At 38.2% G+C, this 57,671-nt stretch carries 49 protein-coding genes and 3 tRNA genes (2 of these 52 running past the window's edge); 11 read left to right on the forward strand and 41 right to left on the reverse strand.

Translation table 11 applies throughout. The annotated features are described in order from the left end of the window. On the forward strand, positions 1 to 16 hold the 3' portion of the coding sequence (locus HW271_RS08470) for a DUF6574 domain-containing protein (protein WP_178895592.1). It extends 965 nt beyond the left edge of the window; only the last 16 of its 981 coding nucleotides appear in the window; the start codon falls outside the window, past its left edge; it ends in the stop codon at positions 14 to 16. A 103-nt stretch (positions 17 to 119) separates the two neighbouring features. Here HW271_RS08470 and HW271_RS08475 read toward each other — a convergent pair whose 3' ends face one another. The 10 genes from HW271_RS08475 to HW271_RS08520 form a co-directional block, all read right to left on the reverse strand. Further along, a complete protein-coding gene (locus tag HW271_RS08475; RefSeq protein ID WP_178895593.1) occupies positions 120 to 980 on the reverse strand; it encodes a DUF4299 family protein in 861 nt (286 codons plus the stop codon). Between the two features lie 124 nt (positions 981 to 1,104). Further along, positions 1,105 to 2,091 carry a rhodanese-related sulfurtransferase gene (locus HW271_RS08480; RefSeq protein ID WP_178895594.1) on the reverse strand — a complete coding sequence of 329 codons (987 nt, stop codon included), beginning with the start codon at positions 2,089 to 2,091 and terminating at the stop codon, positions 1,105 to 1,107. Positions 2,092 to 2,219: 128 nt separating this feature from the next. Continuing rightward, positions 2,220 to 2,909: a CPBP family intramembrane glutamic endopeptidase gene (locus tag HW271_RS08485; RefSeq protein ID WP_178895595.1), complete on the reverse strand. Its 690-nt coding sequence runs from the start codon at positions 2,907 to 2,909 to the stop codon at positions 2,220 to 2,222. A 158-nt stretch (positions 2,910 to 3,067) separates the two neighbouring features. Further along, positions 3,068 to 4,552: an ABC transporter substrate-binding protein gene (locus tag HW271_RS08490; protein ID WP_178895596.1), complete on the reverse strand. Its 1,485-nt coding sequence runs from the start codon at positions 4,550 to 4,552 to the stop codon at positions 3,068 to 3,070. 107 nt (positions 4,553 to 4,659) lie between these two features. Next, positions 4,660 to 5,580: a carbohydrate ABC transporter permease gene (locus tag HW271_RS08495; protein WP_178895597.1), complete on the reverse strand. Its 921-nt coding sequence runs from the start codon at positions 5,578 to 5,580 to the stop codon at positions 4,660 to 4,662. Between the two features lie 13 nt (positions 5,581 to 5,593). Then, positions 5,594 to 6,523 (reverse strand): sugar ABC transporter permease, encoded by a 930-nt coding sequence (locus tag HW271_RS08500; protein ID WP_178895598.1) that lies wholly within the window; start codon positions 6,521 to 6,523, stop codon positions 5,594 to 5,596. A gap of 202 nt (positions 6,524 to 6,725) precedes the next feature. Beyond that, positions 6,726 to 8,606 (reverse strand): beta-N-acetylhexosaminidase, encoded by a 1,881-nt coding sequence (locus HW271_RS08505; RefSeq protein ID WP_178895599.1) that lies wholly within the window; start codon positions 8,604 to 8,606, stop codon positions 6,726 to 6,728. Then, positions 8,600 to 9,469 (reverse strand): ROK family protein, encoded by an 870-nt coding sequence (locus HW271_RS08510; protein WP_178895600.1) that lies wholly within the window; start codon positions 9,467 to 9,469, stop codon positions 8,600 to 8,602. The genes HW271_RS08505 and HW271_RS08510 overlap by 7 nt, the downstream gene beginning before the upstream one ends. An 84-nt stretch (positions 9,470 to 9,553) precedes the next feature. Next, positions 9,554 to 12,199, reverse strand: a complete 2,646-nt coding sequence (locus tag HW271_RS08515) for an alpha-mannosidase (RefSeq protein WP_178895601.1) — start codon at positions 12,197 to 12,199, stop codon at positions 9,554 to 9,556. Positions 12,200 to 12,276: 77 nt separating this feature from the next. After that, on the reverse strand, positions 12,277 to 13,557 hold the full coding sequence (locus tag HW271_RS08520) for a glycoside hydrolase family 125 protein (protein WP_178895602.1): 1,281 nt from the start codon (positions 13,555 to 13,557) through the stop codon (positions 12,277 to 12,279). Positions 13,558 to 13,728: 171 nt separating this feature from the next. Here HW271_RS08520 and HW271_RS08525 point away from each other — a divergent pair, with 171 nt between their 5' ends. Together HW271_RS08525 and HW271_RS08530 are read left to right on the forward strand one after the other, a co-directional pair. Further along, positions 13,729 to 15,813 carry a GH92 family glycosyl hydrolase gene (locus HW271_RS08525; RefSeq protein ID WP_178895603.1) on the forward strand — a complete coding sequence of 695 codons (2,085 nt, stop codon included), beginning with the start codon at positions 13,729 to 13,731 and terminating at the stop codon, positions 15,811 to 15,813. 427 nt (positions 15,814 to 16,240) lie between these two features. Further along, complete coding sequence (locus tag HW271_RS08530) at positions 16,241 to 17,689, forward strand: APC family permease (protein ID WP_178895604.1); 1,449 nt, start codon at positions 16,241 to 16,243, stop codon at positions 17,687 to 17,689. 104 nt (positions 17,690 to 17,793) lie between these two features. Here the strand turns inward: HW271_RS08530 and polA are convergent, their stop codons facing one another. From polA to HW271_RS08575, 9 genes are all read right to left on the reverse strand, one after another. After that, complete coding sequence (gene polA, locus HW271_RS08535) at positions 17,794 to 20,427, reverse strand: DNA polymerase I (protein WP_178895605.1); 2,634 nt, start codon at positions 20,425 to 20,427, stop codon at positions 17,794 to 17,796. Positions 20,428 to 20,491: 64 nt separating this feature from the next. Then, the gene (locus HW271_RS08540) at positions 20,492 to 21,613 is read right to left on the reverse strand and encodes an SH3 domain-containing protein (protein WP_178895606.1); all 1,122 of its coding nucleotides are present in this window, start codon (positions 21,611 to 21,613) and stop codon (positions 20,492 to 20,494) included. A 94-nt stretch (positions 21,614 to 21,707) separates the two neighbouring features. Continuing rightward, the gene (locus tag HW271_RS08545; RefSeq protein ID WP_006154753.1) at positions 21,708 to 21,974 is read right to left on the reverse strand and encodes a Veg family protein; all 267 of its coding nucleotides are present in this window, start codon (positions 21,972 to 21,974) and stop codon (positions 21,708 to 21,710) included. Further along, positions 21,971 to 23,329 (reverse strand): replicative DNA helicase, encoded by a 1,359-nt coding sequence (dnaB, locus tag HW271_RS08550; protein WP_178895607.1) that lies wholly within the window; start codon positions 23,327 to 23,329, stop codon positions 21,971 to 21,973. Before dnaB ends, HW271_RS08545 begins: the two co-directional genes overlap by 4 nt. A gap of 42 nt (positions 23,330 to 23,371) precedes the next feature. Continuing rightward, the gene (gene rplI, locus HW271_RS08555) at positions 23,372 to 23,824 is read right to left on the reverse strand and encodes a 50S ribosomal protein L9 (RefSeq protein WP_178895608.1); all 453 of its coding nucleotides are present in this window, start codon (positions 23,822 to 23,824) and stop codon (positions 23,372 to 23,374) included. Next, entirely contained in the window at positions 23,821 to 25,731 is a 1,911-nt protein-coding gene (locus HW271_RS08560; RefSeq protein ID WP_398588224.1) for a DHH family phosphoesterase, read from the reverse strand. The genes rplI and HW271_RS08560 overlap by 4 nt, the downstream gene beginning before the upstream one ends. A 215-nt stretch (positions 25,732 to 25,946) precedes the next feature. Beyond that, positions 25,947 to 26,495, reverse strand: a complete 549-nt coding sequence (hpf, locus tag HW271_RS08565; RefSeq protein WP_178895610.1) for a ribosome hibernation-promoting factor, HPF/YfiA family — start codon at positions 26,493 to 26,495, stop codon at positions 25,947 to 25,949. Between the two features lie 79 nt (positions 26,496 to 26,574). Then, positions 26,575 to 27,237, reverse strand: coding sequence for a ComF family protein (locus HW271_RS08570; protein WP_178895611.1), 663 nt, complete (start codon positions 27,235 to 27,237; stop codon positions 26,575 to 26,577). Next, positions 27,234 to 28,532, reverse strand: coding sequence for a DEAD/DEAH box helicase (locus HW271_RS08575; RefSeq protein ID WP_178895612.1), 1,299 nt, complete (start codon positions 28,530 to 28,532; stop codon positions 27,234 to 27,236). The genes HW271_RS08570 and HW271_RS08575 overlap by 4 nt, the downstream gene beginning before the upstream one ends. Positions 28,533 to 28,587: 55 nt before the next feature. Between HW271_RS08575 and HW271_RS08580 the strand changes: the two genes are divergently transcribed. The 3 genes from HW271_RS08580 (at position 28,588) to HW271_RS08590 (ending at position 31,777) form a co-directional block, all read left to right on the forward strand. Continuing rightward, on the forward strand, positions 28,588 to 29,223 hold the full coding sequence (locus HW271_RS08580) for a YigZ family protein (RefSeq protein ID WP_178895613.1): 636 nt from the start codon (positions 28,588 to 28,590) through the stop codon (positions 29,221 to 29,223). A gap of 155 nt (positions 29,224 to 29,378) precedes the next feature. After that, entirely contained in the window at positions 29,379 to 30,305 is a 927-nt protein-coding gene (gene cysK / locus HW271_RS08585) for a cysteine synthase A (RefSeq protein WP_178895614.1), read from the forward strand. 123 nt (positions 30,306 to 30,428) lie between these two features. Further along, positions 30,429 to 31,777, forward strand: a protein-coding gene (locus HW271_RS08590) for an IS3 family transposase (protein WP_178894523.1) whose coding sequence is annotated in 2 segments (ribosomal slippage) — positions 30,429 to 30,870 and positions 30,870 to 31,777 — 1,350 coding nt in all. Because the reading frame shifts where the segments join, the coding sequence is not laid out codon by codon here. Between the two features lie 55 nt (positions 31,778 to 31,832). Here the strand turns inward: HW271_RS08590 and tsf are convergent. The 13 genes from tsf to yfmF form a co-directional block, all read right to left on the reverse strand. Next, positions 31,833 to 32,873 (reverse strand): translation elongation factor Ts, encoded by a 1,041-nt coding sequence (gene tsf, locus HW271_RS08595; RefSeq protein ID WP_049494452.1) that lies wholly within the window; start codon positions 32,871 to 32,873, stop codon positions 31,833 to 31,835. Positions 32,874 to 32,951: 78 nt separating this feature from the next. After that, positions 32,952 to 33,734, reverse strand: coding sequence for a 30S ribosomal protein S2 (rpsB, locus tag HW271_RS08600; protein WP_178895615.1), 783 nt, complete (start codon positions 33,732 to 33,734; stop codon positions 32,952 to 32,954). A gap of 270 nt (positions 33,735 to 34,004) precedes the next feature. After that, entirely contained in the window at positions 34,005 to 35,216 is a 1,212-nt protein-coding gene (locus HW271_RS08605) for an aminoacyltransferase (protein ID WP_178895616.1), read from the reverse strand. A gap of 210 nt (positions 35,217 to 35,426) precedes the next feature. Further along, complete coding sequence (pcsB, locus tag HW271_RS08610) at positions 35,427 to 36,632, reverse strand: peptidoglycan hydrolase PcsB (RefSeq protein ID WP_178895617.1); 1,206 nt, start codon at positions 36,630 to 36,632, stop codon at positions 35,427 to 35,429. A gap of 92 nt (positions 36,633 to 36,724) precedes the next feature. Next, positions 36,725 to 37,219: a rod shape-determining protein MreD gene (gene mreD / locus HW271_RS08615; protein WP_178895618.1), complete on the reverse strand. Its 495-nt coding sequence runs from the start codon at positions 37,217 to 37,219 to the stop codon at positions 36,725 to 36,727. Continuing rightward, positions 37,216 to 38,037 (reverse strand): rod shape-determining protein MreC, encoded by an 822-nt coding sequence (mreC, locus tag HW271_RS08620; protein ID WP_178895619.1) that lies wholly within the window; start codon positions 38,035 to 38,037, stop codon positions 37,216 to 37,218. The genes mreD and mreC overlap by 4 nt, the downstream gene beginning before the upstream one ends. Positions 38,038 to 38,068: 31 nt before the next feature. After that, complete coding sequence (locus tag HW271_RS08625) at positions 38,069 to 38,863, reverse strand: energy-coupling factor transporter transmembrane protein EcfT (RefSeq protein WP_178895620.1); 795 nt, start codon at positions 38,861 to 38,863, stop codon at positions 38,069 to 38,071. Beyond that, the gene (locus HW271_RS08630) at positions 38,856 to 39,695 is read right to left on the reverse strand and encodes an energy-coupling factor transporter ATPase (RefSeq protein WP_178895621.1); all 840 of its coding nucleotides are present in this window, start codon (positions 39,693 to 39,695) and stop codon (positions 38,856 to 38,858) included. The genes HW271_RS08625 and HW271_RS08630 overlap by 8 nt, the downstream gene beginning before the upstream one ends. Beyond that, positions 39,680 to 40,507: an energy-coupling factor ABC transporter ATP-binding protein gene (locus HW271_RS08635; RefSeq protein ID WP_178895622.1), complete on the reverse strand. Its 828-nt coding sequence runs from the start codon at positions 40,505 to 40,507 to the stop codon at positions 39,680 to 39,682. The genes HW271_RS08630 and HW271_RS08635 overlap by 16 nt, the downstream gene beginning before the upstream one ends. Before the next feature lie 2 nt (positions 40,508 to 40,509). Further along, positions 40,510 to 41,049, reverse strand: coding sequence for a CDP-diacylglycerol--glycerol-3-phosphate 3-phosphatidyltransferase (gene pgsA / locus HW271_RS08640; RefSeq protein WP_006150908.1), 540 nt, complete (start codon positions 41,047 to 41,049; stop codon positions 40,510 to 40,512). Positions 41,050 to 41,060: 11 nt separating this feature from the next. After that, on the reverse strand, positions 41,061 to 41,888 hold the full coding sequence (rodZ, locus tag HW271_RS08645; protein WP_178895623.1) for a cytoskeleton protein RodZ: 828 nt from the start codon (positions 41,886 to 41,888) through the stop codon (positions 41,061 to 41,063). A gap of 40 nt (positions 41,889 to 41,928) precedes the next feature. Further along, complete coding sequence (gene yfmH / locus HW271_RS08650; protein WP_178895624.1) at positions 41,929 to 43,209, reverse strand: EF-P 5-aminopentanol modification-associated protein YfmH; 1,281 nt, start codon at positions 43,207 to 43,209, stop codon at positions 41,929 to 41,931. Further along, positions 43,206 to 44,456 carry an EF-P 5-aminopentanol modification-associated protein YfmF gene (gene yfmF, locus HW271_RS08655; protein ID WP_178895625.1) on the reverse strand — a complete coding sequence of 417 codons (1,251 nt, stop codon included), beginning with the start codon at positions 44,454 to 44,456 and terminating at the stop codon, positions 43,206 to 43,208. The genes yfmH and yfmF overlap by 4 nt, the downstream gene beginning before the upstream one ends. Positions 44,457 to 44,615: 159 nt before the next feature. Here yfmF and yaaA point away from each other — a divergent pair, with 159 nt between their 5' ends. Then, entirely contained in the window at positions 44,616 to 44,984 is a 369-nt protein-coding gene (yaaA, locus tag HW271_RS08660) for a S4 domain-containing protein YaaA (protein ID WP_178895626.1), read from the forward strand. 2 nt (positions 44,985 to 44,986) lie between these two features. Beyond that, complete coding sequence (gene recF / locus HW271_RS08665; protein WP_178895627.1) at positions 44,987 to 46,078, forward strand: DNA replication/repair protein RecF; 1,092 nt, start codon at positions 44,987 to 44,989, stop codon at positions 46,076 to 46,078. A 53-nt stretch (positions 46,079 to 46,131) separates the two neighbouring features. Here recF and guaB read toward each other — a convergent pair whose 3' ends face one another. Next, entirely contained in the window at positions 46,132 to 47,610 is a 1,479-nt protein-coding gene (guaB, locus tag HW271_RS08670; RefSeq protein WP_006154819.1) for an IMP dehydrogenase, read from the reverse strand. A gap of 162 nt (positions 47,611 to 47,772) precedes the next feature. Then, positions 47,773 to 48,798, reverse strand: coding sequence for a tryptophan--tRNA ligase (gene trpS, locus HW271_RS08675; protein ID WP_178895628.1), 1,026 nt, complete (start codon positions 48,796 to 48,798; stop codon positions 47,773 to 47,775). Between the two features lie 205 nt (positions 48,799 to 49,003). Between trpS and HW271_RS08680 the strand changes: the two genes are divergently transcribed. Further along, positions 49,004 to 50,626, forward strand: coding sequence for an ATP-binding cassette domain-containing protein (locus HW271_RS08680; RefSeq protein ID WP_178895629.1), 1,623 nt, complete (start codon positions 49,004 to 49,006; stop codon positions 50,624 to 50,626). A gap of 133 nt (positions 50,627 to 50,759) precedes the next feature. On the opposite strand, the gene HW271_RS08685 is transcribed toward HW271_RS08680, so the two are convergent. Then, on the reverse strand, positions 50,760 to 53,414 hold the full coding sequence (locus HW271_RS08685) for a YhgE/Pip domain-containing protein (protein ID WP_178895630.1): 2,655 nt from the start codon (positions 53,412 to 53,414) through the stop codon (positions 50,760 to 50,762). A 128-nt stretch (positions 53,415 to 53,542) separates the two neighbouring features. Between HW271_RS08685 and HW271_RS08690 the strand changes: the two genes are divergently transcribed. After that, entirely contained in the window at positions 53,543 to 54,085 is a 543-nt protein-coding gene (locus HW271_RS08690; protein WP_178895631.1) for a TetR/AcrR family transcriptional regulator, read from the forward strand. Positions 54,086 to 54,126: 41 nt separating this feature from the next. Here HW271_RS08690 and HW271_RS08695 read toward each other — a convergent pair. The 6 genes from HW271_RS08695 to rlmH form a co-directional block, all read right to left on the reverse strand. Beyond that, positions 54,127 to 54,200: transfer RNA gene (locus tag HW271_RS08695), tRNA-Asn, on the reverse strand. A gap of 5 nt (positions 54,201 to 54,205) precedes the next feature. Then, a tRNA-Glu gene (locus HW271_RS08700) sits at positions 54,206 to 54,277 on the reverse strand. 51 nt (positions 54,278 to 54,328) lie between these two features. Next, positions 54,329 to 55,081, reverse strand: a complete 753-nt coding sequence (gene comE, locus HW271_RS08705) for a competence system response regulator transcription factor ComE (RefSeq protein WP_178895632.1) — start codon at positions 55,079 to 55,081, stop codon at positions 54,329 to 54,331. Beyond that, on the reverse strand, positions 55,078 to 56,397 hold the full coding sequence (gene comD / locus HW271_RS08710) for a competence system sensor histidine kinase ComD (RefSeq protein ID WP_178895633.1): 1,320 nt from the start codon (positions 56,395 to 56,397) through the stop codon (positions 55,078 to 55,080). Before comD ends, comE begins: the two co-directional genes overlap by 4 nt. A 168-nt stretch (positions 56,398 to 56,565) precedes the next feature. After that, positions 56,566 to 56,639 (reverse strand) — tRNA-Arg (locus HW271_RS08715). 41 nt (positions 56,640 to 56,680) lie between these two features. Further along, the gene (gene rlmH / locus HW271_RS08720; protein WP_178895634.1) at positions 56,681 to 57,160 is read right to left on the reverse strand and encodes a 23S rRNA (pseudouridine(1915)-N(3))-methyltransferase RlmH; all 480 of its coding nucleotides are present in this window, start codon (positions 57,158 to 57,160) and stop codon (positions 56,681 to 56,683) included. A gap of 185 nt (positions 57,161 to 57,345) precedes the next feature. On the opposite strand from rlmH, the gene HW271_RS08725 reads away from it, so the two are divergent. After that, positions 57,346 to 57,671 carry the 5' portion of a S1C family serine protease gene (locus HW271_RS08725; protein WP_178895635.1) on the forward strand. It continues 856 nt past the right edge of the window, so only the first 326 of its 1,182 coding nucleotides appear in the window; its start codon is at positions 57,346 to 57,348; the stop codon falls past the right edge of the window.

A 57,671-nucleotide genomic window follows, 5' to 3' on the forward strand; every position in this document is an offset into this window, starting at 1 on the left:
CCTTGCTTTTATGTAAGATAAAATCCTGTCACTCTTGACAGGATTTTATCTTACATAAAAAGCAGACCAAAAATCTGCCTTTTCACATTATTTAAAACCAATATCTTTCATTTATGCCTCTAGTTACCTTTTACTAAGTTCTCAAAATCTTTCCCTAAAACAGGGCCTACTTCTACTTGGTTAGCATCTAAGTCCTGATAAAGTTCTTTTGGCAAAGCTTCTAAAAACGCTTGATAATCCAGTCTAGCTACTGCTTCATAGTCTTCTGGTTTTGAACCATCTCCAGAGATTTTCACCAGGTCAATCTCCCATACAAGCTCCTTGCCTACTAACTGTTCAACGTAAGGCGCTGGAATCACAGGTTCTTTTGGTAAGATAGTTTTTACTCCCTGAGCTAGGTGGTAGATACCATGAACCTTACCTTCTCCATCTGGATAAAATTTTGCGCTGGCAGGATATGCATCCGACCCTTGAACCTTTTTGACTAATGCTTCAAAACGTGCCAAACCATCTTCTTTTAAGAAGCTTTCTAAATCCTTCTTGTCAAAGTAAACAGGTGATAGAATTCCTTGGCAGAAGCCCAAACGAGCACCCTTATCCGCCAAATAGTTTTTAACAGTATCGTGGAAATAATTTTCCAAATCAAAGTCTGCCAAGCCTTCAACTTCTTCACCGACCTTACTAGATAAGGCTTGCAAGAGAGCTTCTACAATCTCCCAATCAGCTCTTGTAATCAAGTCAGGAATGATTACTTGATAGCCTTTTTGAGAGTCTAGGTAGCGAACTTTAAAGAGGAACTGAGATTTGCCCACGATTCCACACTCGATATACTCGAGGCGATTAAGGGGTTGACGGAGATAGACAGCATCATAACTATGCGACTCTAGGCCTTCTACTAAACCTAAAATTGATTTGGCCGTAAGAATCTCCTGTTGTCCTAGAATACTTTGTTTATTTGGAATAAAAAATGTTTTCACCATAAATGGTCTCCTTTGAAATCGTTTACATATAGTATACACCATTTTCCTGAAAGATGCAGAAACAAATTTAAGATTTTTTGGTCAAAAGCATAGAAAAACAGCCCTGAAAGGCTGTTAATATCTATTATATAACTTCAGAATGATCTAGGTTCTCACCAATCGCTGCTAGACGCTCGATAACTTGATCTTGCGTTAATTCATGCTCTAAAACGTAACGATTGCGTGGATGAACACGACACTCGTGTGAGCAACCACGGAGATATTTGTCTTCGTTGTCTTCTGATGCCAAGATACGGCGGTTACAGAATGGATTTCCACAGTTGACATAGCGTTCACATGGTGTTCCATCAAACCAATCTTTCCCTACAATGGTTGGATTGACATGGTTGACATCGACTGCGATACGTTCATCAAATACGTACATTTTCCCATCCCAAAGTTCCCCTTGAACTTCTGGATCTTTCCCATAAGTCGCAATTCCTCCGTGCAATTGACCGACATCTTTGTAGCCTTCACGGACCATCCAACCTGAGAATTTCTCACAGCGGACTCCACCTGTACAGTAAACAACGACACGTTTATCCATGAATTTTTCTTTGTTATCACGGACCCATTGTGGCAACTCACGGAAATTGCGGATATCCGGACGGATAGCTCCACGGAAATGTCCAAGATCGTACTCGTAGTCATTGCGAGTATCAAGAACAACGGTATCTTCATCTAGAAGAGCTTCTTTGAATTCTTTTGGAGACAAGTAAGCACCTGTTGTTTCAAGAGGATCGATGTCCTCGTCAAAGTTTTCATCTTCTAACCCAAGGTGAACGATTTCCTTTTTGTAGCGAACAAACATCTTCTTGAAAGCTTGCTCTTCTTCTTCATCAATCTTGAACCAGAGGTCTTCCATCCCTGGAAGGCTGTGAACATAGTCCATGTATTTTTGCGTTGTTTCGTAGTCACCAGAAACAGTTCCGTTGATCCCTTCGTCAGCCACTAGGATACGGCCCTTGAGGCCAATAGACTTACAGAAAGCCAAGTGGTCAGCCGCAAATTGTTCTGCGTTTTCGATGGGAACATATTTATAGTAAAGTAAAACACGAATAGGTTTTGCCATAAGATTCTCTTTTCTAAGATTAAATTATCAGAATTTTTCATTCAACTATACCAGTATACTCCCTCAAGAAAGCGAATGCAATTTATTTGACCGAAAATTAAAAACAAGACTTGAAAACAGGTCTTGTTTTAACTGAATATTCGATGAAGAAATGTTAACAAAAATGGCAATGTTGCAACGATATTATTGATAACATGAACGATATAACCAGGATAGATACTCTTGGTATAACGAGTTAGACCCGCATAAAAGATTCCAAATGTCGCAAAAACAAGAATATCTAGTACACTGGGAAAACTTGTAAAGTGAGGAAGAGCAAATAAAACCGAAGGGAGAATCAGGTCAAGCCCAAATTTCGAATCTTTAAAGAAAGCATGTTGGAGCAATCCTCTATAAATCAACTCTTCCATCAGAGGTCCTAGAAAAAATAAGGATAGGTAGAGTCCCAACTCGGCAAAATTTGTCTCACTATAACCGATTAACACGGCCCAACCTTCATAGGTAGACTGAACATGTCTAGCCGTTTGGAAATTAAACGTTATATGAAGCACAGCTACGAGAATCGTCAAAACTGTATACCAAAGCCATTTTTTCTTTGGAATAACAAAAAGATATCCATGACCTGTCTTGACTAATATCCATACCATCAGTCCGATGAAGACTAGACTGACAAGATTTCGAATCCAGAAAAAATTGCCAATTTGAGAAGAAAATTGCCAGTAGTTTTGGATTATAAGTGTTAGCTGAGAAAGTCCATATACGAAAAATAAGTAGGATAAGATTGCACTAGTTTTGAAAATAAGATGGTATTTTTTCATGTACCTATTACCAACGCTACTTGTAAGGCAAATGCCTGGGTTCAAAATGCAGATAATTATATGTATTTACTCTAAAAAGAATCACCACCCCATCTGGAAATACCCAGACAAGATAGTGATTGCAATTTTTAGGAATGAATACACGAAATCAATTATTCTTATGATTTTTTGCTTTTCAAGAATTCGTCGTATTGTTTTTGCATTTCATCCAATACTTTTTGGTAAGCACCTTCAGATTTAAGTTTTTCCATCAATTCTGGAATAGCTTTTTCTGGGTCTACAGTACCAGTGTTGATAGCTGTATCGAATTGTTGCATAGTGTTAGTGATAGCTGAGATTTCAGATTTCACGTTGTCAGTGTTGAAGATGAATCCAAGCGCTGGAGATTCTTTTGCAGTTTCCAAATCTTTCTTAGATTGTGCAATTTGTTCATCTGTAACGTTTTCGTTGATGTAAAGGATCCAGTTGTTACCAGTGTTCCATCCTGACATGTGAGTGTTTCCTTTGTATCCGTCAAGGACTTTAACACGGTTTTCTTTACCTTCAACTTTTTCCCAGTTCTTGCCTTCTGGACCGTAAACAAGACCGTTCAAGAGTTCTGGGTTAGTGTTCAAGAGGTTCAACACTTCCATTGCTTTTTCTTTGTTCTTAGAGTTGTTTGAGATTACAAAGTTTGCAACTTGAGTTGTTTGGTTTTTCTTGATGAAGTTAGTAAATGGTTTGATTTGGATGTCTCTGTTAGCAACACGAGAAAGCAAGCTGCTACCGTAGTCAGCTGGTCCCACTGTTTCTTCACGAACAAGCCAAGTATCCTGAGTAAGGTCATATGAAGTATCACTAGTTGCTACGTCTTTTGGAATGTATCCTGCTTCATAGTATTTGTGCATAGTCTTCAAGTGTTCTACGAAACGAGGAACTTCGTAACGGTTTACGATCTTAGTAGTGTCGCCTTCAAGGTCGATGACGAATGGAAGACCATTTGCAACTGGGTAGTCAAAGTTTTCTGATGGAATAAAGTTTTTACCAACAGCGAATGGCACTACATCTGGAGCTTTTTCTTTAATTTGTTTCAAGACTGGTTCAAGTGTTTCGTATGAAGTTACACCTGAAATATCGATACCATATTTTTCAAGAAGTGGGCCGTTGAAGGCAAAGTTTTGTGAAGATGCAACGTTAGCTGCAACTGGAACAGCGTAAATTTTACCGTTTATAGTGTTACCTTTGATGTAAGCTGGGTCAAGCGCTTTGTAAAGATCAGCTCCTTCTTTCTTGTACAATTCTGTCAAGTCAGCATAAGCACCCTTTTGAGCGTTTACTACGTAGTTATCTGCAAATGCGATATCATAGTTTTCACCTGATGAAGTGATAACTGACATTTTCTTACCGTAGTCACCCCAACCAAGGTATTGGATATCCAATTTAGCACCAACTTTTTCTCCGATGATTTTGTTTGCATTTTCTAGCAATTCATCCAAGTTATCTGGTTTGTCACCGATTTGGTACATTTTGATAACAGTTTTATCACCTGAAGCTGAGTCAGCAGCCTTTTGGTTGTTTCCTTTAAGGTTTCCACAAGCTGCAAGGCTAGCAGCTAAAGCGACAAGGCTAGCAGAAGCAAAAGCATATTTTTTCCAGTTTTTCATGATAAAAACTCCTTTTTTTATTTTTAATTTATAAACAATTTTAATGAGTAACTTTCCTTATGATGAAAAGTTAGATAGAGAAGAGAAAGCTTGTTTCTCAGCGTCTCTTATTCTTTAACACCACCGATAGTCAAACCTTTTACAAAGTAGCGTTGGAAGAACGGATATAGAATCGCGATCGGAATAGTTGCAACTACAACCATAGCCATACGGCCTGTTTCTTTTGGTAGGGCAACTGCAAGTTGTCCTGACATCCCAACTGACTTAGCAATGTAATCCATGTTGTTTTGAATTTGCATGAGCAAATATTGCAATGGATACAAGTTGTCACTCTTGATGTAAAGAAGGGCATTGAACCAGTCGTTCCAGAATCCAAGTGCTGTCAAAAGTGTGATAGTCGCAATCCCTGGAAGAGAGAGTGGTAAACAGATTTGGAAGAAGATCCGCGCCTCACTAGCACCATCAATACGAGCCGATTCGAGGATTGCTTCTGGAATGGTTTTCTTGAAGAAAGACCGCATCAACATGATGTTGAATGGTGATAGAAGCATCGGAACAATCAAGGCCCAAATAGTATCACCCAAGTGAAGTAGCTGAGTTACCACGATATAGCCTGGTACCAAACCAGCATTGAACAACATACTAAGAAGAGCAAAGATTGTAAAGAATTTGCGATACTTAAATGTTGAACGTGAGATGGCATAAGCGTATGTTGTTGTGATGAATACGTTTGTCAAGGTACCGACAACTGTCACAAAGGTTGAGATAAAGAGTGCTTGCAAAATTTTGTCTTTAAATTGAGCCAAGAATTGGAATCCATCTACACCAAACTTAGAAGGGAAGAAACTATATCCATATTGAACAATACTTTTTTCGTCTGTAACTGAAATAATGATTACGAAGATGAAAGGCAAGATACAAGAGAAGGCCAGCAAACCAGATATGATACTAAAGAAAATATCTGCCTTTTTGCTGAAGGAGTGTATGCCAACATTATCAATTTTTTCTTTTTGAATTTTTTTTGCCATATGCTCCTCCTTTCTAGAATAGTGCTGAGTTAGGATCAACACGTCTTGCAAGTAAGTTTGATAGGATAACGAGAATCAAACCGACGACTGACTGGTAGAGACCGGCTGCTGAAGCCATACCGATATCTGCTGTCTGAGTCAATCCGTTAAAGACATAGACGTCCAATACATTTGTTACACTATAGAGCTGACCTGCGTTGTGAGGGATTTGGTAGAAGAGACCGAAGTCTGCACGGAAGATATTTCCGACTGCAAGGATGGTCAATACTGTCACAAGCGGTGTCAACTGAGGGATGGTTACGTTACGGATACGTTGCCATTTGCTAGCACCGTCCACTGTCGCTGCTTCGTAGTAAGTTGGGTCAATACCCATGATAGTTGCGTAGTACATCACACTACTATATCCAAAGCCTTTCCAGATACCTAGGAAAAGGAGAAGGTAAGGCCAAATACTTACATCAGCGTAGAAGTTAATACCCTTCATTCCAAGAGCTTCTAAGGTGTGGTTGATAAGCCCTTTATCGATGTTTAGGAAAGCATCTGTAAAGAAACTGATGATAACCCAAGATAGGAAGTAAGGGAACAACATAGATGTTTGGTAGATTTTAACCATTTGCTTAGAGCGAAGTTCACTAAGGATAATGGCGATACCAACTGACACAATTAAACCGATAAAGATAAATCCAAGGTTGTAAAGTACAGTGTTTCGAGTGATGACAAAGGCATCCTTGGAACTAAACAAGAATTTAAAGTTATCTAGTCCGACCCATTTACTATTTATAATACTGTGGACGAATCCTTCACCAGTCATATGGTAGTCTTTGAAGGCAACCACATTCCCAAAAACTGGAATGTAGAAGAATAAAATCAACCAAATTGTTCCTGGTAGAACCATTAAGAGAAAAATCCAATTATCTCTTAAAGTTTTTGAAAACTTGTTCATAATTTCCTCCCTTTTTATTTTCTAAAACTTCATAATCTCACATTTTTAAATTTGATAACGTTTACAAAAATAGTATACTCTTATTTTTAGGACAGTTTAAACTACAAATTATAGAAAAAACTCCACAAATTATTTTATGTGGAGAGCTTTTTTATATAAGAAGGATGTTTCACGAGAAACTTTCTTCCTGAATAGAGTTTTCCTAGGTTGTATAAATGGTCGAAGCTGTCGCAATAGTATGCCACTGGTTAGCCGTTGTGGCTGCGAAGTCCTGATCCCCGTAGAAATCGTTGAATGGCAAGATCTCTACTTCTAGTTCGTCGATACGAGAGATTTCGCCTGCTAGATAGTTTTCAATGCGACTTTCTGCGCGCTTGATCCGTTGCAAGAGCCCACCCATACGAATGTCTACTGTATCCAAGCCAAAGACCTTGTTTTCTTTCAACCATTGTTGACTAAAGAGAGCATGGAAGATTTCAATCTGGCTTCTGAGTTTTGGCAATTCTCCTCTAGCTATTCCTTGCAAACTGTCTTTATCATCAGCTTGATAAACTTGACGGATACGTCGCCCCACATCCACTTTACTACTTAAAATGGCATTCAACTGTGCCTGAGTTTCGAAAAGATAAGCGTAAATGCCTGCTTTTTCTTTGATAGTAGTAAGAGTCTCAGCTGCTTGGGCAAAGTGTGGCTTGTCCTGTTCAGGTGTCATGTGCTTGTCAAGAATTGGGCAGAGAACATCCTGATAAAAGACATAACGGTTAGGGTTAATCCCACTGAGATTATCTGGTAGATCTGGCAAGAGGTTAGCAAGGTCAAGTTGCATGAAGTCTTCAACCGATAAACCTGTATTGGTCTTGAAATGAGCTGACAAACGGTCTAAATCATTGCGGTAGCTGAGTTCTGCCCAGATTTGCAAGCTTGGAAAGATAGAGAACTGGGCTGTTTCCCCACCATTGTCCCCCCAACCCGTCACGATGACTTCCTTGATCTGATTAGCACGACAGGCTTTATTAGCTTCAAGAGCGATAAGACGACTGAAATGGTTGTGTGGTGTAAAGCCAATCCACTTCCAGGCACCACCTGCAAAAGCGATATCCTGGCTAATCTTGTGGTGATTACGGAAGTTACGGTTGTATTTTTCTTCGCTATCCTGATAATAATCCCAGTAAACCAAGGTCACACGGTCTTTGAGACGATCAAGATAAACGCGCGTTTCCTCTGGAATTTCCACATCACGATCATACTGCCCATCTGCTGACATAAGCTTGAAGAACATATCGCTCCACATCTGGCAGTGGAAACCATACTTGTCTGCAATATCCAGCACGCGCTCCAAGTGTTGGCACATGAGGAGACTCCGATCAACCACACCGTTCAGGATAAGGTAACGTCCCAAACCAACTAGGTGAGCTTCGTCCATTCCGATATTGACCTTGCGAGTTTGTAGTTTAGATAACGTCGCAAACATACCGTCAATCAGGTCGTAGACTTTTTCTTCACCGATGAGAAGAATGTCTTCTACATCGCGGAGTTGCTGGACTTCTTTGACACCCCATTTGACAAAGGCTGATAAGTGGGCCAGGGTTTGGATACATGGGACAAAGGTCATGTCAAACTGCTGAGCGTATGCTTCGATTTCCTGTAATTCCTCAGCTGAATAAGCCCCACGGAAATAACCAAAGTAAGGTTGTCCTTCAATTTGATAAGTGTCTTCCATGTAGAGCTCAAAGGTTGAATAACCCATCAGAGCTAAGACTTCAATCATCTGCTTGGCAGATGCGACATTGAGCACGGCATTGCGCGAACAGTCAGCCATGTAGGCTAAATCTTCATAAGCTGCTTGTTCTTCAATCTCTACCTTATCACCTTCTTCTAAAGCTGTTGCTAGCACAGACAAGGCACGATAGAGTTGATGAGGTTTTCGATAGGTCAATTGATAGTGGCCACCCTCACCCTTGATAGAGATGGAGGCCTGATCAGACTGAGCGACTGCCACCTCTACATCTGGTAGAGAAATGTGATTTTTTAATACTTCGATAGATTGGGCTTGTTTGGGACTAAGTCCTGTAAAACTTACCATTGGTTTTCCTCCTGTAACCAGTTGACAAGGGCACCGTAGAGATTGGCATCTGCGTGATAGGTGCAAGCTTGGATGACTGGAGCGATTGTATATTCTTCATATCTTTCCACAAAGGTATCTACTGCTTTTTGCACACCTTTGATAAAATCTGGGTTTTGACTGATAGAGCCACCTAGGCTAATCACATCTGGATCAATGAGATACTGGATATTGAGCAGGCCTTGAGCAAGATTACGATTCATACGCTCAATGGCTTCCTGGCAAAGAGCATTGCCGGCTGCAGCTTCTTGGTAAATCTTACGGCCATCCCAGTCAGACTGACCTGATTTCTCAATCACATAACGAACCATGTTCCCCGTAGAAGCTAGTAACGACCAGTTATTGAGCTTTTCTGCAGGCTCGATGGTTGTCATGTAGCCAAACTCACCGCCCAAACCATGACGACCACGGTGTAGCTTCCCATTGATAATCATGGCTCCACCGATTCCTGTACCAATGACAACACAGGCTGCATTTTCAATCTCAGGATGCGCCAGCAATTCACTCAGCCCAACGCAGTTGGCATCATTTTCTAAATGAACAGGTAGTTTGTGATGAGCAAGGGCCTCATACCAAGAAAAACCATGGATGTAAGGAATGGCGCTAATTCCCTCAATCACTCCTGTTTCTTGGTTAACTGCACCTGGCACACTCATAGCAATCCCACGATAGTCTTGTTCTGACAAACGTTGGTCCAACCAAGCAAGCAACTCTTCTAGAGTCTCTGGCGTCGGTGTGCTGATCTTATCTAAAATCTTTCCATCAGGAGTTAGACTAGCAAACTTAATGCCAGTTCCTCCAATATCAATGGTTGCAAGGGTCATGGCTTTCACCTGTAAAAAGGAGCGAATCAGCAGTTGGTCCTTACTTTTTCGCTCCTCCTTTCTGTTTATGTTTTCTTGTTGAAATTAAATTTCTTCTTTTTTGATCAATTCTGTACGAATTTCCTGTGGTGCCAATAGTCCTGAATGAACTGGATATGGGCGTTCCAACAAATCAAGAATGGTTTGTTGTTTTTCAGACACGCGAACATTTTCTTGACTCATATTGTAGTAACGAAGGACGTATCCTTCTTCATTTTCAGCAACTTTAAAGGCTGTTGGGCAGACTTGTGGCAAGTTGAGGGCTGCATGGTTGAAGAGACTACCTGTTGCAGCAACGCTACCTTCTTGTTTTGCAACTTGAAGGGCTGTAAATGGCACCTGGAAGGCTTTTGCACGACGGAAGGCTGAGAAACGTTCGCCTGCTTGATGGCATTCTACTGCAAACTCAACTTCGATATCGCGCAAGCACTGGGCTTCTGGCGTTGGGAAGTAGCCCCAGTCACCTAGCTCACCTGAAGCACGGAGAAGAGTTACAGCCATGGTGTCGTCTCCAAGGATTTCGTATTCGTGCAATCCTTTATTGGATACGGTCACTCCTTTTACATCATCATACAAACTGACAAAGGCTTGTTGGTGTTGTGGATTTTCAGGATTTTCCCAAGAAGCTGCCGGTTTATTTGGTCTTGTCACAACTTCATAGATGCTTTCAGAATCATTACTTGGGCGTGTGTTATGAGTTTTGACCAAGAGACGAATGCGGTGGTCTTTGGCTGTATTGGTAAAGCGAGTCTTGAAGCGAATCTGTGGATTGTCCACAAAGACAGTCATTTCTGTTTCAAGAGGAATGGTTGTCAACTCTTCTGAACGACCTGCATCTCGTTTCATGAACTCGATGATACCTCTTTGTTCAGCATCCAATTTTTCATCTGCGCTAACTGGAATAGTCAAGTCATGTTTGAGCAAAACCTTAGCATAGCGAGCATTGTTTTCTAAGACTTCATAGCCTTTCAGTTGAGCGTAGATTGGCTCAGTTCCTTTTGGTTGGAAATAAATGTACTCATTCCCGATATCTCCACGGTCCTCGAATTGGATGAAATCTTCGTAGGCTTCGTTAGTAGTCTTGTCGTAGACTGTAATTCCTTCATCTACACTCACTGTCACGAATGGTGTATCAATGACTCCATTTTGGTAAATACCATCACGGTGATCTACTTGACCTTCGACCAATTGGAAGCTTGCCCAAGAAAGCGGAGCAAGGTGGACTGGGATTGTCACGCGAACTTGGCGTGCAATATATGGTTGGCGGAATTTATCCTTAGGCAAGGTATAACCAAAACTTGCTCCCAAGTCTTCAATCTTGGCTTCAAGGACATGGCCATCCAAATCTTCAACATGGTAATCTGGCAAGGTCACAGCTGCCATCTTCTTGTAACCTTCTGTTGGGTGCAATTCTTTGAAATCACAAGTCACAACATCCACTACAACACTGACTGTATCAACCTTGTCATGTAAAGTTGTATTGACAACCGTAAAGAGGTGGTCACTTTGCGCTTCTTGAGTTGCTATTTTATGTTTCCACTCATTGAGAAGGTTGGTCTTGACAAAGTTTCCAACCTGATTGACCTTGGCAAAACGAGTTTCCATTTCACGGTGTACTTCATCAATACTGCATCCACAGATGCTATCGTGTGGTGCATTTTGCAAGAGTACTTTCCAAGCATAGGTCAATTGATCCTTGTGGTTATGTCCACCAGTAATGATGGTCAAAGGTTCTACTACTTGCTCCAACAAATTGCTGTTTTCTTGGAAGGCTTGTTTGAGATAAACGCGTGAAGAAGAGGTGTTAGCAAGGGTGTACCAACCATCAGTTTCCTGGCTAGTCAACTCACCTGTAACTGTTGATAGATGTTCAGGAAGTGCACTTTCCACTGCTTGAACGTATTCATCAAAGGAGCTGTGAACAAAGGTCACGTCAGGGAAAAGTTCGTTTGCCACACGAATGGCTTCACTCAAATTTCGTTGAACTGGTTGGTGATCACATCCGTTCATCATCAACCATTGGTTAGTAGAAGCATAGTCACGGACGTCTGCCAATTTTTGTTTCCAGAAGGTCAAGGCTTCATCTTTATCTACTGGAATTTCGTTCCCGTTACTGTACCAGTTAGCAAATAGAATGCCGAGCACACGGCTACCATCCGCACCTTGCCAGTACATCTCAGAAAATTGAGAGGTAAACTGCTCATCTTCGAGGACTTGGTTGTCAAAGCCGATCGGTTTGACACCACGACCAAAGGCTGCTACGTGAATACCTGATTTTTGAAGGATTTGAGGAGCTTGCCCCATATTTCCAAAAGTATCTGGAAAGTAACCAATCTGAGTTGATTTACCCCATTTAGCACATTCAGCTTGGCCAATCAAGGTATTGCGGACATTGGCTTCACTGGAAATCAAATAATCATCCTGCAAGATGTAGAATGGTCCAATCTTGAGTTTCCCTTCGTCGATATAACGCTGCACCTTGTCACGGTTTTCAGGGCGAATTTCTAAATAGTCATCGAGGACAATGGTTTGTCCATCTAGGTGGAAGCTCTTGAACTCAGGATCATTTTCAAAAAGATCAAAAAGATTGTCAAAAAGTTCCACCAATTGCATCCGGTGACTTTCAAAAGGTAGATACCACTCACGATCCCAGTGACTGTGAGAAATAATATGTACAACAACATTTTCCATGGAGTAAAACCTCATTCTAACTTAAATTTAAAAATATATTTGTGATTCTGTACAAGAATCTATTGAGCTAAGGCTTATTAGCGAATATCTAGGTAATCCAAGACCAATTCGCAGAACATCATGTTGGCCCATGAGAACCATTCACGAGAGTAGAGAGTCGGATCGTCTACGTGGAAGCTTTCGTGCATGACACCTGTTCCACCATCGCAGGCAACGAGTTGATCTAGCAAATGTTTTTTCTCCGCCTTATCCGTCGTTGTCAATCCTTGGATAGATAGAGCAATCGGCCAGATATAGCGGTAGAAGGTATGTGAACTTCCGAGTCCACTAGCGTATTCTCCTTGGTAGAAGTATGGATTTTCAGGGCTCAGAATAGTGCGACGAGTGGCTTGATACACTTCGTCATTGACATCACAGTAACCAAGATATGGAGCAGCCAACAAACTTGGCACGTTAGGATCGTCCATGATGCTAGCATTTCCTAGACCGTCTACCTCAAAGGCATAAATCTTTTCACCCTTACTATTTGTAGTGTAGGCGTAATTTTCGATCCCTTCTTGAATCTCAGTTTGGAGGCGTTTGGCATCAGCAATAATACTTTCGCTATCGGCTAGAGTCAATTCTGCAAAGATTTCTTGGACATAACCCAAGACAACCACTGCAAACATATTCGACGGAATCAAGTAGCTATACTGACAGCAGTCATCACTTGGACGGAAGGCTGACCAGGTCATTCCTGTCACGGCAAAGTCAGGACCAAATCCATCATTTACCAAGGTATCCTCCTTGCGATCAGTGTCACGAACGAAACGGTATGGTGAATTATTGTGATCTTGCTCCACCGTCCAAAGATGAAGGATTTCCTTGGCCGCGGTGACAAAGATTTCATCAAATTGACTCGTCTCACCAGTTTCCTTCCAAAGGAGATAAGCCAATTGCAAGGGATAGCAAAGCGAATCCACTTCATACTTACGTTCCCAAATCCAGCCATTGAGGTCTGTATGGTCTGTCTCGTGATGACCCTTCCAGTTCTCCTCAATATTGAAAGAGTTGGCATAGGGATCCTTGAGAATCAAAGCCATCTGGCGTTTAACCAAGCCAGCAATGGTCTGGCGCAAACGAGGGTCTCTTTTTGCCACATGAAGGTATGGTCTAAGCTGAGCAGTTGAATCACGGAGCCACATAGCTGGAATATCCCCGGTTAGCACAAAGGTCGAGCCGTCTTCTAAGATTTCAACTGTATTGTCTAAAGTGTCTGTGTAGCAACGTTCAAAGACATCCACCCATTCCGGATGATCTTTAGCACGCTCCGCTACCTCATCTAGCCACTCTCTAACAATTTCTTTTGAATAAACCATAAACTATTTTGCCTCTTTCAAACAAATTTTCATTTTCAGTATATAGCTTTTAGTCCAGAAAATATATACACAAATGTTAGTCATTATTCTACAAAATTGTTATATTTGAAAGTCATTTTCTAAAAGTCTCCTTTTTCTGATATAATGTAAAAAACTAACTAAGGAACCACTATGAAACCTATACTTGAAACCATTGATACGCGTTTTGGCACCGCGAGCAAGCATGCCTTTTCACGAGGCAATACACTACCCTACACTGGAGTGCCTTTTGGGATGAATTACTTTGTTCCACAAACTAGTGATCAGGAAGGATCTTGGTTTTTTGATCCCCATCTTCCCATATTTCAGGGTATTCGATTAACCCATCAGCCTAGCCCTTGGATTGGTGATTATTCTTGGTTACTACTGACTCCTGTTACAGGAAAAATCAGCGGTGACACGCTCTTCTATCGTCAGTCTTCCTATAACTTGGAGCGTGCCATTTTCAATCCCCATTATCTCAGAATTTTTTCTGAACGTTACCAGATTGAAACTCAACTCACACCGACTTGCTATGGAGCTTCTATCCAACTAAGACAAACACAAGGCCAGCACCTCTCGCTCTATATTCGTGCAGCTGATGATTTAACATTAGAGCAAGTGGATAATCGTACTATCGACTTTCGACAAAGTGGATTAACAGAAACAAACAAAAGTCCCCTAGTCATGTTCACTGTCCTCGCATTCTCTACGGATATTAAATCTATCAATCAAGAGGGGGAAGACTGGCGTATTGACTTGGCTGGAGCAGAAGCTCAAGTTCAACTGGCAACTTCCTTTATTTCCAAAGAGCAAGCCCTCTTTAATCTCCCTAAACAAGATTTTGAAGAAACAAAAGCAGATGCTAAAGATAGTTGGGAAGACCTTCTGGGCCGTTTTGATGTCGTAGAAACCGGCTCAGTAGACCGAACATTTTTTGACCACTGCCTCTACAGGCTTTTCCTCTTCCCGCAAACATTTTATGAGGTGAATGAGCAGGGCGAGAATATTCATATGGGCCTTGCTTCAGGAACGATCAAGCCTGGTCTACTCTATACCAACAATGGTTTTTGGGATACCTTCCGCACTTCATTCCCACTCTTTGCCTTGATTATTCCGGAATACTATCACCAATTTCTTGAGGGCTTCCTTAATAGCTACCGCGACACTGGCTATCTCCCTAAGTGGCTTGCTCCTGACGAACGAGGAATGATGCCTGGTACTTTGATTGATGGTCTTATTGCAGATAGCGCTTGTAAAGGCATGGCACCTGAACTTGAAGAAGAATTTCTCAAAGCCATGATTGAAACTGCGACCAAGGCAGATCCAAAAGCTGTCAACGGGCGACACGGTCTTGCTCAATACCAAGAACTTGGCTACCTATCCACAGATTATCATGAAAGTGTCAGTCATACACTGGACTATGCTTATAGTGATTTTTGCATCTCTACCTGCGCAGCAAAATTGGGTCAAGAAGAACTAGCACAAACTTATTCCCAATATTCTAAGAATTATCAAAATCTATTTGACCCTGAAACAGGCTACATGAGGGCGCGTGATGTAGATGGCAACTTCCGTCCTGACTTTTCTCCTTATAGTTGGGGTCGTGACTACGCTGAGTGTTCAGCCGTTCAAGCCAGTCTCGGTGTCTTACATGATATTTCTGGACTTAGCCAACTAATGGGGGGAAAAGAATCCTTTAGTAACTATCTTTTGAAAACTTGTCAAAGTCTCCCTCTCTTTGAAACGACCGGCTATGGTTATGAAATCCATGAAATGAGCGAAATGGCAACAGCGCCATTTGGTCAACTAGCCATTTCAAACCAACCAAGTTTCCACATCCCTTACCTTTTCCGCTACAGTAATTATTCTCAATATACCAGTCTCTTAATCAAGACCCTTCGTCAAAAAGCCTTTCGATCTGACTGGGATGCTTATCCAGGAGACGAGGATAACGGTAGTCTATCAGCTTGGTATGTCTGGTCTGCTCTTGGGCTTTACCCAACCTGTCCAGGAAAAGCATCTTACGACCTTGGGATTCCACTCTTTGATCATCTGCGTGTCTATCTGGCAGAAAAAGAGCAGTGGTTGGATATTCGTACTCAGCAAAATCATGAACATTTCCACTTTGTACAAGACTGTCGATTGGACGGGAAAGAAAAACAAACCATCAGTCATCAGGAACTGCTTAATGCTCAAACCCTTGACTTTAATCTCAGTTGGTTACCGAAGCATTAATAACCAAACCCCTTTGTCGTACATAAAGGAGTTTTCTTATCAATATAAAGTTATCCACAAACTGTGAATAACCTTCAAACTTTCTTCGGAAAATATTTTCAAGATTTTCCAAAACAAATCTCCAACCAAATTATATATGATTTGCAATAGAAATGCTGTTAGAACCCTTGTCCAATGAGGCTTTATCCCAGATTATCCTCTCTTATAATTCCTAAATTTCTTGTCTCCTTTACAAATGATAGCTATAAAAATATTTTTGATAGGCTAGTATCGAGTTATCCACAACTTGTGGATAACTCTTTCTCAATCAACAAGGGCTTCCTCCTATATTTTAGCGAGCCTTTACATTTTTTATAGTAAATTTCAAATTTTATTAGGCGCTTTCAAAAAAACATGATAAACTGAAATTATCAGAAAAGGAGACATTATGAAAAAAGATCAACACCAACTTAATTGGCTGATGGTTTCTCTGATCGCTTTCAACATGGTTTGGGGGCTAGGAAACGTCGTCAACAACTATTCTCAACAGGGAATTTCAGTCGTCGTATCTTGGGTTTTAATCCTCGCACTCTACTTCATCCCTTATTCCCTCATTGTCGGACAACTAGGTTCTACCTTTAAGGAAAGCGGAAGCGGTGTTAGTGACTGGGTTGAAAAAACATCAACCAAACGTCTCGCCTACTTTGCCGCTTGGACCTACTGGGTTGTGCATATCCCTTACCTCGCACAAAAACCTCAAGGAATCCTGATTCCGCTTGGATGGGCCTTGCAAGGCAACGGTCAATTTCTAAAACAAATTGACTTCCACTGGATTGTTATTCTCAGCTTACTAATCTTTGGACTTTTCCTCTACCTTTCTACAAAGGGATTGGCAACTCTAAAAGTTATCGGTAGCTTGGCGGGAAGTGCTATGTTGATTATGTCTCTATTCTTTGTGCTTTTGGCTGTCGGTCTGCCTTTCATCAAGCCTGATATTCAGTTTGCGACACCACACATGGATCAGCTGAGCACCTACATTCCAAACTTTGATTTTTCTTATTTTACAACGATTTCACTGCTAGTATTTGCAGTTGGTGGTTGTGAAAAAATTTCCCCTTACGTGAATCAAACCCGCAACCCTGCAAAAGAATTTCCAAAAGGTATGATTGTCATGGCCATCATGGTAGGTCTCTCTGCTATCCTTGGTTCAGTTGCCATGGGAATGCTATTTGATGGCAATAATATCCCTGAAGACCTCATGCGTAATGGTGCTTATCAAGCCTTCCAAATGCTAGGAAATTCTTGGGGCGTTGGAAACCTCTTTGTCGTAATCTATGCTCTTACAAACATGGTCGGACAAATTGCGGCACTTGCCTTCTCTATTGATGCACCACTGCAAATCCTTCTCAATAACGCTGATGAAAACTACATCCCAAGTTGGCTTCGTAAACGTACTGAAAAAGGCGTCCTCATTAATGGTTATCTCCTTACAGGCGTCCTCGTTAGTCTCATCATCATCCTCCCAATTTTTGGTATCCAGGAAATTGACGGACTTGTAAAATGGATGACCAACCTCAATTCTATCGTGATGCCGATGCGTTACCTCTGGGTATTCCTTGCCTACATGATGCTCAATCGCGCCTGGAAGACATACAAAAATGCCGAATACAAGTTTGTGAAAAATCCTAAACTTGGCTTTATTATCGGTACTTGGTGCTTCCTCTTTACAGCCTTTGCTTGTATCCTAGGTATGGTTCCAAAAATTAACTATGCTGAGAATCCAACTGCTTGGCAATTCTCTCTACTTACAAATATCTTAACACCAATTATTCTGATTGGTTTGGGTGTTATTCTACCAGTACTTGCCAAAAAAGAACAAAAGAAACAAAGCAAATAAATTCTACTATTAGCTAGATAGTTTCGCTTTTGTCTTTTCCTGAAAGAAAAATCCCCTTTGAACCATATTGTTCAAGGGGATTTTTTTGTTTGATAATCTATTTTCTACTTAGCTTCGTACCAAGTTACACCTTCATTTTCGTCAGCAATCAGTGGCACACTGAGTTGAATGGCTTCTTCCATAGTTTGTTTGACAAGATTTTTAATAACTATCAATTCTGACTTAGGCACCTCAAGTACAATTTCATCGTGTACTTGTAACAGCATCTTAGTCTGATAACCACCTGCTACCAAGGCTTTATCTAACTGAATCATAGCGATTTTGAGAATATCTGCAGCCGAACCTTGGATAGGTGAGTTGATAGCTGTACGTTCCGCAAAACCACGAATGTTAAAGTTACGCGAATTGATATCTGGCAACTCACGACGACGTTTGAAAAGAGTCTCTACATAACCCTTATCACGCGCTTCACGCACCACTTCATCCATGTAGTTTTTAATACCTGGGAAGCGTTCAAAGTAGGTATCGATATAGGCCTTCGCCTCTTTACGGCTGATACCTAGGTTATTGGATAAACCAAAGTCTGAAATTCCGTAAACCACTCCAAAGTTGACAGCCTTGGCATTGCGACGGTCATTCGGAGTCACATCCTCAGGACGTTCAATCCCAAAGACACGCATGGCTGTCGAGGTATGAATATCCGCTCCTTCTTGGAAGGCCTTAATTAAGTGTTCATCCTTAGAGATATGCGCCAAAACGCGCAATTCAATCTGTGAGTAGTCCGAGCTGAGAAGGACACTATCCTCCCACTCTGGCACAAAAGCCTTACGAATAAGACGACCTTGTTCCAATCGAACAGGGATATTTTGCAAGTTTGGATCCACACTAGACAGACGACCGGTCTGAGTCAAATCCTGTACATAGCGCGTGTGAATCTTGCCATCCGCTAAAATCCAGTCCTGTAGACCGATTACATAAGTGGATTGAATCTTAGCAATCTGACGGTAATCGAGAATTTTCTTAACGATTGGGGCAATAGGAGCTAGACGTTCCAAGACATCTACTGCTGTCGAGTAACCGGTCTTAGTTTTCTTCGTGTATTCGAGAGGGAGACCTAGCTTTTCAAAAAGCAATTCGCCAAGCTGTTTAGGCGAGTTGATATTAAATTCCTCACCAGCCAATTCATAAATCTCTTGCGTCAACTTTTCGATGACGAGCTCATTTTCAGCTTGCATCTCAAGCAAGGTTTCTTTTTTGACCTTGATCCCAGCGATTTCCATCTTAGCTAGAACAAGGGCCAGAGGTTGCTCCATCTCATAGAGGAGGTCTAATTGACCGTTTTCACTTAACTTGTCAAGTAAAACAGGTTCAGTTTCAACTAAAACAGCAACCTTACGAGCTAAGTGTTCCAAGAATTTCTCTCGCTCAGGGATAGCTTTCTTGACACCCTTGCCGTAGAAGGTTTCATCATCAGGTAAATATGTCTTACCGTATAGACTAGCAATGGTTGAAATTTCATTATTCTCTACTGTTGAGAGAAGATACTTAGCCAAACGGCTGTCAAAAGCAGGAGCCTGTAAATTCAAACCAAAGCGATTTAAGAGAACTTTAGCCTTCTTAAAGTCATACACTTTCAGAGGTGTTTTTTCTAGAAAATCCTTAAGAATCGGATCCTGCAGAAGTTCTAGCTTATCTGTAGCGTAAAGTTTGTCTCCACAAGACCAGGCAAAGCCAACTAAATCATCTATATGATAGTTTTCTCCAAAAAGTTCAAAGTGGAAGATAGAGTCTTCACTCAGCATATCTTGACTTACTTTATCCACCATAGTGAAATTCAAAGTCTCAGCTTGGTTAGTCTGAGAAGCATTCAAGGCTTGCTTGAGCTGCTTAAAGCCCATCTCATCGTAGAATTTCCCAAGGTTTTCCACATTTGGCCCACTATAGACCAAATCATCCAGACCTATCTCGATTGGCGCTTTCGTGTCGATGGTAGCTAGTGTTTTAGACAGAAAGGCTTGTTCCTTGTCATTGACAAGATTTTCCTTCATCTTTGAAGCCTTCATGCTGTCAATATTTTCATAAATACCTTCAAGCGAGCCATGTTCTAACAAGAGCTTGATCCCAGTCTTTTCACCAATCTTAGTTACACCAGGGATATTATCTGACTTATCTCCCATGAGGGCTTTAAGATCAATGAACTGAGCTGGTGTGATGCCCATCTTTTCCATGAGATATTCTGGTGTAAACGCCTCAAATTCAGCTACACCTTTCTTAGAAATCTCAACCACTGTATGTTCATCTGTCAACTGAATCAAGTCCTTGTCTCCACTGACGATCGTTACATCAAAAGATTCCTTTTCAGCCAAGCGTCCCAAGGTACCAATGATATCATCTGCTTCATACTGGGCCAACTCATAATGACGAATCCCAAGATGGTCTAGCAACTCACGAATAAAGGGAAATTGCTCACGAAACTCATCCGGAGTCTTAGCACGGCCACCCTTATAATCAGCATACATCTCTGTACGGAAAGTTGTCTTTCCTGCATCAAAAGCAACCAGGATATGACTCGGTTGGACACGTTCCAATAGGTGATTTAGCATCAGATGAAATCCATAGATTGCATTGGTATGTAGTCCATTGTCATTTTTAAAACGATCCAGTTGCTGATAAAGTGCAAAGAATGCTCGGAAAGCAACCGAAGAACCATCAATCAATAATAATTTTTTCTTGTCCATACACCCATTATATAGGAAAGCAGGGAAAAATACCATTGCTAAGAGTTATATTAAAGGAGAAGGCTTATTGGGATGTTTTTTCAACTCGCGCACCATTGCTATCAACTTGGAATCCATCTATAATCGTATCTACTGCCAATTCTCCAGATGCGTTCACGTAATAATATTTCCCTGAAACCTGGAACCACTGACTAGCCTTCATTGCACCTGAGCTTTCGAGATAATACCAAATGCCCTTATCCTTCAACCATCCTGTCTGCATTTCCCCAGATGATTTCAAGTAGTACCACTTAGAACCGTCTTTTAACCATCCTGTTCTCATGGCACCATTTGTTTGGAAATAATACCAACTTCCGTTTATCTTTTTCCATCCAAGTGCGACTTTGCCATGTTCATAGTAGTACCAGATTGTTCCCTGTTTTTCCCATCCATTCTTCGAGGTTTCCGTTTTAATTAAGGGGATATAACGTCTGTTCCCACTTCGTGAAATATAACTAATCCATCTATAGCCATCCTTTTCAAGAGTCTGATCATAATGAACACTCATTCCAGGTTCATAGTAATCGATAATAGTAGATGTCAATGATGGCTGATTCATAATAGCTGCTTTTTCTGTAAAGTAGTGAGTTCCACTAGAAGCTAGTACAGATTGATTATTTCCTACACTAGCATTCCCCACATCTTTAAAATGAATGAACCCAGTCATAGTACTTGCTTTAACCGTCCTACGATGATACGTTTCTGTATAATCGTAATTGTACTCCTCGATTTCAACCATATCTCCAATCACGTTAGAAACCCAAGCTACGTGACCATGAGTTCCCCTCGTGCTCCAAGCAATTGCCCCAATCGCTGGTCTCTGATCCACACGATATCCTTCTTTTTGAGCTCGATAGCCCCATTCTTTCGCATGCCCATAAGCAGCTGGTAGTTCGAATCCATTTACACTACTTAATCGAAAAGCAGCAAAAGATGTACACTGTCTGGAGTATAGACGCCATTTATCAATATTTTGACTTCCATTTTTATAATAATAAGGATAATCATCTCCACGTGCCAACGATCCATTGTTTGCCTGGTTGGCATGAACAGTTCCACCACCAAACAGAAAAGCTCCTGCTAACAATAGTGAAGCTGTACCCACAGTCGTTCTTTTAAGCAAAGTTCTCTTTTTACTAAATGCCATTCATTCTCCTTCGAATAGATAAATTTTTGAGGTTGACCTCATTTATATCATTCGAAAGAAAAAGAAAAAAGTGAGAAAACTCCCACTTTCAACCTTAATCCAAATAGTGAATCAAATTCTTTTCCGTTAAAATATCTGAATAGGTGAAGGATTCAACATAGACATTGGCCTGTTTGTCCCCTTCAACATTTCCAAATTCAACGATAAAGAGCGATGGATAAACTTCAATGAGTCTTCCTAAGCGATTCTTTTGGCGTTTACGACCATTTTCTAAGGTCATTTCCACGACTTGTCCTTCATGTGCCTTGATTTCCTCTTTGATTTTTTTCATCTTGGCTACATCTGTAAATGCATCTGTCATCTTTGTTCCTCTCTCTTCGAAATGCTTGAAAACTTGTTATACTCTTTTTGGAAAATCAATTCTACCGTTCCACGTGCACCGCTACGGTTTTTCTCGATAATAACTTCTACTTTGTTATTAGGAAGACCTTCCTCTTCTTCGCCACCACGCTCATAATAGTCGTCACGATAAAGAAAGGCTACAATATCCGCATCCTGCTCGATAGATCCAGACTCACGAATATCTGATAATACCGGTCTTTTATCTTGACGTTGTTCAACACTACGCGACAACTGACTCAGCGCGATAACGGGAACCTTCAATTCCTTGGCCAAAATCTTCAACTGACGTGAAATCTCTGACACCTCTTGTTGACGGTTTTCTCTGCCTGTTCCTGTGATTAGCTGCAGGTAGTCAATCAAGATTAATCCAAGATTGCCTGTTTCCTGAGACAATTTTCTGGCGCGTGACCGAATTTCAGTAATCCGGATTCCGGGTGTGTCATCGATATAGATGCTTGCTTTAGCAAGATTCCCTTGAGCAATCGTATATTTGCGCCATTCTTCCTCAGTAAGTTGTCCAGTACGAATAGAGTGAGACTCTACTAGCCCTTCGGCAGCCAACATACGGTCGACCAGACTCTCTGCACCCATCTCGAGAGAGAAAATTGCAACAGTCTTGTCTAGCTTAGTTCCAATGTTTTGAGCAATATTCAATGCAAAGGCCGTCTTACCAACAGCAGGACGAGCTGCTATAATAATCAACTCTTCCTCGTGTAAACCTGTAGTCATATGATCCAAATCTTGATAACCAGTAGCAATTCCTGTAATATCAGATGTTTGTTGTGAGCGAGTTTCCAAATTTCCAAAGTTTAGGTTTAGGATATCACGAATATTTCTAAACCCACTACGATTGGTATTTTCGCTAACATCAATCAAGCCCTTTTCTGCCTGAGCAATAATTTCATCCACAGGACTAGACGCTTCATAAGCTTGATTAACAGATTCTGTCAACTTAGCAATCAGGCGACGAAGCATAGCCTTCTCTGCTACAATCTTTGCATAGTATTCAGCGTTTGCAGAGGTTGGTACAGAGTTGATAATCTCAACAAGGTAGGACAAACCACCAATATTTTGCAAATCACCTTGATCATCTAAGATCGTGCGAACAGTCGTTGCATCAATGGCTTCGCCACGATCTGACAAGTCAACCATGGCCTGAAAAATCAAACGGTGAGCATACTTAAAGAAGTCTCGAGAGTCTATATATTCTCGAACAAACACGAGTTTACTCTCATCGATAAATATAGCTCCCAATACAGATTGTTCTGCCAAGATATCCTGGGGCTGAACTCGTAGTTCCTCTACTTCTGCCATCAGATTTCCCTTCCTTTTACAACATAATTACTCAAATCTAGATTAGCCTTCTTTTACATGAAGATTGATGACGCTAGTCACATCCTGATAAATTTTTACCGGAACATCAATCAAGCCAACTGCTCGAATTGGAGATTGAACTTGAATATGACGTTTATCAATTTTAATTCCAAATTGTTTTTGGAGTTCTTCCGCAATTTTCTTGCTAGTAATTGAACCAAAAGTTCTTCCATCTGGACCAACTTTTTCAACAAACTCAACGATTGTTTCTTCTGCTTCAAGTTTCGCCTTGATTTCTTGTGCTTCTGCAAGAAGTTGAGCATGTGCTTTTTCTTCAGATTTTTGCTTGCCACGCAACTCACCAATTGCTTGAGAAGTCGCTTCTTTAGCAAGGTTTTTCTTAATCAAAAAGTTTTGCGCATAACCTGTTGGCACTTCCTTGATTTCGCCTTTTTTTCCTTTGCCTTTTACATCTGCTAAAAAGATTACTTTCATTCTTCTGTCTCCTTTTCTCTAATTTCATTAGAAATAACGGTTTTTAGTTTATCACCTGCTTCTTGCAGAGTCATATCTGTCAGTCGGGCAGCTGCCAGGTTGAAGTGGCCTCCACCTCCCAATTCTTCCATAATCCGTTGCACATTGATCTTACTTCGACTTCGTGCAGAGATGGAAATATCCCCTTGGCTGTTTTTTGCAATGACAAAGCTAGCCTCAATACCTGACATGGCTAACATAGTATCAGCTGCTTTACTAATCACTACCGTATCATACTCCTTAGTATCCTTGGCTTGAGCGACAAGAATTGAAGGTTGTACAGCCTGTCCTTGTAAGATTAGCTCATTAACCAATCGATACTCTTCGAAATCAGTAGCTGCAAGTTCCTGGATAACAATACTATCACTTCCACGTGTTCTTAGATAACTTGCAACGTCAAAGGTACGGCTAGTTACACGAGAGGTGAAATTCTTAGTATCCAGCATCATACCGCCCATGAGAACACTAGCTTGAATACGACTTAAGCGTGCTTTCTTAGAGTTTTGGAATTGAATCAACTCTGTTACAAGCTCGCTCGCGCTACTTGCTCCACTCTCGATATAGGTGATAACAGCATTTTCCGGGAAATCCTGATCTCGTCTATGGTGGTCGATAACAATCGTTTGCGTGAATAAGTCATAAAACTCTTTTGACAAGGTTAAAGCGGTCTTAGAGTGGTCCACCATCACTAACAAGGAACGATTAGTGACCATTTCCATAGCTTGAGTTAGAGGGATGAGTTTTGTCACTCCCTCATTCTCTAAAAATTGAATGGCACGATGGATGTCCGGAGACATTTGTTCTGCATCATAGACCACATAACTTTCATCCAAGACGTTACTAGAGAACAACTGCATACCAACAGCAGAGCCTAAAGCATCCATGTCTAAGTTTTTATGACCAACTACGAATACATGGTCGACACTTCTCAACTTTTCAGAGATTGCCGTCATCATTGCTCTTGTACGTGTTCTTGTTCGCTTAATAGAAGCTGCAGAACCACCACCAAAATAAATTGGATTTTTCGTTTCGTCATTCTCTTTTACGACAACTTGGTCCCCACCTCGAACTTCTGCAAGGTTGAGATTTGATAAAGCAACTTTACCAATACCCTCATGATCGCCATCACCGTATGACAAGCCCATACTCATGGTTAAGGCTAAATCTCTCTGCTTAGCTTCTTCACGGAAGGTATCAATTACAGAAAATTTATCCTGCATCAATTGCTCCAATACCGTATAGTCCGTAAACAAGTAGAAACGATCCATAGTCACTCTGCGAGAGAACATCTTATGTTTTCCAGTAAACTCTGCGACATAATTCGCAACAAAACTATTAATATGGCTGATGTCTGATTCAGATGTTTCATTCTCTAAATCATCATAGTTATCTACCGAAATAACACCGATAACAGGGCGACTCGTAACCAACTCTACAGTGGCTTCGTACTCTCCAGAAACATCAAAAAAGTAGAGCACACCAGAATTTCTATCTAGATGTACCGCATAACGTTTTTCTCCCACATTGGCATAAATTCCAGGAGAAGATATGGATGTTTTTATAATTTCTTGAACTTGAGGAAGGTCAATTTCTCCATCTTCCGTTGTCAGCATTAACTCTGCGTAGGGATTGAACCACTCAATCTCACTACTTTCCATGTTTAGTTTGACAACTCCAACCGGCATCTGTTCTAAGAGTGAACTTAAACTATCTTCCGCCTGATGGTTTACGTACTGGATTTGTTCAATTTCTGTTTTTTGATAAGATTTCTTCTGAAAATAAAATAGCAGAAGAAATGCCACCATTAACAAAAATAAGCATGCTATTGTGACTAGGTTATTTTGAAGAAAAATAACCAATACAGTCATGATTATAAAGTCAATCCCAACAAATAAGTATATAAAAAAGGGATTCATTTCATTTTTTTTCATTACAAACCTCTTGCGCAATATTATACCATATTTGCACTGAAAAAGCGACCTTTAAAGAAGGAATAGCACTTGTGCTCAAATGTAGTAATCATGAATACAAAAGGTGGTTTACACTAGTGTAAACCACCTTTTTAATCTAAGCATATTAAGTATTATGATTCTTTCACTTCAAGAAGACCAATATCTCCATCTTCGCGTCGATAAATGACATTTGTTGTTTCATCTTCAACATCGATATAGATGAAGAAATCATGCCCCAATAAGTCCATCTGAAGAAGTGCTTCTTCAAGGTCCATTGGTTTTAAATCAATTTGTTTTGAACGAACAACTTTAGCTTGAGCCCCATCTGTCTCTTCAACCAAAGCATCTGTAAATAATTGGCTAGTAGAAACTTTATTTCTGTTCTTACGTTCAATTTTAGTTTTGTTTTTACGGATTTGACGTTCAATCTTATCTGTCACCAAATCAATAGATCCATACATATCTTGAGAAACATCTTCTGCACGAAGAGTAATAGATCCAAGTGGAATTGTTACTTCTACCTTAGCAGTCTTTTCACGATACACTTTCAAATTTACACGTGCATCTAGTTCTTGATCTGCTTGGAAGTATTTTTCGATCTTTTCGAGTTTAGAAACTACATAATCACGAATTGCTTCTGTTACTTCTAGGTTTTCACCACGGATACTATATTTAATCATATAAGTACCTTCTTTCTAAACATATTTGTTTTTCTATATTTATTATAACGCTTTCAAAAAATTATTGCAATCTTTTTCCTCATCTTACGAGGGAAAATGTTCTAACCTCTTCTGCTCCTGCATTTTCTAGCATACTCTTGACACGGTTAACAGTCGCTCCCGTCGTATAAATATCATCAATCAATAGAATTTTCTTTGGAACCCTACTGTCTTCTTTAATAAAAAATGGAAGTTCCGTGGCCAAACGCTCTGAACGATTTTTAGAAGAACTTGCTTTTTCTTCTCTTTTCCCTAATGCGTCCTGATGGGAAAGTCCTGCAGCCTCTATTAGGCCTGCAACCTGATTAAAACCTCTTTTTGCATACCTCTCAGGGCTTAACGGTATTAAAATAAAATGGTAATCCTTGTATTTTTTTAAATTCTCATTTAAAATCATTGCAAAAGCTTTTCGGAGAATATAATCGCCATCAAATTTGTAACGATTAAAAAAGTCTTTCATTGCTTGATTATAAGTAAAAATCGCTTCATGACTTACTGCAAACCCTTCTTTACACCAAAGTTGACAATCTTGACACGATGTTGACACCCCTTTTTTATAACAATTTGGGCAATGTTCTTCCCCAATCATTTCAAAACTTGAGTAACAAGCTAAACAAAGTGAGCTCTCCTCCTTTTTCAAAAAAAGAAGCTCTCCAAAGGTTAGATTTTTCTTCAAATGTTGTCCACAAAGTAAACAAATCATAAGCCTGCCTCCTTGTTCATCAGCTTGATTTCCTTTATAGCATTCTTAATCGAACGGTTTAATCCATTATGAAAGAAAATTAAATCTCCTGTTGGCCTATCCATGCTACGACCTACACGTCCTCCAATTTGAATGAGACTTGATTTTGTAAAAAGACGATGGTTTGCTTCTACGACACAGACATCAACAGAAGGGAAGGTAACTCCGCGCTCCAATATTGTTGTGCTTATCAATATGGTCATTTCCCTATCCCTAAAAGCTTGAACTTGCTCTAATCTATCTTCAGTAACTGAGGATACGAAACCAATTTTCTCATTCGGAAACTCTAGCTGCAAGATTTCCTTCAACTTCTCTCCCTTTGTAATTTCTGATGCAAATATTAGTAAGGGGTAGCCAGTTCTTCTCTGGTTTTCAACATATCTTTTTAACTTTAATGGTAGGCGAAACTTATCCAAACATTTATCCAGATCAGATAGCCAGACGGGTTTTGGAATAATTAAAGGATTCCCATGGAACCGCCTTGGTAGGCTTAGTCGTTTTAGTTCCCCTAGTCGAACCTTCTTATCCAACTCGTCTGTAGAAGTAGCGGTGAGGAAAATTCTTAGTCCATCATCCTTTACACAATTCTTTACAGCTTTGTAAAGCATCCTGTTATCAACATATGGAAAAGCATCTACTTCATCTACTATTAGCAAATCAAAAGCATGATAAAACTTTAATAATTGATGAGTCGTCGCAACAACCAGAGGTGTCCGAAAATATGGTTTGGACTCTCCATGCAGCAAGGCTATCTCACAAGTAAAATCATTCTGCAATCGCTTATACAATTCCAAACAAACATCTATACGGGGACTGGCTAGACAAACTGCGCCACCATCATTAATAACTTTCGCAACAACTTGATAAATCATCTCTGTCTTCCCAGCGCCAGTCACTGCATGAACTAAAGTTGGCTGCTGACTTTCTACCGCTTGAAGTAATCCCTCTGATACTTTCTCTTGAAATGGAGTCAATTGTCCCTTCCATTTAAGAACATCTTGTTTTGGAAATTTTTCCTGAGGGAAATAATATAATCCTTGATCACTCCTAACTCGCTTCATCAACAAGCATTCTCGGCAGTAATGAGCATTAATAGGTAGAGACCATTCATCTTGAATCATACTATCACATCGTTGACAGAAGAGTTTCCCCTTCTCTTTTCTCATGCTTGGTAGCTTCTCCGCCAACTGTTGTTCTTCTGAGCTTAATTCTTGTTCTGTAAAAAGTCGACCAAGATAATTTGGATTTATTTTCATACTTCTTTATTCGTAAAATCTAGAACTTTAGGTTATTTTTTAGTACAATAAAATTATGGAATTTAGAACGATAAAAGAGGACGGACAAGTCCAAGAAGAAATCAAAAAATCTCGCTTTATTTGCCATTCAAAGCGTGTCTATAGCGAGGAAGAAGCCCGTGCTTTCATTACTGCTATAAAAAAAGAGCACTATAAAGCGACCCATAACTGCTCTGCTTTTATCATAGGTGAACGTAGTGAAATCAAACGAACCAGTGATGATGGGGAGCCAAGTGGAACTGCTGGTGCACCTATGCTAGGAGTTTTGGAAAATCACAATTTAACCAACGTCTGTGTAGTTGTTACCCGTTATTTTGGTGGTATTAAGCTAGGGGCTGGGGGGCTCATTCGCGCTTATGCAGGTAGTGTTGCCTTAGCTGTCAAAGAAATTGGAATTGTTGAAATTAAAGAACAAGCAGGGATTCAAATTCAAATGAGCTATGCACAATATCAAGAGTATGGGAATTTTCTTAAAGAACATAATCTTATGGAACTCGAAACCAACTTTACAGATCAAGTTGACACAATTATCTTTGTCAATAAAGAAGATAAAGAGGATACCAAAGCTGCCCTCATAGAATTTTTTAATGGGAAAGTTATCCTAACAGATCAAGGTTTACGAGAAGTTGAAGTTCCTGTAAACCTTGTGTAAATTATTTTTTATATCCCCCCTTAATTTTTAGATTTACACTGACTATTTTTTCTGATTGTTATAAAAAAATCCTATCGCCTCGATAGGATTTCTATATTTTACAAAAGTCAAAGTTAGCGTTATACTAGTAGCATCTTATATATAGAGGTGCTAATATGGCGATTTATAACAATATCACTGAACTTGTCGGTAGAACACCGATTGTTAAATTGAACAACATCGTACCTGAGGGTGCAGCAGATGTTTACGTAAAACTAGAAGCATTTAACCCAGGGTCATCCGTTAAAGACCGCATTGCTCTAAGCATGATTGAAAAAGCTGAACAAGAAGGTAAACTTAAACCTGGTTCTACTATTGTAGAAGCAACAAGCGGAAACACTGGTATCGGTCTTTCATGGGTTGGTGCTGCTAAAGGCTACAAAGTTGTCATCGTTATGCCTGAGACAATGAGTGTGGAACGTCGTAAAATCATCCAAGCATATGGTGCTGAACTCGTTCTAACTCCAGGAAGTGAAGGTATGAAAGGCGCTATTGCTAAAGCTGAAGAAATCGCTGCTGAACGTGATGGTTTCCTACCTTTGCAATTTATCAACCAAGCTAACCCAGAAGTTCACGAAAGAACAACAGGAGCTGAAATTCTAGCTGATTTCGGAGCTGACGGTTTAGATGCCTTTGTTGCCGGTGTTGGTACTGGAGGAACTATTTCAGGTGTTTCTCATGCTCTTAAAGCTGCGAATTCAAACATTCAAGTTTTTGCAGTTGAGGCAGACGAATCAGCTATCTTATCAGGCGAAAAACCTGGACCTCATAAGATTCAAGGTATCTCTGCTGGATTCATCCCAGAAACACTTGACACGAAAGCTTACGATGGTATCGTTCGCGTAACATCAGACAATGCTCTTGCACTTGGTCGTGAAATCGGTGGAAAAGAAGGTTTCTTGGTAGGTATTTCTTCTGCCGCATCTATCTATGCAGCAATCGAAGTTGCTAAAAAACTTGGGGCAGGTAAAAAAATCCTTGCGCTTGCACCAGATAACGGAGAACGTTACCTATCTACAGCACTCTATGAGTTTGAAGTCTAGTCTCCTAAATACACAAAGCCCTTGTTAAAGGGCTTTTTAATTTTTTATAAAAGAAAAAGGAAGCAAATGAACTGCACCCCAAAAGTTAGACAGGAAAAAATCTAACTTTTGGGGTGTTTTATTATGAAATTAACTTATGAAGATAAAGTTCGGATCTATGAACTCAAAAAGCAAGGAGAGAGCTTTAGAAAGCTTTCAAATCAATTTGGGATAAATATTTCTAATCTTCAGTACATGATTAAATTGATTGATCGTTATGGGATAAAAATCGTCAAAAAAGGAAAGAATTGTTACTATTCTCCTGAACTAAAACAAGAGATCATTGATAAAGTTCTTCTTGAAGGTCGTTCACAAATTAGGGTGTCTCTGGATTATGCTCTTCCAAGTAGTGGATTACTTTCGAATTGGCTGGCACAATACAAGAAAAACGGGTATACTATTGTTGAGAAAATAAGAGGGAGACCACCTAAAATGGGACGTAAGTCAAAGAAGAAACCTGAAGAGATGACAGAGTTAGAACGTCTTCAAGCAGAAAATGAATACCTGAGAGCGGAGAATGCTGTTCTAAAAAAGTTGAGAGAACTCCGATTGAGGGACGAAAAAGAGCAAGAAGAAAAACGGAAATTGTCCGAGGATTGGTAACAGAGTTTTCTTTAGAGATTCTTCTAAAGATTATTAAGCTTGCCCGTTCAACTTATTATTATCATTTAAAACAGCTCGATCAAAACGATAAAGATTATGATGTTAAAGTTGAAATTCAAGCTATTTTTACTGAGCATAAAGGGAATTACGGCTATCGTCGAATGACTCTTGAATTGAGGAATCGTGGTTTTGTAGTGAATCATAAGAAGGTGCAACGTCTAATGAAGGTCCTTGGTTTAAGTGCTCGAATTCGTCGTAAACGGAAGTATTCTTCATACCAAGGAGAGATTGGCAAGAAAGCAGACAATCTTATTCAACGTCAATTTGAAGCAACCAAACCAATGCAAAAGTGCTACACAGATGTGACAGAATTTACCATTCCAGCAAGCAGTCAAAAGCTTTATTTATCACCAGTTTTAGATGGCTTTAACAGCGAAATTATCTCCTACAATCTTTCTACTTCACCGAACTTAGTACAAATGAAAGCTATGCTAGAACAAGCCTTTACAGAGAACCATTACGAAAATACAATTCTCCATAGTGACCAAGGATGGCAATACCAACACGATTTCTATCATCATTTTTTAAAGAATAAGGGAATCCAACCATCTATGTCACGTAAGGGAAATAGCCCAGATAACGGTATGATGGAATCTTTCTTTGGCATTCTTAAGTCTGAAATGTTTTATGGTTATGAGAATACGTTTCAGTCACTTGAGCACTTGGAACAAGCTATTGTAGACTATATTGATTACTACAACAACAAACGAATTAAGGTAAAACTAAAAGGACTTAGTCCTGTACAATACAGAACTAAATCCTTTGGGTAAATTAATTGTCTAACTTTTTGGGGGCAGTACACAAATCTGCTTCCTCTTTTTATTATTAGTTATTCAAAGCTGCTGCCATTGTAGCTGCAACTTCAGCTTCAAAGTCATTTGCAGCTTTCTCGATACCTTCACCAACTTCAAAGCGAGCGAACTCAACTACTGAAGCGTTAACTGATTCAAGGTATGCTTCAACTGTCTTGCTGTCATCCATGATGTAGACTTGTGCAAGAAGTGTGTATGCTTGGTCGACTTTAGTGTTGTCAAGCATGAAGCGATCCATTTTTCCTGGAATGATTTTATCCCAGATTTTTTCTGGTTTACCTTCTGCAGCCAACTCTGCTTTAATGTCAGCTTCAGCTTGAGCGATAACTTCATCAGTCAATTGTGCTTTTGATCCATACTTCAAGTGTGGAAGAGCTGGTTTGTTAACCATTGCACGGCTTTCGTTATCTTGGTCAATAACGTGGTTCAATTGAGCCAACTCATCTTTAACAAATTGCTCATCCAATTCTTTGTATGAAAGAACTGTTGGTTTCATCGCAGCAATATGCATTGAGATTTGTTTAGCAAGTGCTTCGTCTCCACCTTCGATTACAGAGATAACACCGATACGTCCGCCGTTGTGTTGGTACGCACCGAAGTGTTGTGCATCTGTTTTTTCAAGCAAAGCAAAACGACGGAATGAGATTTTTTCACCGATTGTAGCTGTTGCAGATACATATGCAGCTTCAAGAGTTTCACCTGAAGGCATTGTCAAAGCAAGTGCTTCTTCGTTGTTAGCTGGTTTACCTTCAGCGATTACTTTAGCTGTAGCATTTACCAACTCAACGAATTGAGCGTTTTTCGCAACGAAGTCAGTTTCAGCATTTACTTCAACTACTGCTGCAACGTTACCGTTAACAAATACACCTGTCAAACCTTCTGCAGCAACACGGTCAGCTTTTTTAGCTGCCTTAGCCATACCTTTTTCGCGAAGCAATTCAATCGCTTTTTCGATATCACCTTCAACTTCAACCAATGCTTTCTTAGCGTCCATAACACCAGCACCAGATTTTTCACGCAACTCTTTAACAAGTTTAGCTGTAATTTCTGCCATTTTGATTCTCCTATATTTTTTAAAAATAGGAGAGCCGGGCTAAGCCCCGCCCTCCTAGGTAATTACTATTTATACGAATTAAGCGTTGTCGCCTTCAACAACTTCAACGATTTCTTCGATTGAGTCTGCTTGAGCTTCTGAAGCTGCAAATTCTGCTTCAACTGCTACTACAGCATCTTCACCTTGGCGACCTTCGATGATAGCGTCTGCCAATTTAGCTGTGATCAACTTAACTGCGCGGATAGCGTCATCGTTAGCTGGGATGATTACATCGATATCATCTGGATCAGTGTTTGTGTCAACCATCGCTACAACTGGGATTCCCAATTTTTTAGCTTCTTTAACAGCGATTTGCTCTTTATGTGGGTCAACTACGTACATTACATCTGGGATGCGAGGCATGTCTTCGATACCACCCAAGAATTTTTCAAGACGTGCACGTTGTTTGTTAAGAAGTGCAACTTCTTTCTTAGGAAGAACATCGAAGATTCCTTCTTCTTCCATGCGTTTGATTTCTTTCAAACGAGCGATACGTTTTTGGATTGTTCCCCAGTTAGTAAGAGTTCCACCCAACCAACGGTGGTTGATGAAGTATTGACCAGAACGCTCTGCTTCTTCTTTAACAGCGTCAGCAGCTTGTTTCTTAGTACCAACGAACAATACAACTGCGTCGTTAGCTGCTGCATCACGCATAAAGTCGTATGCTTGGTCAGCGTATTTTACAGTTTGTTGCAAGTCGATAACGTGGATTCCGTTACGTTCAGTGAAGATGTACTTAGCCATCTTAGGGTTCCAGCGACGAGTTTGGTGACCAAAGTGTACACCAGCCTCAAGAAGTTGTTTCATTGAAATTACTGCCATGAGTATTTCTCCTTTTTTGTTTTTTCCTCTTCTTGATTTCAGCTTGCAAAACAACCCAAGGGCAACAGTTTCACAATTCATCAAGAATGAGTATTATCGTTCACACGACAAGTTTCATTTTATCATAATTAGAGCTTTATTTCAAGTAATTTTGTTATTTTCTCCTTATTAAATTACTAGTTAAAAGCTCTAAATTTAAAACATCTCAACATACACTGCTGAGATGTTCTAATTGCTAATTTTTTAAAATTTAATGTAGTGGTGTTTATGCTATCTACTTCGAAGTTTCTTACGAATCTTATAAGCTAGATTAAACAAGAAATATAATGAACTAGTTGGATAGTTAAACTCACCAGCAAATTCCTCAATAGTGGGATTAAACTTAGATTTAAAATTAAATAACCCGCCTTCTAAGTTGTTTTCAATTCCACCCATATTATGAGTCTCTGCCCCACGTTCAAATGAATGTTGAGCTGTCTCAAACCATGTAGGTATAGCAGGTTGATAGTGTCTAAACTCTTCATTCATTCCAGCATATAAGTTTTCAGATGTTTTCCCAAATTCGATGGTCAAAGTTCCAGACAATGGAACGACACTGTCCCCTCCATCAATATGGCTCTTAAGAAAAGAAATTTCTTCTTCTAATCGTTTTCTCTCTTGCTGATTCTCTTTTACTTTGCCTTCTTTCGTTTTATCTGTAAACTTCTGCGCTGTTTTTAGATTCTTTTCGAGTTGATTCTCAACTTCTTTCAGTCTATTAGGTAAATCTAAATAGCTCAGTGTGATAAAGGAGTGATCAGGATAAGTATTCAGTAACTTCTGATAATAATCTTTGCCTCGTAAACTAATGTTCTTGCGAGACTCTGTTTTCTTCATTAAAAATGAAAATTCATCTAATAAGTCGAGTCCACCGAATTTTACTTTCAATCCTTTATTTCTTGCAGTTCGGATTGCCTGTCTAGTAGACTTGGATAGTTGATCCAGAGAGAAGTTTTCTTTATGAATATTAGCTTGAAAACGTGGTTGTATATTTTCTGCCATATCCTTTGTCAAACCAGTCCAATGAACTTTGTTTTTTTGCAATTCCTCAATAATTTCAAAAGTTTTAGAATTTTGAATAATTTCTTGGTCGATAAGACTTCGACTGATAAACAAACTTGGATCAAATTTAACCATTATTGCATGGCTTTTTTTAGCAAGTTTTTTCAACGTTAAAAGTACAAATTTCAGAAGTTCTTTATCTTCATAGTCAATTACTGGACCTCGTGGAATATAGAACATAGAAAGTCCTAATGGTAGCGGCTGAATTAAGATATTCGCTACTCCAACTAGTTGATTTTCTTTATAAAATCCAACTCTCTCATTCCCCCAAGTATCCTTTATCTTGGCCCAATCACTACTCTGCAATAAATTTCCTTGAGGATGATTTTCTAAAAACAAATCCCACTCTTTGACATCAACATTTATTTTATATGTAAACATAACTCCAACACCGACTCCCTTTAGAAACCTTTTTTATTAACGTGCTACACTCGTACTAAATCTCTAAATTTCATCTAACTTTAACTAAATAATTATAAGAAAAGAATATAAAATAAGTTCAAGTAATTATATAATGAAATTTATTTTTCAGCACTATACAAAGGGTGAGATTTATAAAACCTCACCCTAAATTTAGTAATAATCAGTATATTAGTTTGGATAAATGTATCTTACAGTACCTCTTGATGCTGTCGGATTAAACCATCCACGATAATTTCCAATTGGTTGAGTTCCACTACCATCATAGTTACATTCAGAAACTTGAATACGAGTTGATGATTCAACAGCCGTAACAACTGCTACGTGACCGTATCCCCCATCATCCCATGAAGCAATTGCACCAACTTGTGGTGTAGAACCCGTACGGAAACCTGCAGCCGCTGCACTTGCAGCCCATTGGCCACCATTTCCCCAGTAATCACCAGCCCATGGTGCTAAAGTTTTTGCACCCCATGTACATTGACCTACAGGATAACTTGATGCATTTGAACTATAGGTTGGGCGCTGACTTACAGTAGTTACTGCAGGTGTGTAGCTTGAATCATCGTCTGATGATGAGCTTGAAGTTGCTTGTACTTGTGCTGCAAAGGTTGTATTTGCTGAAGCAGCAACTGTTTGTTGTTGACTTGCTTGTTTCGCTTTGTATGCTGCTTCTGCTTCAGCTGCAGCCTTAGCTTCTGCTTCAGCTGCTGCTTTTTGCTCTAACAAAGTAGCTTTTTCACTTTCTGCGGTAGCTTTTTCTGCTGCAAGATTCAACTCAGCGGCTTTCAATTCTGCCTGTTTTGTTGTCAAGGCTTGAGCGTCATCAGCAAGTGTTTGTTGGTTGGCAATAACTGTGTTGATTGCATCATTGTTTGCAACTTGTTTTTCAGAGATGGCTTTTTTATCTTCTTTTTGTTGTTGCAACATTTTATTGTTTGCTGAGACAATTTCACTCATAGCTGCTACACGAGAAATAGCTTCTGTGATTGAGTTAGAGTTAATAATTGTATTAATGTAGCTTGTAGCAGTTCCGTTAGTTTGTGCACTACGAGCTTGGTTTTCAAGCGATTCATTACGAGCTACGATGTTTTTTGAAAGCTCTGTGATTTCACCTTCAAGTTTTTTAGACTCTTCTTGAAGTTTTTCATTCTCAGCTTGCAACTTTTCTTGTTCCGTTTGAATAGCTGTTACTTTAGTTTGAATCTCATCAACTTGTTTTTGAGCTTCCTTTTGTTGTGTTGTCAATTCACTAATTTTGCTATCTTGAGCAGCAATTTTTTCATTTGTTGTATTGGCTCGGACACTTGAAAGCACAGCTCCTTGTGAAACTAATACTGTACTTAATAAGAGTGATGCTAGAATTTTTTTCTTCATAGTGTAAATGCTCCTTCTTTAAAAAGACAATACTAGTATATCAAAAAAAGGCCTAATAAATATTACGCCTTTATTACAGTTTTGTTTCTTTCTTATAGATATATTTTTTCAAAAATATATTGGAAAACTAACATCCATATAAAATTCAACATCATAGTAGGACCCAGACTATAAACTATAAAAACAGGTAGATTTTCTGCAGTCATTCCTACCACCTGCGCTAGGATAAAACTTCCAAATTCAAATGTAAAAGTCATCATTAAAATAGCTAATAATCTTGTCCATCTATTTGACAAAATAACTGAGTTGCTTTTATATACGATTGCTCCAATAATCACAAAAAGAAGACTGGCTATCCCTATCAGATGGAAGAAATAGATATCGTATATAAGTCCTAGAACCAAGCAATAGGCCAAAAACAGATATTCTGATACTTCGATTGTCTCGAATAATAAGAAGATGAAGATGAAGTGGCTTACAATTTGAAAATGTGGGAAAAAGCTATTTACAAATTGTCCTAAGTGGCTATCTATTAAAATGATTACGGGCAAGAGCAAAAACATACCTATTTGCTTAAAAAGTCTCATGATAGATTCCCCACTAACTCTACGACTTTAAGATTCATTGGATCAGCATGCATTTTGACCATAACTTCTCTTGTTAGATAGTCCGTACTATGTGTCACTGATACGACTTCTCCTACAGGGATATCTGTAGCATTAAAATTTCCCAAACCTCCAGTTACCACTTTGTCGCCTTGGCTAATGTCGCCATTGCTATTGAGCTGGCTGATTTTCAAAAGTTCTTTTTCCTTATCATAACCGATAATAATACCATAAATGCTACTAGAACCGTGCTGGATTTTAACGGAAATCTTCTCTGTATTCTCAGCGTTTGTCAATAAATTGACCACAGTTGAGTTGTCTTCTACTTTTTCAACACTTCCAACCAATCCTCCACCAGCAACAACAAGCATGTTTGTCGTTGCTCCTTGTTGAGAACCAACGTTAACTGTTAATTCTTGTTTCCAGGTTGATGGAGTTCTCATGATGACATCCGCAGCAATTAACTTGGTCACATTTAATTTGGACTTCATATCTAATAACTGACGTAATTGCTCATTTTCTTCCTTCAGACTGTCTGCTTCATTCGTTTCTTTTTCCATTTGATAGAGTTCTTTTTTAAGAGTTTCATTCTCATTGTAAGCTCTCGTCAAATTTCCTAAATCAGACTTTGTAGATTCTAACCATTGGAATGGTTTTTGAACAATTCTATCTATCAGAGAAATGCCATCTCCAACTTTTGTCACAACCGCACTTGATTTCGTCATCACTAAAAAAACTGAAACCACTAATACAACGACAAATAGAACAATGATATATTTTGATTTTTTAAAACGGTTCATACCTCTACCCTATCTCATTCTATACTTCACTCTAGGATTTTAACAAAAATAGAATACCGCCCAAGACACAAATAAGTAATAGAGCTACACTATCTTTATTCATCCATTTCAACTGTCGATACTGACTACGTCCATTTCCGCCTTGATACCCTCTAGCTTCCATAGCTGTAGCAAGAGAATCCGCTCTTTTCAAACTGGTAGCGAACAAAGGTATCAAAATAGGTATCATAGCCTTGACTTTTTGGATTACATTCCCTTCTCCAAAATCAACACCACGCGCCTTTTGAGCATTCATAATGCGAATAGTATCATCCATCAATGTTGGTACAAAACGTAAGCTCATAGACAACATGAGACCTATTTCATGCACAGGAACCTTCAGCTTTTTTAAAGGCCCAAGCAAGGATTCAACCGCTGTCGCTAAGCTCAATGGCATGGTTGTCAGAGTAAGCAAGGTTGAGAAAAAGATAATCAAAACAAAGCGACAAAAAATGATTCCAGCCTGCTCAATACCATGACTCGTGATTTTTATAAACCCCATCTCGAATAGGACTTGACCACCAGAAATAAAGAAAAGTTGAAAAAGTGTTGTAAAAGCAATCAGAAAAAACATAGACCGCAAACCTTTTATGAAAAAAGATAAGGGAACTTCTGATAAGGCTACAAAAATGCCAGTTGCAACGAAAAGGATCAAATTTGTTATTGGATTATTGGCCCAAAAAACAATCAAAATTAATAAAATCATCGCCACTAACTTACTACGAGGATCCAAACGATGAACAATCGAATTTCCTGGTATGTAACGACCTAAAATCATGTTATCCATTGATGAACTCCTTAAACTCCTCTATCGTTATCGGCAATTGTTTGAAAGAAAGTCCTCTGTCAGCTAATCTTTGAGCAAATCTTGTGATTTTTGGAACACCTAATTGGATTTTTTCCATAAATTCGACATTTTGAAAAACAAGACTTGGCTTCCCACTCTTGACTAACTTTCCTTTTTCCATTACGTAAACTTGGTCAGCAAATTCTGCTACATCATCCATAAGGTGAGTCACCAAAACAATCGTGATACCATCCTGATGAAGCTTTTTAAATAAGGTCATCAACTCTTTTCGTCCAATTGGATCTAGTCCTGCTGTAGGTTCATCTAAAACTAAGATACTAGGCTCCATTGCTAAAATCCCAGCAATAGCAACCCTTCTCATTTGTCCTCCTGAGAGTTCAAATGGACTACGTTCAAAAAGTGACTCGTCAATTCCCACTAAAGCTAATTTTTCACGTGCAATAGCCTCGGCATCTTCTACAGAAACTCCAAAATTTTGAGGACCAAAAGCCACATCTTTTAAGACTGTTTCCTCAAAAATTTGATTTTCAGCAAACTGAAAAACCAATCCTACTTGTTTGCGGATTTGACGAATTTGCTTATTGACTGATGTTGATGTAATTAATGTATCAAAGACACGAACACTTCCCTTTGTGGGAACCAACAAACCATTCAAAAGTTGTAGAATTGTAGATTTCCCACTTCCTGTATGCCCAATAATTGCTGTATAAGATCCATCCTCTATTGACAAACTAACATCGGACAAGGCAGCTGAGGCAAAGGGTGTTCCTTCCTGATACGTATAACTCACATTGTCTAGAATAATTCCCATAAAGCCTCCTCAAGTTCCTCCTCTGTGAGATAGAACTCTGGCAAGTCCAGACCACTGGTACGTAGCGATTCTTTTAATTGGTTGACAAAGGGTTGGTCTAAGCCGATTTGATCTAGATCTGATCTAGAAAATAATTCTCTAGGAGTACTTGTTGACTCAACTTCTCCTTTTTTCATTACCAAAACACGGTCACTCATAGCAACCTCATCTAAATCATGCGTAATAGAGATAACTGTCATCTGGTGGTCTTGGCGAATCTTCTGAACTATCTTAATCAACTCTAGTCGTCCTTCTGGGTCCAACATACTTGTAGCCTCATCCAAGATTAAAATATCTGGTCGCAGAGCTACTACTCCTGCAATTGCCACTCTCTGTTTCTGACCTCCAGACAAGCGAGCTGGTTCTTTTTTTGTAAATTCCGCCATCCCAACTAATGACAAAGCTTCAGAGACTCGTTTCTTCATCTCTTCAACTGGAATCCCTTGGTTTTCTAAGCCAAAAGCAACGTCATCTTCAACAGTTGCTCCTACGAACTGATTATCGGGATTTTGAAATACCATACCAATCTTACGTCTTTTCTCCCAGACATTTTCTGGTGTTAGGCAATCACCATCTATCCAAATTTCTCCAGATTCAGCCTCGAGTAAGCCATCAATCAAGCGAACTGTCGTTGATTTCCCACTCCCGTTGTGACCAACGATTGACAACCATTCTCCACGTTTCACGTGAAACGAAATGTTATGAACATCATAATGTTCTTGATCTGCCTGGTATCGAAATGACAGATCCTTAATTTCAATAATCGATTCCATATCTAGCGAAAGGTTCCTTTAAATAAATATGCGCTTCCCTTGAAGTAATCATAACCAGAATAAACTGTGAAGAACAAGGCAATATAAAGAGTTATCTGACCGAGTAAATTCCAATGGAATAACAAGAAGATAATCGCGAACATCTGGCTAAATGTCTTGATTTTTCCTGGCATTGCTGCAGCTAAAACAGTACCTCCGGTTTCAACTAAAAGCAAGCGCAAACCAGTAACTGCAAGTTCACGACAAATGATAACAGCCACCACCCAAGCAGGAGCCATATCGAGGCCAACTAGCATGATAAAGGCTGACATTACCAATAGCTTATCAGCCATTGGATCCGCAAATTTCCCGAAATTGCTAACGACTTGCCATTTTCTAGCCAAATAACCATCTAGATAATCCGTGATACTGGCGATAGCAAAAATAATTGCTGCTATTTTATGTAACACAGGAGATGGGCCAAATGATAGAAGGAGAACAAAAATCGGAATAAATAAAATTCTACCAAGCGTAAGTATGTTAGGAATATTTTCTTTTTTCATATTATCCTTCCTTAGTTTGAACTCACTGTTAGTCTAATCCAACCAGTTTGACCGGTTAATTTCGCAGTGTCAATTTCTTGATTATCAATTTTAATTTTAACGCCTTTTACAACGCCTAATGTGATTGTTACCGGAGAGCCTTTATAAATTGTTGTTTTAGCTGTTTTGTTATTTGGCTCGAGAGTAGTTCCTCCAGCTAGATCCGTATCTGATACACTTATCCAACTTGTTGCATCCGTCACAGATAATTGAAGTTCAGCAGTATCTTTAGAAGTTTTATACTCTACTGATATCACATCTCCCTGACCTGAAACAGTCACAGTTGATGCTTCACTCGAACTTGATGGACTAGTGGTTTGGTTGCTAGTTGTTATTTCACTAGTTGTTGCATTTGTAGTAGTAGTTACAACATTATAGTTAGCTGAAGTTGTTTCTGTTGGTTGTGTTTGAATATAATTCCAAACATAATAGGTTACGAATACTAAAATTGATAAGGAGAATAAGACGAAGTAAAAAAGTGGAAGCAGGGAACGTTTCTTTCGATTAGAACGTCTACGACCTGATAGTTCTATCTCATCAACATCAACTTCTTCATAGGTAATCATACTACCTGAATCATAAGCATCTAAAACTATACTTTCATCCAATTCAACTGCCCAAGCATACTTTCTCAAAAAAGAGCGAACATAAAAGGGACTAGGTAATTTATCAAAATCATCTGACTCTAAAGCTTCTAGCATATCCAGTTGAATATCTGTCTTGCGCTGCAACTCCTCTAAACTCAACCCCTGGTTTACTCTTGCTAAACGTAAAACTTCACCGATTGTTTTTTTCCTCATACTTATCATTCCTTCTTTCTAGTCTCATTTTTTTCAATTATTATAGCGGAAAAATCGTAAACTCAACCATTTCACTATTATCAATAAAATGATGACCTACCTCAAGAACATCTTCTAAGGTCATTTCCTGTATAATCTTTGGCAAATCAAACAAGGTTGATTCATCAACGTGCGACTGATATTGAGTCGCAATAAATTCTAAAGAATTCAGATTATGGATAAACTCTCCATAAATTTCACTTTTTATTAAATCAAGATGCTCCTCTGACACATCCGGATCAGTTACAAAATTTTTTATTGCCTTTCGAAATTGGTGTGAAATGGCAACAGGTTCTTTTGTATCCATTGTCAGCATCAAAAAATTAAAACGATGATTGATTTCAACCTCCATAGATAATGAAGAATCTAGTTTCCCAGTTTCATACAAACTTTGAAATCTTTTTGAGGTCCATCCAAACATCATCGAAAACAAGGCCTTCAACAAAACACCGTATCGATAGCAGTCTTTACTCTCCATCTCAGCATTTGTTCGAACTCCAATAGCTAATTTAGGAGAAGCAACATCCATACGAATACTCTCTACCTTCTTTACAAGGTGTAAAGCTATTTTTTCTCTAGCAGTTTTAGTTATCTGATTTCCAGTATGTCCATTAGAGAAATAACTCTGTATTAATCCTAAATCAAAGTTCCCAACGAGAAAAACATGGCTGTTGACAGGTGTGTAAAACTCATCAAAATTATCTCGTAAATCCTCTAAACGAATATCTTCTATCGAATGTTCAGTACCAACAATATCCGAAGCTAAAGGACTTTCTGGATAAAGATTTGCAAGAGTTTTAAAGAACAAGCAAGAATCTGGATCATCCTGATACATTTCACGTTCTTGCTGGATGATATCCTTTTCACGCTCAACTGACTCTTTGGTAATATGAAAACTTGTAACGAGTTCTTCAAGCAAATCCAAACACTCTATAACATGATCAGATGTTGAAAATAGATAGCTAGTATTTGTAAAGCTTGTAAAGGCATTACTTTCTGCTCCTAGTTCTGTAAAAGCAGCCATGATATCTTCGGAGTTTTCTCTTTCAAAAAGTTTATGTTCTAAAAAATGAGCAATTCCATTAGGATATTTTTTCTTTTTCCCATCTCTATCTGTAAACTCGGTGTCAACCGAACCAACTTGAACAGTTACCACACCATAAACTTCGTTAAAATCATTTTTAGGAAGTAAAGAAACTGTCAAGCCGTTTTTTAATGTTGCTTGATAAAGAGTTTCCTTTACAGCAGGATAGTATTTCTCTTGAAAAGTAACTCTAGTCATTCTGCTCCTTCCATAAAATAGATTGCCTGCAATTTTAGACTAGATGCAGCTTTACAAATCGCATCCTTGTCAACTTGTTCTAGTTTTTCTATCAAAGTCTCTAGGTCTAAAACTGACTTACCAAAAAAGATAGTTAAGTATTCTCTATCTATAATCGAGTCTTGGTTATCTTGACTTAGCAACATATTTCTGCGAATCATTTCCTTAGTCTGATTGATTTCAGCATCTGTAAATCGACCATTTTTGATATCGAATAATTGATCATTCATCAGTTTCCGTACTCGATTTCGGTCTTGATGGTTAATACCAGCAAAGAGTCGCAAAAAACCACTAAAAAGATCTAAATGACTAGATACTGTATAAGCCAAGCCTTCCTTTTCCCTTACTTGAGTAAACAGTTTAGAATGTGGGAAAGCCCCAAGTAGACCATTTAAAAGAAGTAAAGCCATTTTTTGATCATCCTCATAACCAATCGTGCTATGGTAACCCATCTCTAAAATGGACTGACCTAGGTTTCTCCTGATAATTCCTTCTCTAAGAACATTTGAATACTCTTGTCGATATTGAATGTTTACAGTTTCTTTACGACCTGTCAACTTATATTTCTTCAGGCTTTCTAGAACTTCAATTTCATTAAAGTCTCCTAAAAAGAATAAATCAATCCTATCTTCTTTCAGCATTTTTTGAAAACTTGAATAGCAAGATTTAGAAGTCTCTTCGGAAATTCTGGCAATTAAATCTTTAGGAACTAACTGCATTGATTCTTCTTGGAAAAACAACTGATCCAATTCTTTATGGGCAAAGAAGAAAGGATCCTCTAATTCTGATTCTAGTCTCGCCAACAATTGTTTTTTTTCAATTTCAAAGGCATTGTTCTCAAATTCATCTTCATCTGACAATGGATTAAATATGACTTGATACAATAATTCTAAAATCTGAGCAGTTAATACGTTTTTCTTACTTAAAAATTCATCTCGAACATAAGTCAAACTCACGTCTACTAAGTGACTTTGCCCCCTTCTATAAGCATGAGTTGACAAATCTGCTCCATACAATGCTGCCAGATGTTTTCTAAGAACCTGGGCAGTTGGATAACCTTTATTAGCAGTTTCAAGCATACTGGCACTTAGCATGCGACCAGAGATTAAATCCAGAGATAATGGAGCTGTGAAACGCATGGTTATTTTATTTGTCTTAAACTTTTTAGAATAGATAAAATGCACTGCAATTCCAGGGAATAACTCCATCTTTTACCTCCTTTTACATAGAGTTCTATTATACCATGAAAACGAAAATTTTTCCTGTTCTCTTTGACGCTTTTGAAATTAAAATCGTTTTCATATCTTAGGTTTTCCTTCCACTATTTTAAGTAAAATATGGTATAATACCAAAGATTGAGGTGAACTATGGAATACAAATTATTTGAAGAATTTATTACGCTCCAAGCTCTTTTAAAAGATCTTGGAATCATCCAAAGTGGTGGCGCTATTAAATCATTTTTAGCTGACCATCTTGTATATTTTAATGGGGAATTAGAAAATCGTCGCGGCAAAAAAATTAGAATCGGAGATTCTATTGAAATCCCTGATTTAAAAACTCAAATTATTCTAGTTAAACCAACATCAGAAGAACTAGAGGAGTTTCGTCTAGAAAAACTTGAGAAAGAACGTGTAGCTAAGCTTGTCAAGGAAATGAATAAAAAGATACAAAAGAAGCCAGCGAAAAAGAACCAGTCAACAAAAGCAAAACCTGCACCACGTTTCCCAGGTAGATAAATATGTGGCTGAAAAATCTATCCATTAAACAATTTCGTAACTATCGAGATGTCGAAGTTAATTTTAATCCAAAATTAAACGTATTTGTTGGCCGAAACGCTCAAGGAAAAACCAATCTTCTTGAAAGTATTTACTTTTTAGCCTTAACGAGAAGTCATCGAACAAAGACTGATAAAAATTTAATTCAATTTGAACAAGAACAACTGCAAGTTTCTGGAATCTTGAAAAAGAAAACAACAAGCATTCCACTTGAAATTGACCTAACTCAAAAAGGGCGAATTACTAAAGTGAATCACTTAAAGCAAGCTCGCCTATCAGATTATATTGGTCATATGAATGTTGTCTTATTTGCTCCAGAAGATTTACAACTTGTCAAAGGTGCTCCGGCCATTCGTCGTAAGTTTATTGACATAGAATTAGGGCAAATTAAACCAATTTACTTGTCAGACCTGTCAAGTTATAACCACGTCCTTAAACAGAGAAATACCTATCTCAAATCTACACAAAACATAGACGAGACTTTCCTATCTGTTCTTGATGACCAACTAATAGAGTATGGATGTCGTGTAATGATTCATCGAGCTGACTTTATCCAGAAAATGGAACTCTTTGGCAAGAAAAAACATTTTGACATCTCAGATCAGTTAGAAGAATTGTCAATCATTTATCAACCTTCTGTAAACTTTATTGACAAGGAACATTTGGCTGAATCTTTCCATATAGCACTTCAAAAAAGTAGATCCAGAGATTTATTTAAAAAGAATACTGGAGTTGGTCCTCATCGAGATGATATGATTTTCATGATTAATGGAATGGAAGCAAGTTTCGGAAGTCAAGGGCAACATCGTAGCTTGGTACTTTCTATAAAACTTGCTGAGATCGAATTGATGGAGAGCATTACCAAAGAATCTCCCGTTCTTTTGCTTGACGATGTCATGAGTGAACTTGACAATACTCGTCAACTTAAATTATTGGAAACTATTTCTCATAACATCCAAACTTTTATTACAACTACTAGTTTAGACCATCTTCAAAACTTGCCTGATAACTTGAGCGTCTTTACAGTAGATAATGGTCAATTGACTGTAAATTAAAGTTTACATCTATGTAAAATAAAAAATCTCCTGTTTAACAGGAGATTTTTTTATTACATTGAATAGTTTGGTGCTTCATTAGTGATTTGCACATCGTGTGGATGGCTTTCTTTTAGACCAGCACCTGACATTTCGATAAACTGAGCATTGTCATGTAATTCTTTTAGGTTAGCAGCACCACAGTAACCCATACCAGAACGAATACCACCAATCATTTGGAAGACGATATCGGCTGCTGCACCTTTATAAGCAACACGACCTTCGATTCCTTCTGGAACCAGTTTGTTTGCTTCATTGACAGAACCTTGGAAGTAACGGTCGCTTGAACCTTTCTTCATAGCAGCAATTGAGCCCATACCGCGGTATGTCTTGAACTTACGTCCTTGGAAGATTTCAGTTTCACCTGGAGCTTCATCTGTTCCTGCAAACATTGATCCAAGCATTACTGCATTTCCACCAGCAGCAAGGGCTTTAACAATATCTCCAGAATACTTGATTCCACCATCAGCGATAATTGTTTTACCATATTCACGCGCCACTGCTGCAGCGTCATAAATAGCTGTAACTTGAGGAACTCCCACACCAGCGATAACACGAGTAGTACAGATTGAACCTGGTCCAATACCGACTTTAACAACGTCAACACCTGCATCATAAAGGGCACGCGCACCTTCAGCAGTAGCGATATTCCCAGCAATCAGTGTACGGTCTGGGAAATGCGCACGGATTTCAGCAATTTTACGAAGAACCCCTGCTGAGTGACCATGGGCAGTATCGATGACAATGGCATCCGCCCCTGCTTCAAAGAGGGCTTCAGCACGTTCAAATGTATCAGAAGTGACACCTACCGCACCAGCGACTAGAAGACGACCGAATTCATCTTTTGCAGCATTTGGAAATTCGATTACTTTTTCAATATCTTTAATGGTGATTAAACCAGATAGACGTCCTTCCTCATCAACTAGAGGTAATTTCTCAATACGGTGTTCTTGAAGAATACTCTCTGCAGTTTTTAAGTCTGTACCAACCGGAGCAGTAACTAGGTTTTCACTAGTCATGTGTTTTGAAATTGGTTGATTGTAGTCAGAAATGAAACGCAGATCTCGGTTGGTCAAAATACCAATTAACTTACGGTTTTCAAGAGTTTCAACCACTGGGACACCACTGATACGGTAACGGCCCATGAGTTCATCTGCTTCAGCGATGGTATGTTCCGGAGTCAAGAAGAATGGATCAATGATAACACCATTTTCAGAACGTTTTACCTTTCGAACTTCATCTGCCTGTTGTTCGATAGACATATTTTTATGGATAACTCCAAGTCCACCTGCACGCGCGATTGCAATGGCCATTTGGCTTTCTGTTACAGTGTCCATTGCAGCTGTAATAATTGGGATATTTAAAGTCAAATTATCTGCCAATTTTGTTGTTAAATCCGCATCATTAGGCAACACATGACTCTCTGCTGGAATTAGCAATACATCATCAAAGGTAAAACCTTTTTTCAAAAATTTAGTGTCCCAATTAGACATTGAAGTTTCCTCTTTTCTTTCTTTATTGAGCTAAACGCTTTTTGTATTGTATCTATCATACCATTCTATGAAAATTTGTCAATTAAATTTATAAGAGAATAAATAAAAAACTATCCCTCTTATTTTAAAGAAGAAATAGTTTTATAGTTCATATTTTATCCATTAATGAAAGTAATTTAACCCCATTGCTGATTTAACTTCCGATAAGGTTTGACCAGCAACTTCTCGAGCTTTTTCACTACCTTTTTGAAGCATATTATAAACCTCACCCATATCTTTAGCATATTCTAGGCGACGTTCACGGATTGGACCAAGTTCACGTTCTAGGATTTCAAGTAGGTAGCGTTTGGTCTTAACATCACCAAGACCTCCACGTTGATAATGTTCCTTCATTTCAGCAATTTCTTGAGCATCCTCTGGTCGACCGAATACATCCAAGTAATGGAAAACCATATTTCCTTCAATCTTACCTGGATCCTCAACACGAATATGGTCTGGATCTGTATACATACTCATTACTTTTTTACGCAAAGTATCCGCATCATCAGCTAGGTAAATACCATTATTGAGTGATTTCGACATTTTCGCATTGCCATCAAGTCCTGGTAAACGTCCTGCTCCTTCATGCTCAGGATAAATTCCTTCTGGTTCTACTAAAACATCACAGTTATAGGCATGGTTGAAAGAACGCACAATTTCACGTGTTTGTTCAATCATCGGCTTTTGATCATTCCCTACTGGAACTAAGTTCGCCTTAAATGCTGTAATATCTGCTGCTTGCGAGATTGGATAAACTAAAAATCCAGTTGGAATACTTTCTCCAAAGCCTTTTTGAGCAATTTCAGTCTTTACGGTTGGATTTCGTTCCAAACGAGCTAATGAAACTAGGTTCATATAGTACATAGACAGCTCTGCCAATTCTGGAATCTGACTTTGAATGAAAATCGTTGCTTTATTAGGATCTAATCCCACTGCAAGATAGTCCAAGGCAACATTCCCAATAGACTCTACAATAGTTTGTGGATCTTTTGCATGGTCTGTTAGTGCTTGCTGGTCAGCTAAAAAAACAAACATGTCATATTTATTTTCTTCTTGTAGTAAGACACGATTTTTCAAGCTACCAACGTAGTGCCCAATATGTAATTTCCCCGTTGGACGATCTCCTGTTAAAATAATGGGTTTACTCATAATATTCTCCTTTGATATGGTCCTTTCAATTATAGCATTTTTTTGATAAAAAGACAGATAATTTTTTCAATCAAACAATAGTTTTCTAGCCATATATCCGTAAAGAAACTGTCAACTTACTTTACAAAAAATTGACAAATAAAAATTTGAATATTTACTAATTTTCTAGTAGAATTAGAGTATTACATATAATAGGAGAAAAACATTGCTAACAGTATCTGATGTTTCACTACGTTTTAGTGATCGCAAACTTTTTGATGATGTCAACATTAAATTTACAGAAGGAAACACCTATGGTTTGATTGGTGCTAATGGTGCCGGAAAATCAACCTTTTTGAAAATTTTAGCTGGTGATATTGAACCAACAACTGGTCATGTCTCTCTAGGACCAGACGAACGTCTTTCAGTTCTTCGTCAAAATCATTTTGACTATGAGGACGAACGTGTTATTGATGTTGTCATCATGGGAAATGAAAAACTTTACAACATCATGAAAGAAAAAGACGCCATTTATATGAAGGAAGATTTTTCAGACGAAGATGGTGTTCGTGCTGCTGAACTTGAAGGAGAATTTGCTGAACTAGGTGGTTGGGAAGCTGAGAGTGAAGCTTCACAACTTTTACAAAATTTGAATATCCCAGAGGATCTTCATTACCAAAATATGAGCGAACTTGCAAACGGGGACAAAGTGAAAGTCCTCCTAGCAAAAGCTCTCTTTGGTAAACCAGACGTCCTTCTTTTGGACGAGCCGACCAACGGTCTTGATATTCAATCTATTACTTGGTTAGAAGATTTCTTAATTGACTTTGATAACACAGTTATTGTCGTATCCCACGACCGTCACTTCTTGAACAAAGTATGTACACACATGGCTGACCTTGACTTTGGAAAAATCAAACTCTATGTCGGAAACTACGACTTCTGGAAGGAGTCTTCTGAGCTTGCTGCTAAATTGCTAGCAGACCGTAATGCTAAAGCAGAAGAAAAAATCAAACAACTTCAAGAATTCGTTGCTCGTTTCTCTGCCAATGCTTCTAAATCAAGACAAGCAACTTCACGTAAAAAAATGCTTGATAAGATTGAGCTAGAGGAAATTGTCCCTTCTAGTCGTAAATACCCATTCATCAGCTTTAAAGCTGAACGTGAAATTGGGAACGACCTCTTGACAGTAGAAAATCTATCTGTAAAGATTGACGGTGAAACTATTCTTGACAACATCAGCTTCATCTTGCGTCCAGGTGACAAGACAGCTCTTATCGGACAAAACGACATCCAAACAACTGCCTTGATTCGTGCCATTATGGGTGAAATTGACTATGAAGGAACTGTCAAGTGGGGAGTTACAACTAGTCGCTCTTATTTGCCAAAAGACAATTCAGCTGATTTTGCTGGCAGTGAATCTATCCTTGACTGGCTCCGTCAATTCGCAAGTAAAGAAGAAGATGACAATACCTTCCTTCGTGGATTCCTCGGACGCATGCTCTTTTCTGGAGACGAGGTTAACAAGCCTGTAAACGTCTTGTCAGGGGGAGAAAAGGTGCGCGTGATGCTTTCAAAACTCATGCTTTTGAAATCAAACGTTCTTGTACTTGACGATCCTACAAATCACTTGGATTTGGAATCTATTTCAAGCTTGAACGATGGATTGAAAAACTTCAAAGAATCTATCATCTTTGCCAGTCACGACCATGAGTTTATTCAAACTTTGGCTAACCATATCATTGTCTTATCTAAAAACGGTGTCATCGATCGTATTGATGAAACCTATGATGAATTCTTAGAAAATGCTGAAGTGCAAGCAAAAGTAAAAGAACTTTGGAAAGATTAAGTATAACTTTAAAAAACTCAGTTGGATTAACCAACTGAGTTTTTTTTTAAAATTAGTTACTTGTAATTTGTTCATTTACAGTTCTGTCAAATTGTTTTCTTTTAAAATATTCATTGTTTCACGTGAAACTTTTTTAATCTTCATCCATTTTTTTAGGTTGATAAGCTAACATGCCTAATCCTATGAATAAAACCAAAGTTACGAGAAGGAAAATTACCTGATGATGAATATTTCCTGTCATAGAAATGGTTTGTCTCAATCCTGAAACTGAATAACTCATTGGTAACCAAGGATTAACAGCTTTAAAGAAATCATTTGTCAAAGCAAGTGGATATGTTCCTGCACTCGAAGCTAATTGTAATAATAGCAATATTAGAGAGAAGAAAGCACCCAAACGACTATTCCATGTTGTTAATGCAGTTACCATAGACATAAATGTTAAGCTTGCGATAATAATTAAGAATAAAGTTCTCATTTCATGATTTGCTGTTAGACCAATAAGATGAACTCCACCAAATACTAACACAGCTGCTAACACAGCGATAACTCCATTTATCTCAAAGCGAGATTTGAACCAAGCCCAGCGAGTTTCAGGATGACGACCTGAAGGTAATTTAGCAAAAATCATATTTGTTGATAATGCAGCGACAAAGAGAGCGACTGATATCATATAAGGAGCCATAGCAATCCCATTTACAGGAACTTGATCATTATCTTTTTTTGAAAGACTCAAAGGCTCAGATAATATTTCTGCATTATTAGACTCTGTTGATGCTGATTTTAGTTGATTGCTAGCACTTCTTAAGCCTTGTCCTAGGTCAGTAGTTCCTACTTGTAAACTTCCAATACCAGCAGTTAAAGTTGCTCCACCTTCAGCTAATTTTCCAGCACCATCTGCAATTTTTGCTGCTCCATTTCCTAACTGAGAGCTAGCTGAAAGCAATTGACTTGATTTATCTGTTAATTGACTTGAACCAAGCTGTATTTTATCAAGTCCTGCAATTAATTCCGGACTCTTGCTATTTAATTGGTTAGAACCAGATGATAGTTTTTCAATACCTGTTACTAATTCTGGTGTTTTCCCAGCTAGAGTATCCAAACCAGTTGTCAATTTTGAAGAGTTTTCTGTCAACTTGGTTGAGCCAGAAACCAATTGATCCAAACTTGTTGTTAAAGTTGTATTCTTTTCACTTAGTTGATTTACACCTAAAGAAATAGTATCCAATCCTTTAGTATACGCATTAACTCCATTTTCAATTGATTGACTTCCGGGAACTAACTGATTATCTACAGCATTTTGCAACTGTGTAAATCCACTTGACATAGATGTCAAGGAACTAGACGCTATAGGTAAAAGTTGATTTGCTTTAGTCTGTAAAGTAGAAAGATTAGAGATTGGTTGGTTTATACTTCCTAAATTTTCTTTTAAATCTCCTGCCGTCGTTAAAATTGCTTTTGCTGACTCTATCGTAGAATTAGAATTATTTGAAACAGCTTCAGTCAGTTCTTTTTTCTGAGTATCAGTAAGAGACTGATAAGTTGCTGTTGCTTGAAGATTGGTAAGAATTTTTTCTTGCTCTATTTGACTATTAGTCACAATAGTTTGAGCGAGAGTAGTTATAGTTGTTAAGTCATTAGATATTGTATTTTTAAGATCAGTATTATCTGAAACTGTAACTGATTGGAGAGCCTTATTCAACTCATCTAAACTGCTTGCTAATTGAGTGATTTCCTCTTTTTGTTGAGATGAAGTATTCAATTGAGTCGAAATTTCTTTAATCCCTTTATTTAATTGGGCGATACCGTCTCTCAATGTATCTGATTGACTTGAAAGTTGTTTTGTACCAACAGATAATTTGTCCACTCCACTTGTATAGGCATTGACACCAACCGAAAATTGACTGAGACCTGAATTGAGTTGTGAAACTCCACCAGCATATGACTTCATCCCTGTATTTAACTGGTTGATACCTGTTACTAATTCAGGAGTCTTGGAAGATAATTGATTAAGTCCAGTGTCAACCTGTGAAACTGCACTTGTATAGTTCTGTAAACCATCATTAAATGTTCCTAAGCCACTATTCAGTTGCTTTACTCCTGTGACATATGTTGTCAACCCTCTTGTAAATTGTTCACTTCCATCAGAAAAAGTTAAACTTGAGTTAGCTAAAGTATTAAGATTTGAAGACAATGTTTGACTTCCTACAGCCAATTGACCAGCTCCGTTGGCTAATTGTTCACTTCCATCTGCAGCTTTGGTTAAACCGGATTTTAAATCACCCATCTTTTGAAATAAAGCTTTCGTGTAAGTCTCAGTTACACTGGCAGAAACATTTTGTTTTAACTGTGTCATAGCAGAATCGCTCATCTTACTTGCAATGAAGCTATGTCCACTAGAAGTTTGATAGTCAATGTTCATTTGTTCTGGGTGATCTGTTAAAATAGAAGCAGCCTTTTCAGACAAGTCGCTTGGCAAAGTGACTACCATATAGTAGTCACCGTCTTCTAGACCCTTCTTACCTTCTTCTTCATTGACAAAATGAAAATCTAATGATTTATTTTCCTTTAAATTAGACACCATGTCTTTTCCGATAGCCATCGTATTTCCATTGTAAGTCGCTTCTTTATCATTATTAACGACCGCTACAGGCAACTCAGATAATTGGCCATATGGATCCCACATAGATGATAAAAATATGATGTTGTATAAAGCTGGAATGAGAGAAATCCCTATCATTACAATGATAAAGGTTGGTTTTTTAAATATTGCTTTCCATTCTTTAAACATATTGTCTCCTTTTTTACACATATTGTCTAAAATTTTGATATAATAGATTATACATTAAAAAATCTAAATTACAAGGTAAAAATTAAATTTTTAGACACTACGTCTATTTTTGTTCACAAGGAGGAACTATGACAGAGAGTAACAAACGCTTAAAAACAAAACGTACTATCGAGAATGCTATGGTTCAATTATTAATGGAACAACCATTTGATCAAATTTCTACTGTTAAGCTAGCTGAGAAAGCCGGAATTAGTCGCTCTAGCTTTTATACACATTACAAAGATAAGTATGATATGATTGAACATTACCAAAGTAAGCTTTTTCATACCTTTGAGTATATTTTCCAAAAACACGCAAATCATAAAAGAGATGCTATTCTAGAAGTGTTTGAATACTTAGAGTCTGAACCTTTATTAGCTGCTCTTCTATCTGAAAATGGTACAAAAGAGATACAAAACTTCCTGAGAAATAAACTTCATATCATGCTTAGCACTGACCTCCAGAAACGCTTTATGCAATTAAATTTAAACGACATTGAGTTAGAATATAGTAGCATCTATCTAACCAATGCACTATTTGGTGTATGCCAAACTTGGATTGCTCATGGAAAAAAAGAAAGTCCGCAAGAAATGACAGACTTTCTTATGAAAATGTTAGGAGATTCAAATTAGCAACAAAAAAAGAACACCAATGGTGTTCTTTTTTTGTTTGACTCCGCCAGTAGGACTCGAACCTACGACATCATGATTAACAGTCATGCGCTACTACCAACTGAGCTATGGCGGATAATATAGTCCGTACGGGATTCGAACCCGTGTTACCGCCGTGAAAAGGCGGTGTCTTAACCCCTTGACCAACGGACCATCTATCTGTAGCAGATATAACCATTATATCAATTTCTTACTAATTGTCAATCACTTTTTAGATTTTTTCTCCAGAATATCTCTTAATTTCCGAACCTTGAGACGGGTAATCGGGCAGCGATGTTCCTCATAAAAAACCACTTCTAAATTTTTTCGATCAATTTCCCTAATATTTCCTACATTAACAAGAAATGATTTATGAGCAGAATAAAATCTTTGAGTATCTTTATCTTTTTCTTGAATATCCGCCATAGTCCCATAAAATTCTTTGGCAAAATTCTTACCAATAATCCTTAACTTATGAGATACTCCTGTTGTTTCAATATATAAAATATCATGGTAGGGAATTTTTAAATCATTTCCTTTGTAGTTATAGTCAAAATAATCCACAACATCTTTATTTTCAAGCAGCATACTTTTGGTATATAAGATACTCTGTTCGATACGTTTTTTAAATAATTCATCATTGATATCTTTATCAACAAAATCCAAGGCTGATACTTGATATTTGTAAGTTAAGGTAGCAAATTCTGATCTACTAGTGATAAATACGATAATTGCATAGGGATTGTGGCGACGAATAAACTGTGCTACCTCAAATCCTTTTTTCTCAACTCCATGAATATCAATATCTAGAAAATAAAGCTGGTTTACTTCATCATTTTCGATATATTCCTTAAACTCTCGTTCTTTACCTGTTGTTTTATAAGAAATAGGAATATTCAATTCCTTTGAAATTTCATCCAAGGTTCTTTCTAATCTGACTTGATGTTGAATAACATCTTCTAAAATTAATACTTTCATTCAAACTCTCTCTTAAATCTAATAATCTGTCTAAACGTACTATCTTCCATCTCTGTCTCTAAAATGATATTTTCATACTTATCCAAAATCTCTTTGACATTATTAAGGCCAATTCCTCTATTTCTACCTTTAGTAGAAAAACCTAGTTCAAACAAGTCTTCTGAAGGTGTCATAGTAATTCTACACGAATTTTGAATCACGATAACTGTTTCTAAATCCATCTTAATCACTGCAACTTCCATTTGTTTTAAATAACTTTCTGCAGCACCCTCAACAGCATTATTTAACAAAACACTCATAATACGAACAAGATCGAGTAAATCGATTGACAATCTTGTGATAATATCCTTTACTTCTAATGTAAACTCTACGTCATTATTTCTGGCATATACAATAGATTGAGCAATCAAACTTCGTAAAGCTGAATCTTCTATATTGTTTAAATCAAAGTATGTATACTTATCTGAACGTAATTTTTGATTAGCTTTGACTAGAACTTCATTGTAAACCCTGTAAATTTCCTGTAAATCTCCACTATCAATCGCCATTTGCATACTAACAAGCATACCTGCATAATCATGACGAAAACCACGGATTTCATTGTACAAACCAACAATTTCATCTGTATATGTCTGTAAATGTTCTTGTTCAAATTTTTTCTGTTTTAGGGCAATTTCTTTTTCAACTCGCACCTTATGAGAATTCATAGCGAAGAATATTAGTAGTAAACAGATAAAGACAATTGTTGCTAAAATACTACTGAAATTATTAAAATGAGCATGAATACCCACCATATCTGAAATGAATAATAGAACTTGTAAAGTAAAGAAAATTAAAATGACCTTTTTGAAAAATGGATAAAGGTAATTTTTATCAAAATAAGTAAGTTCAAGATGAAAATAAGTAATAATTTTTTTAGTGATAAAATACGTCAGCATCAAAACCACTACAAAAAATAAATCTTCATATTTTATTAAGAAAGAATCACCTGTTATAGAGGATATGATTACTGCTATAAATGTATGAGTACTTTGATATAATAAAGACAATAATAAACTAATAAAAATAGCTTTGAACTTATTATATTTTTTAAATCCTATTAAATAAGCAAAGATAATACAGGTAAATGAAATTTTTTCCATTCCTAATCCATGTAAAGAAGTTAAATAGAATAAAATTTCAACAATAGACTGTAATATAAATACCCAAGAAATAAACAGATATCTTTCTTTTTTTATTGCCTTACAAATGAGTTCATAGCTATTTGTTAGAATAAGAATATGAAGAATAACTATGAGTATTTTCAATAAATCCATTATATCTCCCTATAATGTTTTCTCTTTTTCTTTATAAATAAACTTACAAGCCTATTATACAAAACGGAGTCTGTTTTAAAACATTTCATTCTCAACTGCACATTTTTGTACCTGAACTGTCAATTTTTACAAAAAACGCTGGGTTTCCCCAGCGTTAAATCTAGTATATGATCCCAGCAGGATTCGAACCTGCGACCGTTCGCTTAGAAGGCGAATGCTCTATCCAGCTGAGCTATGAGACCTAACTAGTTTATCTTATCAAAATAATCGAGAATAGTCAATCCTATTTATGATAGGGAGAACCTTGTTGGATGGTAAAGGCTCGGTATATCTGTTCTACAAGAACTAGACGCATTAATTGATGTGGAAGAGTCAGTCTACCAAAACTAAGGGATAGATTCGCTCGATTTTTTACTTGAGGAGAAAGACCCAGACTCCCACCAATCACAAAGGTTAAGGTTGAATAACCATTAATAGAAGCTTGTTCTAGTTGTTTACTGAATTCTTCAGAAGACAAGGTTTTCTCTTCAATAGCTAAAACGACAACAAATTCTCTATCCCCAATTTTGGAAAGAATTCGATTTCCCTCTAAATCTAAGATTTTTTCATTTTCTGAATCGCTGGCACGATCTGGTGTCTTTTCATCAGCTAATTCAATCATTTCTACGGCAGCAAATCGTGATATTCTTTTAGAATATTCTGCAATTCCATCTTTGAGATACTTTTCTTTTAGTTTTCCAACTGTTACAATTTTTATTTTCATGCTTCTATTTTATCATAATCGCATTCTATTCACATCTTATTCACAAATGAAAAAGGTTAAAAAACACAATAAATTCACAAGTTTTAATCAGTTATCCACAGATTGTTAAAAACTTAAACTTTTTTAAGCTAGGATTAAGTTAATAATTTTATACTTTCACTAATAAATCAAATTTGGAGGATTCTATGAAAAACTTTAACAAGTTTTCAAAAACAATTGGACAACTTTTACTAGTTATTCTTATTAGCTTTTTTAGTGGTCTATTAGGAAGTTTGGCTGTTCTTCAATTCAACCAAAAGCAAGGAAGGGGAGAACAAAATAGTGCAGCGATCACTCAGACTGCTTCGAAAAATGAAAATTCTACCACACAGGCTGTAGATAAAGTTAAAGATGCTGTTGTATCTGTCATTACTTACTCATCAAACTCTCAAAATAGTTTACTCGGATCTGATGAAACTGATACAGATACCAATTCTGAACAAGTATACAGCGAAGGTTCTGGTGTCATTTA

This window comes from Streptococcus sp. oral taxon 061 (assembly GCF_013394695.1).
Lineage (GTDB): Bacteria > Bacillota > Bacilli > Lactobacillales > Streptococcaceae > Streptococcus.

Bases quoted from the DNA above. Each gene is read 5' to 3' on its own strand.
- HW271_RS08580 (WP_178895613.1), top strand. From the start codon at position 28,588: ATGGAATTTAGAACGATAAAAGAGGACGGACAAGTCCAAGAAGAAATC.
- HW271_RS08510 (WP_178895600.1), bottom strand. From the start codon at position 9,469: ATGACCCTTGCAACCATTGATATTGGAGGAACTGGCATTAAGTTTGCT.
- pcsB (WP_178895617.1), bottom strand. From the start codon at position 36,632: ATGAAGAAAAAAATTCTAGCATCACTCTTATTAAGTACAGTATTAGTT.
- HW271_RS08690 (WP_178895631.1), top strand. From the start codon at position 53,543: ATGACAGAGAGTAACAAACGCTTAAAAACAAAACGTACTATCGAGAAT.
- mreD (WP_178895618.1), bottom strand. From the start codon at position 37,219: ATGAGACTTTTTAAGCAAATAGGTATGTTTTTGCTCTTGCCCGTAATC.
- rodZ (WP_178895623.1), bottom strand. From the start codon at position 41,888: ATGAGGAAAAAAACAATCGGTGAAGTTTTACGTTTAGCAAGAGTAAAC.
- dnaB (WP_178895607.1), bottom strand. From the start codon at position 23,329: ATGGCAGAAGTAGAGGAACTACGAGTTCAGCCCCAGGATATCTTGGCA.
- comE (WP_178895632.1), bottom strand. From the start codon at position 55,081: ATGAAAGTATTAATTTTAGAAGATGTTATTCAACATCAAGTCAGATTA.
- HW271_RS08625 (WP_178895620.1), bottom strand. From the start codon at position 38,863: ATGGATAACATGATTTTAGGTCGTTACATACCAGGAAATTCGATTGTT.
- pgsA (WP_006150908.1), bottom strand. From the start codon at position 41,049: ATGAAAAAAGAAAATATTCCTAACATACTTACGCTTGGTAGAATTTTA.
- HW271_RS08685 (WP_178895630.1), bottom strand. From the start codon at position 53,414: ATGTTTAAAGAATGGAAAGCAATATTTAAAAAACCAACCTTTATCATT.
- HW271_RS08495 (WP_178895597.1), bottom strand. From the start codon at position 5,580: ATGGCAAAAAAAATTCAAAAAGAAAAAATTGATAATGTTGGCATACAC.
- HW271_RS08485 (WP_178895595.1), bottom strand. From the start codon at position 2,909: ATGAAAAAATACCATCTTATTTTCAAAACTAGTGCAATCTTATCCTAC.
- HW271_RS08500 (WP_178895598.1), bottom strand. From the start codon at position 6,523: ATGAACAAGTTTTCAAAAACTTTAAGAGATAATTGGATTTTTCTCTTA.
- HW271_RS08515 (WP_178895601.1), bottom strand. From the start codon at position 12,199: ATGGAAAATGTTGTTGTACATATTATTTCTCACAGTCACTGGGATCGT.
- HW271_RS08575 (WP_178895612.1), bottom strand. From the start codon at position 28,532: ATGAAAATAAATCCAAATTATCTTGGTCGACTTTTTACAGAACAAGAA.
- recF (WP_178895627.1), top strand. From the start codon at position 44,987: ATGTGGCTGAAAAATCTATCCATTAAACAATTTCGTAACTATCGAGAT.
- HW271_RS08540 (WP_178895606.1), bottom strand. From the start codon at position 21,613: ATGGCATTTAGTAAAAAGAGAACTTTGCTTAAAAGAACGACTGTGGGT.
- yaaA (WP_178895626.1), top strand. From the start codon at position 44,616: ATGGAATACAAATTATTTGAAGAATTTATTACGCTCCAAGCTCTTTTA.
- HW271_RS08630 (WP_178895621.1), bottom strand. From the start codon at position 39,695: ATGGGAATTATTCTAGACAATGTGAGTTATACGTATCAGGAAGGAACA.
- HW271_RS08480 (WP_178895594.1), bottom strand. From the start codon at position 2,091: ATGGCAAAACCTATTCGTGTTTTACTTTACTATAAATATGTTCCCATC.
- HW271_RS08635 (WP_178895622.1), bottom strand. From the start codon at position 40,507: ATGGAATCGATTATTGAAATTAAGGATCTGTCATTTCGATACCAGGCA.
- trpS (WP_178895628.1), bottom strand. From the start codon at position 48,798: ATGAGTAAACCCATTATTTTAACAGGAGATCGTCCAACGGGGAAATTA.
- HW271_RS08505 (WP_178895599.1), bottom strand. From the start codon at position 8,606: ATGGTAAGTTTTACAGGACTTAGTCCCAAACAAGCCCAATCTATCGAA.
- HW271_RS08560 (WP_398588224.1), bottom strand. From the start codon at position 25,731: ATGACTGTATTGGTTATTTTTCTTCAAAATAACCTAGTCACAATAGCA.
- rlmH (WP_178895634.1), bottom strand. From the start codon at position 57,160: ATGAAAATAAAAATTGTAACAGTTGGAAAACTAAAAGAAAAGTATCTC.
- guaB (WP_006154819.1), bottom strand. From the start codon at position 47,610: ATGTCTAATTGGGACACTAAATTTTTGAAAAAAGGTTTTACCTTTGAT.
- yfmH (WP_178895624.1), bottom strand. From the start codon at position 43,209: ATGACTAGAGTTACTTTTCAAGAGAAATACTATCCTGCTGTAAAGGAA.
- tsf (WP_049494452.1), bottom strand. From the start codon at position 32,873: ATGGCAGAAATTACAGCTAAACTTGTTAAAGAGTTGCGTGAAAAATCT.
- HW271_RS08530 (WP_178895604.1), top strand. From the start codon at position 16,241: ATGAAAAAAGATCAACACCAACTTAATTGGCTGATGGTTTCTCTGATC.
- rplI (WP_178895608.1), bottom strand. From the start codon at position 23,824: ATGAAAGTAATCTTTTTAGCAGATGTAAAAGGCAAAGGAAAAAAAGGC.
- HW271_RS08490 (WP_178895596.1), bottom strand. From the start codon at position 4,552: ATGAAAAACTGGAAAAAATATGCTTTTGCTTCTGCTAGCCTTGTCGCT.
- rpsB (WP_178895615.1), bottom strand. From the start codon at position 33,734: ATGGCAGTAATTTCAATGAAACAACTTCTTGAGGCTGGTGTACACTTT.
- HW271_RS08545 (WP_006154753.1), bottom strand. From the start codon at position 21,974: ATGACAGATGCATTTACAGATGTAGCCAAGATGAAAAAAATCAAAGAG.
- HW271_RS08570 (WP_178895611.1), bottom strand. From the start codon at position 27,237: ATGATTTGTTTACTTTGTGGACAACATTTGAAGAAAAATCTAACCTTT.
- hpf (WP_178895610.1), bottom strand. From the start codon at position 26,495: ATGATTAAATATAGTATCCGTGGTGAAAACCTAGAAGTAACAGAAGCA.
- HW271_RS08605 (WP_178895616.1), bottom strand. From the start codon at position 35,216: ATGTTTACATATAAAATAAATGTTGATGTCAAAGAGTGGGATTTGTTT.
- HW271_RS08525 (WP_178895603.1), top strand. From the start codon at position 13,729: ATGAAACCTATACTTGAAACCATTGATACGCGTTTTGGCACCGCGAGC.
- cysK (WP_178895614.1), top strand. From the start codon at position 29,379: ATGGCGATTTATAACAATATCACTGAACTTGTCGGTAGAACACCGATT.
- HW271_RS08475 (WP_178895593.1), bottom strand. From the start codon at position 980: ATGGTGAAAACATTTTTTATTCCAAATAAACAAAGTATTCTAGGACAA.
- yfmF (WP_178895625.1), bottom strand. From the start codon at position 44,456: ATGGAGTTATTCCCTGGAATTGCAGTGCATTTTATCTATTCTAAAAAG.
- comD (WP_178895633.1), bottom strand. From the start codon at position 56,397: ATGGATTTATTGAAAATACTCATAGTTATTCTTCATATTCTTATTCTA.
- polA (WP_178895605.1), bottom strand. From the start codon at position 20,427: ATGGACAAGAAAAAATTATTATTGATTGATGGTTCTTCGGTTGCTTTC.
- mreC (WP_178895619.1), bottom strand. From the start codon at position 38,037: ATGAACCGTTTTAAAAAATCAAAATATATCATTGTTCTATTTGTCGTT.
- HW271_RS08520 (WP_178895602.1), bottom strand. From the start codon at position 13,557: ATGGTTTATTCAAAAGAAATTGTTAGAGAGTGGCTAGATGAGGTAGCG.